We start from the raw sequence: 57671 nt of genomic DNA, 5'->3' as shown, positions 1-57671 counted from the left end.
TCGGTACGCAGCTCCGAGGCCATTTTCCACTAGGCTTACTCGCTTCATTTCCACCATCAGAAGCTCTCTATCAAGTGATTCCCTACTGTACTTTCCTCTTCAACGCTTTTCATTTCAAGTTGTTAAATATCATACATCTAAATGTAATGGAACACAAGTGTCTATTTAGGTTTTTGAAATGACTGCTCGCGTGTGATTGGTTGTCCAATAAAAACGTGATCTAGCTGCTCCTTTGACAAACCATTATGCAACAACACGATTTCTTGAACATCAGGGAAATTTTTGAAATAGGATTCTGCAAGTGATCCCATAAACATTTGACCTCCAGCCGACCCTTGTACAAGTCTTACACCATCATCTAAATTTAATACGAGCGTACCGTCCTCTATTTGATAATCAATTAACTTAACTTTCTCAACAACTACTTCATCAAAAATAAAATGAATTAAGGCTTCCTCTGTGCCTTTTTTGTAGTTTACCTCGCGTGGAATTACATACTCCGCATTTGCGTCTGATTCATAAACTGTAATAGTTTGCTTTCCTTTTGCTGAACTTTCTGGTGAACATCCTATTAAAAAAGCGAAAGCTAAAACGCTAATCCATAGCCATTTTTTCATGATGAGCCCTCCTTTTGTAAGATTGAGCCTTCAACGATTACTTCCGTTGGCATGTGCAATAGCTGCATCGATGTGAAGCTATTTGCTTGTTGAAAAGACTTTACTATTCTATACCCAATACAGTAGCCAATCCAACTAGGTAATTTCTCATAATTTCCGAATAAAAAAGGCTGATGCTTTTCTACATTGATTAACTGTAATGAAGGAAGAAAATGCTCTGTCCAAATTGGCTGAATTTGCTCCACTGTATAGCGCCTTGTCCATGGAGACAGCCACTGCATTCCATATAATTCCTCTACAGCACATTCTGCAAGCCCCTCCATCACCAACGAATCCTGCAATGCTAATTGACTAGGCTCACGCTTTACATAATGCAAGCGACAAATATGGTTGTATTCATGCGCTAGCAATGCTCTTAATTCTTCTACATGTAGCATCTCTGATACAAATAAAAAAAGTCCGTTTGGATAGGCAATGCCATTTTTATTTGGTGTACCTGCTGTAATCGGCAAAATATAAATTTCTACATCAGGTCCCTGCCATAAAGCACGCAAACGTTCATACTCTTGCTCAACAATTGACCATATTTCCTCGTGTTGCAATAATCGCCCTGCACATTGCCACTCAAATGGCTGAAATAAACCATTACATAATAATTCATATTGAATTGCTTCTTTAGATGCCCATGGAAACACTTTTTGCAATGGTGTACATAGCACATCACAATGAATTTCTGCTAATTCATTTACTCCTTTATTTTTGCAGTGTCTTACTAGCTTCTTTAGTATTTCCCTAGTCTCTATAATGCCTATACTACTCCTCCTTTTTTTATCTAGAATCGAAAAATGCAAATAATATCATAAATTTGCATTTTTCTATATAATAATACAGACAAATTCATAGAATAGGATGTATTCCATATGACAATTCTTCTTGTAGATGATAATCCAATGAATCTTTTTGTTATCGAAAAAATTTTAAAAAGTGGCGGTTATATAGATTATGTTTCTTTAGGCTCTGCCTATGACTTATTTTCATATTTAGAAGCAAAACCTGCCAGAAATAAAATTGATTTAATTTTACTTGATATTATGATGCCTGAAATAGATGGAATCGAAGCATGTCGTCGTATTAAACAAAATGATAAATTTAAAGATATCCAAGTTATTTTCGTAACAGCATTGGAGGATAAAGAAAAGCTATCTGAAGCATTTGAGGCAGGTGGCATTGATTATGTGACAAAGCCTATTAATAAAGTAGAGTTACTTGCACGTATACATGCCGCATTACGCTTAAAAAATGAGCTTGATTGGCATACTGAGAAAGAAAAACAGCTAAAACAGGAGCTTGACCTAGCTGCACGTGTACAACAAAGCCTGCTAAGCAAAAAGCTTGAACAACAAAATTTATATATCGATGTTTCTTATTCTCCTTCCTCAAATTTGGCAGGAGATATGTATTATTGGTATGCCATTAGTGAAACGCGTTATGCTGTTATATTATTTGACATGATGGGTCATGGTATTTCCGCATCACTTGTTTGCATGTACATTTCCTCTGTGCTCAGGGAAGCAATACGCACGCTCGTTGAACCTGAGCTTGTTATAAAAGAGCTGAATCGATATATGCTACTCTTACAAGAGGATAAAAGTAGTATTTTATACTATTTTACAGCTATTTATTTAGTAATTGATACAGAGCAACAAATCGTTCAATATGTCAATGCAGGTCATCCAGCAGGCTATGCCCTACTAGATGGAAAAGAAACTGTTGCATTAAACAAAGGATGCTGCGCTGTGGGCATTTTTGATGAAATAGAGATTATCACACAAACGCTTCATTATCAAGATAGCATTCAGCTTGTTATGTATACGGATGGCGTATTGGAGGCGATGGATACATGTGAAATCAAGGCAGAGGAAAGCCTTCAAGCTATTGCTTCACATATATGGGACAAGAAAAAATGTCCAATTAGCAATTTACTAGAGGCAGAGCAATTAGCACATCAAACGGATGATATTTGTGTCGTGTTACTACAGTCCAATACACAGACTTCTTTATCACACACAGAGCATGTACAGCAATATCATGCTGAGAAATCTTTGATGTAGACGGGCTAACATATAACAAAAGAGGAGGGGTGAAATGGCTTTATTCCACCCCTCCCCTCTTTATTTTAATTAATTTTTTGGTAAATACGTGCATCTTCTATAAATTCATTATAATGTGTCACGACCTCTTCGAATTTCAATGTCTCTTTATCACCTAAACATAAAAAGCCTTCTTTTCCTAGACTTTCATATAACAATGCGTGGACCTTTGTTTGAAGCTCAGGTGTAAAATAAATGAGTACATTTCTACATAAAATTAAATGAAATTCATTAAAGGATTGATCTGTCACTAAATTATGCTGAGCAAAAATAATCTTTTCAAGCAAGCTCGAATGAAAATAAGCATAGCGCGAATCTGTTCGATAATATTCAGCAAAGGCGTCCGTACCACCAGCTAAAATATAATTTTTTGTATAATCTTGCATACGTTTAATCGGGAATGCACCGCGTTTTGCTTTTTCCAAAGTTTCCTCATTCATATCTGTAGCATAAATAATAGATTTCTCGATAAGCCCCTCCTCTTTCAAGAGAATGGCCATTGAAAACACTTCTTCCCCTGTTGCGCAGCCTGCATGCCAAATACGAATTTCTGATAAATGACGAAGCTTTGGCAATACTTCGCGTCGCAACGCATAAAAGAAAGGAGGATTGCGAAACATTTCTGTCACACTAATAGAAAAATCATTGAGCAATGTCTCCAAAAAGTCTTGCTCATGCAGAATTTTTTCAGTCACACGTGTAATCGTTGCAATGCCATCAAAATTCATGCGGTTATACACGCGCCTTAAAATCGAAGCACGATTATATTGTCTAAAATCATAGGAAGAAATTCTGTAAATAGTTTCTAGTAAAATATCTAGCTCAAGGAGCTCATATTCTGTTTTGCGACCACGTGACCCCATGCTATTCCTCCTCTTTAATTAGCCACACATTCAATACTGAAAATAACTGTTCTAAATCCAAAGGCTTGCTAATATAGTCAGATGCTCCTGCTGCAATTGCCTTATCACGGTCATTTTTCATCGCTTTTGCTGTCAGAGCAATAATCGGTAATTGTGTTAATTGCATCGTATGACGAATAATAGACATCGTTTCATAGCCATCCATGCTTGGCATCATAATATCCATTAACACCACGTCAATGTTAGGCATAGTTTCTAGAAGCTCTATACATTCAATGCCATTTGTTGCACTGATAACGCGCATTCCTTTTGCTTCAAGTGCCTGCTTTAATGCATAAACATTTCGACGATCGTCATCAACCACCAAAATCTTTTTGCCATGCAAAATACTATCATCCATATGTGTAAGAATCGGTATCTCCTCTTCTATAGGTTGCTTTATTTCTTCAATAACGGGTGCATGCTTTGGCAAACCACTTGGCACACTTGGCACATATAATGTGAAAGTACTCCCCTTGCCTTCCTTGCTCTCCAACGTAATCCAGCCACCTAATAACTGTGCAAATTGCTTGCTAATGGACAAGCCTAAGCCTGTGCCGCCAAATTTCCTTACTGTTGCACCATCTGCTTGCTGGAATGTTTCGAAAATCATTTGCTGCTTATCCGGCGGAATACCAATTCCTGTATCAATCACTGCTACTTTTAACCAGTATGTGCTCAAATGCTGCATTTCGGCTGTTATCTCTGTTTCAGGTATCTGGCTAATAACCACATTTACAGAGCCTTCATTCGTAAATTTCAAAGCATTTGACAGCAGATTTTTTAAAATTTGCTGGAAGCGTAAAATATCTGTATAAAAAATAGGTGCTTCATTTTGTACGATTTGCACATCAAAGGCTATTTGTTTTTGTGTTGCTAATGGTAAAAAGGTCTTTTCAATGTGATAAGGAACATCACTCAGCACCATTTCACTAAAGATAATATCAAGCTTTCCTGCCTCCACCTTCGATAGATCAAGGATATCATTGATCAGCTTTAATAAATCTTCGCCTGAAGAATGAATAATTTGCGCATATTCCTGCTCCTCTTCAGATAATGAGGTGTTTTCAGCAAGCATTTCAGATAAAATTAAAATGCTATTCAATGGTGTCCGCAATTCATGTGACATATTTGCTAAAAACTCAGATTTATAATTTGAGCTTACCCTTAGCTCCTCTGCTACCTTTTCTAATTCTTGCTTAGACTGTTCGGCTTCCTTTGAACGTGTTTCTAGCTGGTCATTGATTGTTGTCAATTCCTCTGTTTGCATTCTTAGCTCTTCAGACTGTGTTTGTAATTCCTCTGACTGTGCTTGAAGCTCCTCTGTCATACTTTGAGATTCACTTAATAATTGTTCAACTTCCATACGGCTCAACACCATCTTAATTGTCAGCCCAAAGTTCTCGACAAGCTGCCTCATTAATTGCTGTTCATATACAGAGTAATTAGCTATAGCACCAAATTCCACAACGGCAATCGTTTCACCCTCCAATAAAATTGGTAAAATCATTATAGATGTCAGCTTCATCTCACCAATTGCTGTACTAATCACTTGATAGTCCTCTGGCAACTGTGAATAATGAACAATTTGCTGATTAATTGCACATTGTCCAATAATCCCCTCTCCTTTTTTAAAGCGTTCACGACCTATATCCATTGTAGCGTAGCCTGCCTTCTTCACGAAGTATGTATCTTTATTAGCTACCTCTTGTACATAAAATGCCCCAAAGGAGGAATTCGTCCGCTGTGCCACTTCCCTTAAAAAAACCTCCGCCAGTTGATGAATCCTATTAATACCTTGATAAGTCAAGACAATATCTGCAATATTCTCCTGCAATGTAGCTCGCTCATCAAGCATATCTAAAAGTTGATTTGTCGTATTAGCTAAATCATAAATTTCATCATTCGTATTAACCTGTATACGTTTACTTAATTTATTTTTAGATATAATAATTTCTTGAATGCTTTCCTTCACCTCTAATACAGTATTCACAATACGGCGTGAAATTGTATTAGCCAACAAGATGGAAATCAGTGAAATAAATCCCAAAAAAGCAAATAATGCTCCTGTCAAAACACGATTTTGTTCATCTAAAGTCATAGCCTTTTCTTGAATAGACATATTGACCTTATCACGAAAAGTCGTGAATTCAGCTTGTATCTCATCTATAAGTGTTGTACTACGACGTTGTATAAGTAGGGCAGTAATTGCCTCTGTATCATTATTTTGCTTCAAGACAATCACAGGATTTCCAACTGTTTCTACCCACGTATTAATATCTTCTTGAATTTGTTGTAAATATTCTAAATATTGCTGTTCTTGATTCATTAATTTTGTTAGCTCATAATATGATTGCTGCCATTTTTCTGCATTGCTTTCATATATAGTTAATTCACGCATATCACCTGTAATTGCATAGTTGTGTAATGCAATATGCATATTAAGTACATGTTTTTCAATACGACTAGAATCCGTACGCATTTGAGAATTATAATTGAGTAAATAGTTTCTCTCAGTTTGTAATGATTTCACCTGGTAATTTAAAAGAAAAACAGAAGCAATTAAACAAACAATAATTACAACATACCCAATTGTAATTTTAAAGCGTATCCCCGGCTTATATATCCATTTCATATAAATCCTCTTTCTAAATATTCTTTTCAAAAAATCCAGCTACTAATTTATTGTACTATGTATAATTCTACATTAACAGACAATATGTCATGTGACAGATACATTTACAAGATAGGATTGCTCACAGAAAAAAATATTGACTTTTATTAAAATCATAGTATGATTTTAACGAGTGATAAAGATTCTCATTATCAATCAATCAAACTTTAGTGAGGTTATTCAAATGAAAAAAGTAAAAAATTCCTTGTTTTTCTTAATGCTTATGGCATTAGCTGTTTTTGCTTTAGCAGCATGCTCTGATTCATCAAAAGAGGAAGAGCCAAAAAAAGAAGAACAAGCTACAAATGATAAAACTGAAGACACAAATAAAGAGACTTCAGCAGGTGAGCAACAATACCCGATTACAATTCAACATGCCTTTGGGGAAACAGTAATTGACAAAAAACCTGAGCGTGTGGCAACAATTGCATGGGCTAACCATGATGTAGCATTAGCACTTGGTGTTGTACCTGTAGGTTTCTCAGCAGCAAATTATGGTGTGCAAGATGGAGAACTAATGCTTCCTTGGACTGCTGAAAAAATAAAAGAGCTTGGTGAAGAAAGTCCAAATATTTATCAAGATACAGATGGTTTAGATTTTGAAGCAATTGCTGATTCTAATCCAGACGTAATTCTTGCTGCATACTCTGGTATCACCCAAGAGGACTACGACACATTAAGCCAAATTGCACCTGTAGTTGCATATAAGGACATTCCTTGGGTAACTTCTTGGCAAGACCAAATTCTCCTAAACTCTAAAGGTATGGGAATGGAAGAAGAAGGAAAGCAATTACTTGCTGATACTGAAAAATTAATTCAAGATAAAGTGAATGAACACCCTGAATTTAAAGGAAAAAAAGCAGCATTTGCTATGTTTATGATGAATGATTTATCAAAATTCTATGTTTACACACCTGGTGATCCACGCGGTGGATTCTTAGAAGAATTAGGTATGGAATTCCCAGCAGGTCTTCAAAGCTTAGTAACAGATGCGAGTAGCTTCTACCTTGAATTAAGCTCTGAAAACGCAGACGCTTTGGTTGATACAGAAATTTTCGTTGTGTATGGTGATGACTCAACATTAGCTACATTACAGGCTGACCCAATCTTAGGAAAAGTGCCAGCAATTCAACAAGGTAATGTTGTCGTTGTTGGTGATGGCACACCACTTGCTGCTGCTGGTACGCCTAGCCCATTATCAATTGCTTATACAATTGATGAGTACGTATCATTAATTTCAGCTGCAGCAAAAAATGTAAAATAATATGAATAAGTTACAAGCTACCGAAAATAAGAAGTTATTTATGCCGAAGCATTTAGGTAAAATTTTAATCATCCTGATTATTTTACTTGCAATTTGTATCGTCGCTTCACTTCTCTTCGGTTCTCGTACAATTGGCTTGACTGGACTGATGGATGGATTATTCCATCCTGATGTCGAGTCCCACGAAGCCAATGTTGTGCGACAACGAATCGTACGAACAATTTTCAGTTTAATGTGTGGGGCAGCACTAGGGGTTTCAGGAGCGCTGATGCAATCCGTTACACGCAACCCAATTGCAGACCCAAGTATTTTAGGGGTCAACATGGGGGCATCCCTTTTTGTCGTTTGTGGTATTGCTTTTTTAAATATTAGTTCAGCAAACCAATACATATGGTTAGCAATAGCAGGTGCAATGCTTACTGCTGTTTTTGTTTTTGGTATAGGCTCAATGGGAGCAAGTGGGGCTACGCCATTAAAGCTTGTCCTTGCAGGAGCTGCGACAAGTGCCATTTTATCTTCATTAGTTGTCGCAGTAATGATTCCACGCTCCAATGTCATGGATCAATTCCGCTTTTGGCAAGTAGGAAGTGTTGGTGCAAGCACTTGGGATGCTATTCAGTTATTCATTCCATTTCTCATTGTTGGTGGATTAATTGCCCTCTTCACGGCCCCTGCCTTAAATGCTTTAGCGCTGGGAGATGAGGTTGCAACAGGCTTAGGTGTCCGCACTGGTACATTGCGGATGTTTGCCGCACTAGGCGGCGTTCTTTTATGTGGTGCTGCTACAGCATTAGCGGGACCTATTGGTTTTATCGGCCTATTAGCTACTCATGTTGTCCGCCTGATGATTGGACCAGATATACGCTTAATTATCCCAATGTCCGCCTTAACAGGAGCCATTATTCTGACATTTTCAGATGTTTGTGGTCGACTTCTTGGCAGTCCTGGTGAGCTGGAGGTAGGTATTTTAACAGCCTTTATTGGCGCTCCTATCTTAATTATAATTACGATGAAAGCGAAAATGCGTGCGTTATGATGAATGAAACATTGAAATCCATAATGAAAGGCCGACAGCAAAGAAAAAGACGCTTTGTCATTACCACTTCTGTGCTCATTGCTATTTCACTACTGCTTTGTGGTGCGATGCTAATGCTTGGGAATACGATTTATCCTGTTCGTGATGTAGTGCGTGTTCTTTTAGGTGAAGATGTACAAGGGGCCTCCTTTGCTGTCAGCACAATTCGATTACCACGAATGCTAGCCGCCGTATTTACAGGCTTTGCATTTGGCGTTGGGGGCTATATTTTCCAAACGATGTTGCGCAATCCTTTAGCGAATCCCAATGTCATTGGTATTACAGCAGGCTCTAGTGCTGCTGCAGTATTTTGTATCATTGTTTTACAGGCAAGTAATATTATTGTATCCTTTGCTTCCATTGTTGGTGGGCTAGCTACAGTACTTATTATTTATGTCTTATCTAAAAGCTCTTCTTTTGCCATTGGTCGATTAATTTTAATCGGTATTGGTATTCAAGCGATGCTAAACGCCTTTATCTCCTATTTAATGATTATTGGTAATACACATGATATCCCATCTGCTATGAGATGGCTAAGTGGGAGCTTAAACGGCGCAAAAATGGAAACGCTCTATCCATTAATATTTGTTGTGATTGTGTTTACACCGATTTTGTTCGTTTACAGTAACCGTTTAGAAATGCTAGAGCTTGGTGAACATGCAGCTACTTCGCTTGGTGTGAACACGAATAAAACACGCATTATTTTAATTGTTTGCTCCGTATTAGTGATTGCACTTGCTACAGCTACGACAGGGCCAATTGCCTTTGTTTCGTTCCTTGCAGGACCAATTGCGAAAAGAATTGCAGGTGTTGGTTTTTCAAATATACTGCCAGCTGGTTTAATTGGTGTTATTTTAGTATTAGCGGCAGACTTAATAGGTCAATTCGCATTTACAGCTAGATATCCTGTAGGTGTTATTACTGGCATCATCGGTGCACCTTACTTGATTTACTTGTTAATTCGAATCAATCGAAAGGGAGATATATAATGAAAGCAACACATACACTTCTAGCTGAACATATCACATCAGGCTATGAGCATAAAACCATTTTAGAAGATGTTAGCATCGCGATTCCTAGCAATAAAATAAGCATTATTATTGGGGCAAATGGCTGTGGTAAATCCACATTGTTAAAAACAATGGCGCGCTTGATTAAGCCAACAGACGGGCAAGCTGTACTTGATGGTAAGTCGATTCATCAAATGCCGCCAAAGCAATTAGCACGCGTATTAGGGCTTTTACCACAATCCCCTGTCGTACCAGAAGGGATTACAGTGGCTGATTTAGTGGGGCGTGGACGCTTTCCTCATCAAACATTGTTTAAAGGCTGGTCAAAGCAAGATTATGAGGCTGTTGCTGAGGCTTTAGAAATGATGAAAATTACAGAATTCGCTGACCGCAATATTGATGAATTATCAGGTGGTCAGCGTCAACGCGTATGGATTGCGATGGCTTTAGCACAGCAAACCGATATTTTATTTTTAGACGAACCAACAACATTTTTAGATATTACGTACCAAGTGGAAATTTTAGATTTATTAACAGAGTTAAACTTAAAATATGGAACGACAATTGTTATGGTGCTACATGATATTAACTTATCCGCCCGCTATGCAGACTACCTATTTGCTTTAAAAAATGGGCGCTTGCTTGCAGAGGGTGTACCAAAGGAGATTGTGACTAGCGAACTGATCAAGGAAACCTTTGATTTAGAAAGCACAGTTATCGAAGATCCAGTTTCCAAAACACCGTTAATCGTTCCTATTGGTCGCTATCATTCTGAAAATGCCATATACTAAATGAAAATAGGAAACTAAAGGGGGACTACTATGTTTTATGCATTTGTCTTTTCTTTATTGTCTTTCATCATAGGGCTAGGCATTTATGTGGAGAAGCGCAATCAACGATTAAAAAACCACCCTTCTTCTCATAAAGCTAGTGAGGATGCAAATTATTTAGTCGGTGATAATAAATATACGAGTAGTAATTAAAAGCTTTGGCTAGCCAAAGCTTTTATATTGGGATTTTACATAGTCAACTAACTTATGTCTATCAATTTTCCCTACATATATTAAGGTGTATGACATGGGAAAAGGAGGGACAAATATGGGTAGAGCAGAAATGTATGATTTATGCTGTCAGTATCAAGGGAAAAGAGTTCGCATTACAGACACAGACGGGCGTGTACACGTAGGACGCATTACAAATGTCGATCGCAAAATGGTTTGGCTGGAGCCTGATCGAGGATTCGGTGGCTATCGCCTAGGCTATTGGGGCTGGGGACCACGCCCTGGCTTTGGTTACGGTATCGCAATTGGTGCCATCGCAGGTATTGCTTTAGCATCACTGTTCTTTTGGTAAAACACACTTTATGTGCGAAATTTAGCTACTCACGTGCAAAAAGTATCGTATAATGTTCGAATTTTGATTCCTTGCGTGCGAAACTTCTCCGTTTATGTGCGAATCATTATTTTAGGGCCAAAAAAGTGAAACCGTATCGATCTGGTTTCACTTTTTTCGTATTAATGTGTCGTCAAATACTTTTTTATTTGCAATGCCATTACTTCTAGCACAATCGCTACAATTAGCGCACAATACGTAATCATACCGACCTCATGTAAGTCATAATAGAAGCTTGAGGACATAAAGAGCTCAAAGCCAATTCCCCCTGCTGCTGCCGCTGCTCCCATCGCAATCGCAACACCATAGTTCGTTTCAAAGCGTAAAAACGTCCATGATACGAGATAAGAAGCTGATTGTGGCACAACGCAATGGAAAATAATATGCCACCAATTGGCACCAGCTGCGCGCAATGCCTCAATTGTACCCTCCTCAATTTCCTCAAAGGACTCCGCATAAGCCTTCGTTAAATAAGCCATTGTATGCAACATCATCCCAAGTACTGCCGCTACAGCACCAAGTCCTGCGACAATAGCAAAAATTAATACCCAAAGCACTGTCGGTACTGCACGAATGACCGAATTAAATGCAATGATTGCATTGGATAGACTTGCGGGTGCTAAATTTTTTGCTGTGCTAATCGCTAAGAAAAAGGACAGAACTGCCCCCAGTATCGTTGCCAAAAAAGCTAAGGAGAGGGTAATTAAAATTTGCGTTATTGCTGTACTAAACGTAATTTGATTAAAGGCAGGCTGTAAAAACATCATCTTTAAATTATCTAATGTATAGACAATCGCTGTTGGCCAATCAATCGCTGCATACTTTAATAAAAAAGGACCGACGAATGTAAAGATCGATAAAAATATAATGACAGCTCGCACAGTAACAGTCGCCTTTGTCAATGTGCGTGTTTTAATTTTGCCATTTTTCATATGAATGCCTTGCAGCAAAGATGCTTGTGTCATTATAAAATCATCCTCCTTACTTTATTCGATGTAAACTCAATCGCGATGACAATAACAATAATGGATAATGTAATTAATCCAAGCATGCCATAGTCTAATCGCTTATAGTGTAGGTCGAATAAATAACCTATGCCCGTTCCTGTTAATAAACCAATCAATGTGGCACTGCGTATATTCGTTTCAATCATATAAAAGAGCCAGCTAAGCATTTGAGGCATTGTATCTGGTAAAACACCTTTAAAAACCATTTGAAAATACGTAGCACCTGTCGCATTCAAAGCCTCAACCCCATCTGCGCTTGCTTCATCAATCGTTTCTACAAACATCCGCACTAACGTCCCAAATGTTGAAATAAAAAGAGCGAAATAGCCTGTCACGACATTATGACCAAATGAAATAACAAGCACTAGCGCCCATGCTACAACAGGAATATTACGAAAAATTGAAGCAATTAAACGCGTACAAAAGGCTAAAGGACGATTCAGTTGTGTCGTTTTAGAGCCGAAGATAGCAAAAAAGAAAGCAAAAACCGCAGCAGTTGTCGATGCGATGACTGATAAAACAATCGTTTCCCATAAGCGGGATAACACTTTCGGTAAATTTGCCATCGCCTCTGCATCCGGTATTAAATTAGTCATAATCCATGTAATCGTTCCTGACACAGATTTTACACCTTGCCATATATTAAAATTTGTTACCATCGAAGAGCCATATGTGATTACTAATAACAACATAATAATGCCTGTCATCTTCCATTTTTTCATTCTTAAAAAATTGCGTGTTGTCATTGTTTCCTCCGCCTAACCCTATTCAAAAATAAGTTCATCGACTTCTGCGCCGTAAATTGCGTGAATATCCATTTGGCTTAAGCGTTTTGGTAGATCGTCAAACAATTTCGAGCCGCGATTTAAACCAATGATACGATCCGAATATTTCAACGCTACATCTACTTGGTGTAAATTTACAAGCACTGTAATGCCCATCGATTGAGAAATTTCCTTTAAATGATCCATAATGACCTTTGAGGAGTTTGGATCAAGCGATGCAATCGGCTCATCACATAATAGCAATTTCGGTTGCTGTACTAGCGCTCGCGCAATACCAACACGCTGTTTTTGTCCACCGCTTAACTGGTCGCAGCGCTTATAAACATGCTCCTTCATACCAAGCTTTTCTAAAATGGACAATGCAAGCATTTTTTCTTCCTCTGTATACAGGCCTAAAATACCTTGCAATGTCGATTTATAACCAAAGCGACCATGCAATACATTTTCAAATACAGTTAGACGCGAAACTAAATTATAATGCTGAAACACCATGCCAATTTTGGTACGCTGTTTGCGTAATGATGCTTTATTTAATTGCGTAATATTCATTCCATCAAAAAGGATGTCCCCACTCGTTGGCTCAATCATGCGATTAATGCAACGTAGCAATGTTGATTTCCCTGCGCCTGATGGACCAATAATCGATACAAATTCACCTTGCTTTAACTGCAAATCAATATCTTGAATAATCAGTGTTTTCATATCATAGCTTTTCGCTATATTGCGCAATTCTAATACTGTCTCGGTAGCAATAGGTGCTTCTTTCATCATCGCTTGCTTTATTGGACGCTCTAACGTAATTGTTGACATCAATGCTCTCCCTTTCTATTTTCGATAAAAGGGCGTCTAAAAAGCTTTTCAGACACCCTGTTCATTCACTTTATTCAGATAACTTCCGAATCGGATCAAACCAAGCATCCTCTACTTTGACAAAGCGCTCGTCTCCTGATTTATAAAATAGCCCAATCTCTCCTGAATCTTTTGGTACGAAAATTGTCGGGTCATTTGTAGTTTCATCAGAAATTAGCAGCTCTGTTAATTTCGTAATTTCTTCCTCTGTCAACGCAGACGTATTTACTACGAATGGTGAGTTTAATACAGGCGTTGCAGAAATCAATACAAATTCTTCACCTGGCAAATTATTAAATGGCGCTGCTGCGTCATCTTTGACACGGTAAACCGCTCCTGCTGTATTCGCTTCTCCTTCTACTAGGTCAACATATGCTGAAACACATGTGTCACAGAAAGCCGCCACATCTGCGCGCCCCATAATCATATTCACCGCTGACCCTTGATGAGAATCACCAAACAATACTTCGGGGAATAACGCATTTGCCTCGATTAAATCGTCTTGTGTTAATGCTTTATAAGCATCTTGTTTTGTAAAATGAGCAATAATAGAGCTAGATGGTACTTTAAAGCCTGATGTCGACGATGCAGATACGAATGAGAATTTTTTGCCTGCAATTGTATCAATTGCAAATTCGCCATTTACTTTATATTCATCCGCTTTATCCTTTGGTACTGCTAACCAGCTATAATAAACTGCGTCTTCTAATGTTCCTGAACTACCAGAAGGCACAACAATTGGTTGCACATCTGCGCTTTTATTGTTCGCTTCAATATAGCCTTGCGGGCCCATGAATGCGACTTGTGCATTGCCACTTGCAATCGATTCAATCGCAATCGCATAATCTGTCGTTAATTTTTGCTCGACTTTGCGACCTGTTGCTTCCTCAAAGATTTTGCCAAATGCATCGCGTGCGCCTGCCATTTCAGAGCCAGATTCATTTGGATACCAAACCATCACTAACGGATCATTCGATTTAGCATTTGCTGCACCTTCCTCTGAATTACAAGCAGCTAGAAAAATTGCACATAAAATCATTGTCATTAGTAAAACCAATTTTTTGCTCATGTTACTCTCCTTTTTTCTGCTCAAAATTTAGTAGACTTGCTCTACATGCAACATTTAATCATAATTCACCAATAATAAAAGTAGTTATCCTATTTCTTAATAATCATTAACTAAGCATTTACAAAGCTTGGGATGTGTAAATGCTGCATAATATGCTTACCAAGCGTCACTTCTATCCCATAACGACCATGGAAATCAGAGCCACCTGTCATCAATAATCCATGCTTGTTAGCCATCATTACAATACGTTCATAATCATGTTCGTTATGGTCTGGATGTACAAGCTCAATGCCATCCAGCCCTTCCGCAATTAGTTGCTCAGCAATATCATAGGAATCGAGCTGTCCTGGATGTGCTAAAACTGCAATTCCTCCATCTGCCTTAATCGCATGCAACGCATCAAAGGCATCGACATAACGAATATCACTTGCTGCTACACCGTTATTTTTAAACAATGACTTATATAATGTTTGATAATCCTTCGAATCAAAAGCAGTTGTCGTTAAAGCAGCCATAATATGCTGCTTGTAAAGCACACCAGCTTTAGAAATACGCTCGCATGCTTGCTCCTCTGTAACCGCAAAGCCAGCCTCCTGTATTTGGCGCAATTGCCAGAGTGTATGCTCATGGCGACGTGTCAACAATGGTTGACATAGCTGACGAATATGCGCACATTCCCCATGCAATTGATAGCCAAGCATATGCACCTTGCGTCCACGCTCAAAATCATATGCGGAAATTTCAATGCCAGGAATAAAATGAAGTGCGTATTTTTGCGCAAGCTGCTGCCCTTCTTCAACATGGTCAAGCGTATCATGATCAACGACACTAATATGCGTTAAGCCAGCTGCCTTTGCTTGCTGAAATAGCTCTTCTAATGTAGTGGAGCCATCTGAATATGTGCTATGCATATGCAAATCAACCTTCATCATACTAACTCCCTCTCCTGTACTTTCGCCATTTCAAAAACGTTATCACATAAGCCTTCCATAAACTTTAAATCATGAAAAATACCGATTAACGTTGTGCCATTCATCTTCAGCTTTTCTATCGCCTCACGTACCTTTAATTTGGACGATTGATCAAGGCTCGCTGTCGGCTCATCCAACAGCAATAAACGTGGTTCTTTAACAACTGCGCAGGCGATATTTAAGCGCAGCTTTTCACCGCCTGAAAACATATTAGGATAACTATTCCACAGCGCCTCATCGATATCAAAATGGCGCAGCGCTTCCTGTGCCTTCATCGTTGCCTCTGACTTTGATACGCCTAAATCAAGCAATGATTGCTCTACTAGCTCCAATGCCGTTGTACGTGGCATAACATTTAAAAATTGCGATACGTAGCCGATTTCATGCTTGCGTAAATAAACAACTTCGCGCGGTGTCGCTCGTACTAAATCAATCGTACCAAACGCCTCAGATTGAAATAAAATCTTGCCCGTTTGTGGCTCATATGTGCGATAAATACTTTTTAAAATCGTTGATTTCCCACTACCACTCTTACCAACAATCCCTAAAAAGCTGCCTTCAGATACATCAAATGAAATGCCTTGCAATGCAGGCAATGTTTTATTTAAGTGATGAATCGTGAAGCTTTTTTGCAAATTTTCTACGCTAATCATCCCCACACCTCCTTATCGATAATTTGTTTGTAAAATGACTTTACCGTCAACAATCGTTGAAGTTACAACAGGATAGCCATCTGCCATTTGTTCAATAATAATTATGTCTGCCTTTTTCCCTACTGCGATGGAGCCAATTTCATGCGCCATATTTACTGCCCTCGCTGGATTGATTGTGACAAGCTGGAATAAAGCATGCAAATCCTCTTCATATTTATTGGCTAGCTCGAAAATACCGTGTAGCATAGCTGGTGGATAATAATCGCTGCAAATAATATCAATGACATGCGCTTGAACTGCCTCTGCTGCACTTAAATTACCTGTATGGGAGCCGCCTAATAAAATATTCGGTGCACCTGCAATTGTTTGTAGCCCTAATCTTTTCGCTTCCTTCGCCACATCTAACGTAATCGGAAACTCGCTAATTGTCGTACCGTAGGACTGCACAAGTGCGAGCTTTTGTACATCGTCATCATCATGTGAGGCGACAGCAATATTGCGTGAAATTGCTAGACGGCTTAGACGCTCAATATCTTCTAGCGTAATTTTTTCCTTATCAATTTGTTCTTTAATTAACGTATCTGCCTCGTAATCTGTCATTGTGCGATAGCCGCGCATAATGTCTTTATAAATTTCTAAGTTACGATACTGCCCTTGCCCTGGCGTATGATCCATAAATGACAGCAAATGCACTTTACCATCTAAAATATTTTCCTCTAGCTGCTGCAATTGATCCACTGAATCAATTTCAAAGCGTGCATGTAGACGATGGCGAATTAAATGTGGCTCGTCATGTGATGCACTAATTGCATCAACACACTTCTGTACATTTTCTGGATTGCGAATCGCTTTATGTGAATATTTATCATCACCGTAGTATGACAATGAATGGAAAATTGTTGTAATGCCATGTGTCATTAAAATGCGCTCACTCTCACGCAAGCCGATATTCATATTCATTACTGAATTCGGACGCGGACTCACAATTGTTTCAATATAGTCCGAATGAATATCGACAAAGCCTGGCGACACATAACCACCATTTGCATCAATCGTCTCTACCCCATCCAATTGTGCCTCTGATTGATGGACAATTTGCTGAATTGTTGTCCCCTCAATGAAGACAACATAGTCATATAAAAATTGCTGCTCTGTTACAATTACTCCGTTCACAATGGCAAACATGGAAAGCCCCCTTATAATAATGAGTACACTAATTGTTGTGTATAAGCATGCTGCGGGTCTTCTAGCACTTGATCCGTTAAGCCATGCTCAATAATTTGACCATTTAGCATCACAACTGTGCGGTCTGCTAACATGCGAATCACCGCTAAATCGTGTGACACGACAATCATCGAAATATTTAATTCACGTTGAATTGATTTAATTAAATCCAATACATCCGCCTGTACTGATAAATCTAAGCCTGTCGTTACCTCATCTAGCAATAACACAGGTGGATTATTCGATAATGCCTTCGCTATTTGCACGCGTTGCTGCATACCACCTGAGAAATTTTTTGGCGCTTCCTTACTGCGAAAAAGCGGAATATTAACATGCTCTAATAGCTCTAAGCTTCGTTGCTCCATATTGTGCACATGGCGATTACCTGCTGCAATTTGCTTCTCCGCAATATTGCTCATTGAGGAAAACTCCATATTTAAGCCGAGCATCGGGTTTTGATATACCATGCCAAGAATGGTATTACGAATAAAGCGTTGCTGCTGGCGCGATTGCTCAAAAATATTCACCGTGCCATTCTCAAAATCTGCAAGTAAACCAACACCACTCGTAATAGGCTCATCAAAATATAAGCTCTTCATTAACGTTGATTTACCACTACCACTTTCGCCAACGATACCTAATATTTCACCCCGATACAGCTCAAAGGAAATATCACGACATGCATAGACAGTTTTACAAATAGGGCAGAAGTTTTTTTCTAGCTGTGCTGTCCCTTCTTGGCAATGACTACAGCCTTTTCCGTATTGCTTTGATAGCTTCTGAACTTGTAAAATCGGTTGTTCCTTCATTGCTGCACAGCCACCTTTCGCGCTAGTACCTCTTCCATATAGCTCGTATCATTACATAAATAGTATGTTTCACCTGTTGTCTCATCTGTTAGTTCATCAAGGAACACATCGGATAAGCCTGTTTCACGACAAGCCTTTCCTGCGAATTGCTCCACAACAAATGGATAGTCCTCAAAGGCTAGTGATTGCACATTTGTATAGGGAGGAACTGCATAAATCTTCTTCTCACGCCCTGCTCCAAATAACATCAGCGTCTCACTTTGATGAATTTTCGGATTGTCAAAGCGCGGAATTGGGCTAGGATTCATAACATAACGATCATTAACCAAAACTGGATAATCTGCACCTTGCGACGTTTGGTTATAGCGCATAATTTGCTCAAATAACATTAAATATGCGCCGCTATATTCTTTTTCCGCATGGTAACGCTTCGTTTTATATTCACTGCGCTCAATATGGCGTAGTGGCTCTGGCTCTGGTACTTGCAGCACAAGAATTTGCTCCTTAGTCAGTGACACTTCTGGAATACGGTGACGTGACTGTACAATCGATGCATCTTGGGTACGCGTAGTCGTTTCGATACCTGTTGTTTTTTGTACAAGCTTTTTAATATTGACCGCATTCACTGAATCATCTGCACCTTGGTCGATGACTTTCAATATATCTTCCTTCCCAACAAGCGCTAATGTTAACTGTAGGCCACCTGTTCCCCAGCCACGCCCAATCGGCATTTCACGCGAAGCAAATGGCACTTGATAGCCTGGAATGGCAACACCTTTTAACATCGCTCGACGAATTTCCTTTTTCGACTGTTCATCTAATAATGCGAACGGCACTTCTCTCATAGTGCTTTGCCCTCCTTTTTAATCGTTCTCATTTGCTCAAGCTTCGATTGGAATGTCACATAATGCGGCATTTTCAAATGTGATATAAAGCCTGTCGATTCAATCGTATCTACATGTAGCAGTACAAATTCCTCATCATGAATTGGTGTATCTCCACCTGCCTCTAGCGCATGGTCAACGATTGACATGGCAATTGCCTTCGTTTCATTTTGTCCAAAGCAAGCCCCATAGCCGATATCAAACTCCAACACCTGCTTATCTTCCTTATCAATATTGACAGGAATAAATGACTCAACTTCCGTTAGTTTAATTGCACCAATATAATACGGATCTTCATCATCATCTAAGGCAACATGAAGCGATTGCCAGCCTACTCGCACTTCGCCTACTGTCGGATGTGATGCACCATAGCCACGTAAGCCCGCATAGCCGAGCGATGTAACTGTACCTGTTTGCCCTCGTGTTAATGTTTGCAGACGCTGTGAGCGATTTGTTGGGAATGTCATGCTTTCCTTCGTAATATCACTCGGCTCTGCATCGTTTTCTGGGAACTCTCTGATTAAGCCTTCTGCACGTAAATAATCCATTACTTTCGGCAAATTTTCTAAGCGTAATGTGCTTTCCTCTGACACTTCAATCGCTTCAAATTTTGCTTTTTTCACCATTACGTCTGCTGCTGTTTCCTGCAATAAATCAAAATCAAGCAAGCGATGTAAATAGTCATGCGATGCCCCTAAAATTTGACCACCTGGAATATCTTTAAAACTTGCGGAAATGCGACGTAACACAAACATTTCGCGCGCATCTGTCACTGTTGAATAATACAATCTCGGCAATGTTGACCGATGTGCACGCAATAAGAAAACAGCTTCCTCTACATTGCCTTCACTTTGCTTCATCGCCAGTGCCGCTAGCTGCTCACTATATAAGCTACTTTCCGACATCACTTGATCTAAAAAGCCACGCATCGTTGCTTGCAATGTATCAACTGCTATATATGCTCCTTGCTTAACGCGCTCATACTGTAAATGCTCTAATGATGCTTCAATTGCCTCTGCGCCACCACGAACTGCTACATATGCCATTAATTCGTCACCTCTTTTACGCTTGTTGTACGAGGCAGTGCCATCACTCGCCCGCTTTGTTCAATCAAAATACAATCGATGCCAAGTGGAAATTCCTTATTTTTACTTGCACGTAAAGCAATAAGCTCTTCACATATAGCTAGCTCTACAACTTCAACTGTTTCAATACCTGGCCCCATAAGCTGTGCAGTCATTGTTGGTGTCATTTCATCCAATTCGATAATAACTGTCGCAGATTTTTGCGGATCAATGAGGTCCCCTACTTTTGCCGCTTCAATTGCCTCTAATAGCTGCTCCTTTTTAGTCCCATGTGGAATGATAATGAAATCAGCCTGTTCCAATGGTTTGATTTGTCCACCTGTCAATACTCGTACTGCTTGGTTAATTTCCTGACATTCAGCCGCTGTTTGGAAGCTTACTTCACCATCAAGCAATGTCATACAAACAGTAATTGTTTCTGCATATAAGCCTTCCACTGAATAATCACGTTCCAATTCACCAGCTGTCCCTGGTCTTGCAAAGCAATTTAACAATGTTCGAAATGCACGTTGTGTAAAGTGTACTGTTTCCACCCTGACCCCTCCTTAAGTTGCCATCGTATCGAAATTAACTTTTGTACGCTCTATGGAACGTTTCATGTGCTGTTCATTTATAGCAAGCTGCTGTGCTAGCAACTCAAAATGTGGCGCCCATGCATATGTTTCTGGTAGCTGTGCCGCATAAGCTGCATCAATAACCGCTAAGGCTTTCGATAATTCTGGCGCAGATTCCCTCACTAACCCAATTCCATAATAGTTGCCAATCTTCACTTTTGTTTCTGTTACTAACACTTCTCCTAGATAAAACAATGATTTCTGCGCTGTTTCACGCATTTTAATCATGACGAGCCCCTCTTTTGGTGGGCTAATTTCCTCTACCTGATACTGTTCACAAATCGTAGCTGCTAGTTGTAACGCAAGCTCACTTCCTACCTCGATTAACAACTTTGTTCGCTCAGCTCTTTTCATCATGCCAGCTCCTTTCAACATCATCCTAACTTGTTGCCAAGTAGCATAGTGAAAAGGTTTCGTGAAGAATATGTAAAGAAGCTTTACAAAAATGGCGCCAAATAAAAAGATTGCCTAGAGCAAAATTTGCTCTAGGCAATCTTTTTATAATTGAAAGGAGAAACGGTCTGTGCGATAAATAATCTCTGTATACTCAAGCAATTGATTTCGTTCCTTATCCCAGTTATCTGATTCCACCTTTACTAATGGAACGAGTACCTCACAGCTAAGTAATGCACGCTCTAGCTCATTCGGAAAGGAAACTGATAAATTGGAAAATGTACTATGAAATGCGTTAATACCGTTACTTTTATAAAAGTTATACATTGATGTGAGCCGATTATCGGCTTGCTTTATTTGTGGGAAATGCTCTGCGATCACATAAGAACGGTGCAAAGCAGCAGGCTCATTATCGAGATAACGTAGGCGCTCCACTAAATAAATCGTATAGGCTGACATTATTTGTGGTCTATGATAAATCTCATGGTCTGTTGGCACTCGCTCTAATTTCGTCACAACGGATTTATAATTCGCCGTTTGTTTACGCATCTTGTCACTAAAACTCACATCACCTGTCATCACCACATCCAACGTCTTGCGTTGATGCTTTAAAAAACGCCCAACCCCTTGCCTTGAATAAATATAGCCCATTTTCTCAATAAATTGATAAACATTGCGAATTTTTATTCTTGGCACTTTAAATTGTTCAACTAATGCTAGCTCACTTGGCATTTTATTATCTAATGCAAATGAGCCATTAAAAATACCTTGCAATAAATAATCTTTAACCCGCAGCTCCTCTTGATCCATATCGTTCACCTCTAGTAGGTTAGATAATTTCTTTACAATTCATCGTAAAAAATTTTCTGGAGATGTACAAGATGGCTAGAAGCTCACAATTTCATAGCTAACCTTAGTGCCACATACATTGCGGTCACTTTTTTACAATATGTAAAAGTTATATTAAGAAATTGTATAGCAACAGCATTAAAGATATTTATTCCGTCGTTTCCTTTATACCAGCCTTTATCAGTGTTTGATTACGCCCTAAAAGCATTAATAATACTAGCATTAAAGCTCCTGTTACAATTAACAGCAACTCAATAGACACAACATCTGCTAATGGGCCAAACACAAGCATCCCAATAGGCATCATCGAGGAGGAAATCATACCGAAAATCCCGAAAATGCGTCCTAAATAATTGCCTTCTACTTTTTCCTGTAGCAATACGGTTGAAGGTGTATTGAAAATCGGCATTGCTACACCACAAACTAACATTAAAATAGAATAGAGCCAAAAATTCGGTACAAAGCCAAAGCTTATCGTACATACAGCCATAATAATCCCTGCAAATAACATCGTATAAATCCGATTATTAAAGCCACCCCACATCGCAATTACGCTTCCTCCCACCATCATCCCTACTGAGAAGGTAAGCTCAATCACCGTTAATCTCCATACATCATCACCAAAGGAGCGTGCTACTTGAAGTGGTGTTAGGAAAGCCATCGGTGCGATTAAGAAAAACAGCATTGCAAAAAAGATAAAGAATGATTTTAAAAATGCATGTCCTCGAATATAACGCAAGCCTTGCTTAAAGTCCTCCATATAGCCAACTTGCTCGCCCATCGCCTTTTCGTGAACGGCAATTTTCAAGAAGAACAATAACGTAAAAATCGCAATGGCTGCTGTAATGACATCGATAAAGAAAATAACCTCCAATGTCGCCAAGCTTAACAGCGCAGCACTGACCATTGGGGCAATAAACATAATTCCTGCTTGAATGCTACCATTAATGCCATTTACCTTCGTTAGCTGTTCTTCTGGCACAATTTGTGGCAAAATTGCACCGACAGCTGGTGTTTGTATACCTGCGCCAAATGAACGAATCGCCGCAATTGCAAATAATAACCACATTGCCTCATAGCCCATTAAAAAGACAATCGCTAAAATTAATGTAGAAAATGCAATCATGCCATCAGCAATTGCAATCAACCATTTGCGATTATAACGATCTGCCCATACCCCCGCGAATGGTGACAATATGAAGGTTGGTACAAAGCCACATAAAATAAAAATAGTCATCATCATACCCGACTGTGTTGTCAGCGTCACATGCCACATAATTGCGAACTGTACAAGCGCTGAGCCAAACAAGGAAATCGTTTGGCTCGTTAAAAAAAGTGTAATATCCCGTTTCCAATTTTCCATTTAATAACCCTCCCTCAACAAAACATTTGTTCGCTTTATTATAAATGAAAGAAGGCTCATGCACAATTTTTAATTGATTTCTTTTTTCCACAAGCGACCTGGCCAATAAGACCATTTACCGAATAATGTAATAAGAGCGGGCACTAATAGCGGGCGCACAATAAACGTATCTAATAGCACACCAACCGCTGTAACAATGCCAAATTGTACTAATAGCTGAATTGGCAACGAAGCAAGCACTGCAAAGGTACCTGCTAAAATTAAGCCTGCCGATGTTATGACTGCTCCCGTAGAAGCAACACCCTCCGTCACTGCTTGCCTATAGCCCAGCCCACGATGGCGATTTTTCCAAATATCAGAAATCATAAAAATATTATAATCATTGCCTAAAGCAATAATAAATACAAATGAATAAAGTGGAATTGCGCTCGCCATTGCTTCATGTCCTAAGCCATAATGAATAATGAGCCAACCTAAACCAAGCGCAGCAAAAAACGAGACTAACACCGTTGCCATTAACTGAACTGCTGTTACAATTGCACGTAAATATAATAGTAGAACTACAAAGATAATCGCAATCATTACAGGCTGAATAAGCTTTTCATCATGCCATTGAACTGCCTTCGTATCCAGTTGCTCACTCGTTTCGCCACCGAGCCAAAACTCGCTATCTACAAATGTGGCAACATCCTTTTTCATTTGCTCAACATCCGCCATCGCTTCATTAGAATACGGATTTTTATTCAAATCGACCTCATACAATACGATATCACTATTTTGAGCACCAACGCGCGGCTCTTTTACAGCAGCTACATATGGTAAATTGCTAAGCTGTTCCTCTATATCAAGTGCTTTCCCTTTTGTATCCACAATCACCTTTACAGGTGCTAATTCGCCTGCTGTAAAGTTATCCTCAATCAAAGCAAAGCCTTCACGTGATTGGATATCCTTTGGGAACGATGAGAGCAAATCATAATTATATTGAATTTTTGTTGAAGTAAAGGCTAGCACTAGCAATAAAACACTTGTTATGACAACAACTAGCCAAGGTTTATTTGTAACAAATGCACCAACCTTGCGCATTTTCACATGACTTTCTCGACGAGCCTCCCCTTCCTTTACTGGACGTGGAATAAACGGCCAAAATGCATATCTCCCCAATAAAGAAAGCAATGGTGGTAATAATGTTAAAACAGCAACCATCGTCACAAGTACACCAAAGCTAAATGGCACAGCAAAGCGTTGGAATGCACCGAAATCCGCTAATGCAAGTGTGGCTAACCCGATGACTACCGTAAAGCCACTCATAAAAATAGCACCAGCTGAGTCACGCACAGCCTCTGCAATTGCACTAAACTTATTATCTTCTACCAATAATTTATCGCGGTATTTCGTAATTAAAAACAAGCAATAATCCGTTCCTGCACCAAACAGTAGTACAATCATAATCGAAACTGCCTGTGCATCCTTATGAATCCAGCCATTATCCGCCATATAGCCTAGCAATGGGCTAATGACCAAAAAGGCAATGCCAACAACGATAATTGGCACTAATGCTAAAATTGGCGAGCGATAAATGACTAATAAAATAGCTAGAATTAAAATCACCGTCGCTATCATCAGCTTGATATCTGCTGACGCAAAGAGCGAGGCAGCATCTACTGATATTGCTACAGGTCCTGAAAAACGAGCGATTAAACTAGCATCATCTAAGCTTTTTTCATACGGATTGCCCTCAGTATAAGAGGAAATTTTCTCCAAGCTCTGCTTAAAGCTTTTTGTATTCGTATCTGTTGTAAAAAAGATAGGTGTAACAAGGGAACGACCATTTTCTGATACAGCTCCTAGCAATGCTTGTGGTGGCAATGTTGCAAAGGGCGGTAATGTAGCCTGCCCTTCCAGTGGTGTGTCCTCTAGCTTTGCATACATTGCTTGAATTGTCGCGATATCAGCAATGTCCAAGCCTGCCTCCTTATACCAGACGATCAATAATGGTACACCTGCATCTGATGAAAATTGCTCCTTCATCAATTGATTCGCTTCCATTGACATCATTTCTGCTGGAAGCTCATCCCCTGCATAATTTTCGATACTATTTATTTGTGGCAAGGCAAGCGTTAAAACAATTAACAAAACGAGCCATATTGCTAAAAAAGCCCATCTCCCCTTTTTCCCACCAACAAACTGACCAAAACGTTGTAATGGATTTTGCTCCATCCAATCCCCCTCCTTTAATTTGAGTGCCAGGCACACACACAATTCTCACACAATTTGCTCTCCCGTTACATACCATGAAACATTGTAGCAAAATCCTTGTTCTTCCATTATAGTTGAAACTAGAAAGGATGTGGCAAAATGCAGCTATCTATTTATTGCAAAACTCCATATGCGAAGGAAATTTCTTATTTATTCGCTAAAAATCCAAATAATGTACATGAACGCCATGAAAAAGGTCATGCTGTACGCTTCGTCTATCATAAGTTAACGGATAATGAAGTCGAGGCAACCATTTTCGTTACAGCTGACCCGCTTGCGCTCACGCAAAACGAACGAGCATACGATATTACTCATTATATAAATGATCGCGGCTTTGCAGCGAGTAGCATTTTTTTATCGCTTATTCGCAAAATGCTCGGTACAGCTTTAAATGGTAAACCACAGGAGCAGTATGCCGAATTCGCCGAGCAAGTCTTTCCCTTTACCTTTGAGTTTGGTCCAATTGCTACAGCGCTATCAACTACAGAAATTACAGAGCTATTCGCTCCATTGGGCTTTCAAGTCGAGCTTGAGACTATCTCTGAAGCACAGCGCGCACGTTTTATTAAAATTAGCGCACTAACAACATTAAAGCAAGCACTACAGCAAATTTTTGTGTTAATTCCTGTAATGGATGATTATAAGCATTACTTTATCGATGAAACGGAGCGTGAACGCATTGAACGCTACGGTGAAGGCTGGCTAAAGCAGCATCCACAAAAGGACTTTATTTATAAAAAGGCTCTGCGCTTCCGCCATTTAATCGGCTCTGAGCCAAATGTTAAGGGGAAGGTAACACTTAACACCCAGCGCTATGAGACAATTGTAGCGCATGTAAAGGAGCTCCCGCATCAATCCGTAGTGGACTTAGGGGCTGGTGAAGGCAAATTATCCGCTTTATTAAGCGAGCTGCCAACGATTCAAGAGCTAATCGCTGTCGAGCCAAGTGAAGCAGCCATCCGAAAAGCAACAAGGCGCTTCGAGGAGCTGGATACAGCAACGATACCACAAATTCAGTGGGGCTCACTATTTTACTATGACCATACTTTAGTGAATAAAGATGTTCTTATTTTATGCGAGGTAATTGAACATATTAATGAAGAGCGATTACCAAAAATCATGGCCATGCTGCTACAGCAATATGCTCCGAAAGCATTAATCGTAACAACGCCAAATGCGGATTATAACAAAGTATATGAGCTTGAAGAAAAGCGCCATGACGACCATCGCTTTGAATGGACACGCCAGCAATTTGAAAGCTGGTGTGCAGAGATGATATCCAATACGTCTTACACAACAGCCTTTTACGGTATTGGAGAGCAACACCCAACATACGGTACACCAACACAAATGTGTATTTTTAAACGAACGGAGGGACTATAATGCAGCTTCATTTACCAGATGCAGCTATCGTCCTTTGTATCGGTCCATCAAATAGCGGCAAATCTACATTTTTACAGCAACTAATAGCAAGTAACATTATTAAACCAAGTGAAATCGTTAGCTCTGATGATTATCGAATAACAGTGGCTGATATAGATTTTATTGATTTTCAAGGAACAACAAAGCAAGAAGCAGACCTACTATACGAGCAATACAGTGCGATTTCAACAGAAGCTTTTCAGCTCATGGAACAGGTTGTGACAGCGCGAGCAAAGTTAAATCGTTTAACCTTTGTCGATGCAACGCATTTGAATGCAAGAGAACGAGAAAAATACTTTGCGATTGCCAAAAGACAGCATGTGCCGATTTATGGAATTATTTTCGATGCACCATTAGAGCAGTTATTAGCACGTGACAACATGCGAGAAAACCCAAGAGGTGCCGCTCGTATTAAACAGCAGGCACGCAAACTAAAAGATGAAAAGCGCTTCTTAAAAAAGGAAGCCTTCGCAAAATTGTATACACTCAATCCAGATGATGCTTATTCGATTGTTCGTGAACCTTCATCACTTGCCATTGAGCTTGGCACAGGCATTGATGTGATCGGTGATATACATGGCTGCTATGATGAAATGATGGCATTAATCGAAAAATTAGGCTATCGTGAGGACAATGGACTTTATATACATCCTGAGGGACGCAAGCTCATTTCAGTCGGTGATATTATGAGTCGTGGTCCAAAGTCTCTTGCAACAATGCAGTTTTGGTTAAAGCAAATCGAAGCAGGACTAAGTTTTATGACAGACAGCAATCATGGCTGGAAAATCGCACGTTGGCTAGAAGGACGCGCTGTTCAGCTATCACATGGCGATGAATTAGTGGAACAAGAAATACAGCAATTTGAGATTATACACGGCATAGAAGAAACAAAAGCTTTAAAAGAACGCCTTGCTAAAATGCTGCTGCGTGCACCTTCTCACTATCTCATCAAGGAAAATGGGATTGGTAAAGCAGTCATCACACATGCAGGTATTCGTGATCGCTATATTGGCAAAAATTCATCACGCATTCGCGATTTTTGTCGCTATGGTGATGTTGTTGGCACAGAGGCCAACGGTCGTCCAATCCGTGCTGATTGGTACGCAGACCATCAAACTTCAGAGCTTATTATTTGGGGTCATGAGCCAAAGCTTAAACCATTAAAAATGAATAACACAGTTAACATTGACCAAGGTGTTGTTTTCGGAGGACAGCTTACAGCTTTCCGCTATCCTGAAAGTACTTTTGAAGCGGTCACAGCCTACGAAAATTATGCAGGTGAACAGCAGAATCCTTTATTAGAAGCTGCTGCCAAGCATTTTGATCCACCAAATATCCATGCATTTATTGATGGTTTTGAAGTAGCAACAACACATGGGGGAACGGTTTGGGTTGGTAATGGTTATGCGAAAGCTGCAATCGACACAGTATCTCACTATACGGTACCATTGGAGCAGCTCATTTATATTCCACCAACGATGAGCCCAACACCGCAAACATCACAGCTTGATGATTATTTAGAGCACCCAGCTGAAGCCTTTGCCTACTATAAAAAGCATGGATTTACTGAACTTATTGCAGAAAAAAAACATATGGGTAGCCGCGCTGTCCTTTTACTTTTTAAAAATAAGCAAATTGCAAAAGAGTGGATTGATACAGAAACGCTAGGTGTCATCACAACACGTAGCGGACGAGCATTTTTTGATACAGCTGCACATGAAACCATCGTACAAAAGCTACACACAGAATTAGCTGCAAAAAACTATTTCGAAAGAATGGAAACAGATTTCGTCTTGCTTGATGCGGAAATTTTGCCGTGGAATTTAAAAGCACAGTCACTCATTGATGAACAATATGCCCATGTCGCTGAGCATGCTTTAATGGATCGTCAAAAGCTTGCCACAAAGCTCCAAACAACGCTTGTTGATGTAGCAGAGTGGCAACAGCAATACAAGGAGCTTTTGCGCAATGCGGTACGCTTTGATGCTGTTTATCAAAATTACTGCTGGTCTGTAGACGATTTATCCGCAATTCAAATCGCGCCGTTTCATATATTAGCTCATAGCACTGAAACATGCTTCCACAAGCCACATACATGGCATATGGAAATGAATCACTGGCTCGCACAGCATTCGGATATTTTTATTACAACAGAGTATCAAGTCATTGAAAATGAACAAGATGAACAAAAAGCTATTGCCTGGTGGGAGGAAATGACAGCTGTTGGACATGAGGGCATCGTTATTAAACCGCTAACCTTTATTCCGAAAAGTAAAGACAAGCTTATTCAACCCGCTATTAAAGTGCGTGGACGTGAATATTTGCGCATTATTTACGGCATGGATTATACAGATCCGAAGCAGCTCGCACAGTTGAAAAAGCGCAATCCAAGTAAAAAAATGAAGCACGCCTTACAGGAATTCGCGCTCGGCTTAGAAGGAATTGAACGCTTTGTGCAAAAAGAAAACATTGCTCGCATCCATGAATGTGTCTTAGCCACATTAGCATTGGAAAGTGATGCTGTTGATCCAAGATTATAAAAACTGTCGGGAAATAAAAATTCCCGACAGTTCTTTTTTAATGAACGTATTCCACGTTCCTTATAACCAAGGCTCCACGCAATACACTTTCTTAGCCGTCGCATCCATGCGAACTCTTTTGCCTATTGCTAACGGATGCATCGGATGTGTATGACAGCAATCAAATTCAGCAAGTATCGGCATGTCCTTTCCATCCAACTGCTCGAACAAAAGAGAAAGCGGCGTTTTACCAGTACCTAAATCATCAAAGCGCTCATGCTTGCCTAAAATAATACCGCCGACACGCTCAAAAATTCCGTGCAGCTTGAGCATCGCAAAGTTTTTTTCAACTACTGAGGCATCCTTCATACAATCTTCAATCAATAAAATATCACCTTGCTGAATTTCAGGGAAATATTCTGTTCCGATAAAGCCGTACATCGCATTATTATTACCACCGATCAAGCGTCCCTCTGCTACTCCAGGCTGCCCTGTTAGCCATTCATTCGTAAAAAGCGTTTTCTCAGCTGTTTTTTCAAGCCAATTGACAGGCTCATCTGACCAAAAGATAGGCATTGGCACTTCATACGGAACACTTAGTTGTTCCGTAAAATACTTTTCAAAATAGTCATATGTATCGTTGACAAGTGGCTCGAATTCACCAAATGAAGGAATAAGGGCTGGACCATAATATGTAGCAATGCCCGTTTTTGCATAAAGTGCGAGCAAAACAGCCGTTGCATCTGAATAACCAACAACATATTTAGGGTTTGCCTTAAATGCCTCATAGTCAATATATGGCAGTATGCTATTGGAATTTGTCCCGCCGATTGTTGACATAATCATCTTCACATCTGGGTTACGAATTAATTCATTGAGCTCCTCTGCGCGCTCTTTCGGTGTTCCTGAACGATAGACATCCGATTTACCCGTTAGTTTTCCTTCTATAATTTGAAAGCCCTTTGCCATCAAAAAGTTCTTTGCTCGCACATAGCGTGCTTGTGCTGTTACTGTAGCAGGAGAAGATGGTGTAAAAATACCGATTGTATCTCCTTTTTTCATTCCTCTACTCCCCTTTACTCAAATGCTCATGTATTAACTTCCAATCATCATATTCATTCTTCACAAAAATATTTGTCGCTCTACCCTGTCCCGAAACATACTCCCCCTCATAATAGCCTGAGTAGTGGTAAGTATATAGACAGGTTGCAGTATCTCGATTTGTGACAAGCCATTCAACATCTCTTGCTTCATATACTTCCTCTTTAATGAGATTCCAAGCATTTTCAAAATAATGCTGGATGTCTGTCATTGTTCCACACTTTTTATCTGTAAACCAATAAACAACATTTGGATGAAGCATTCGTTGAACATTCGCAAAATCATGTGAATTTGTAGCTTCTATATAGCTCGTTAATGCTTGCTCACATGAATTATTCATCGGTCTTCGCCTCATAGCAAAAGCAGTTTTGCACATGATCATTCACCATACCAACTGCCTGCATAAAAGAATAGCAAATTGTGCTACCAACGAATTTAAAGCCGTCCTTCTTCAGTTGCTTGCTCATTTTATCGCTAATTATTGTTGTAACAGGCACTTCAGCTAATGTCTTCCAATGATTAACAATCGGTTGATGGTCAACAAATTGCCAAATATAGTTTGAAAAAGAACCATGCTGTTCTTGCATGCGTAAATAAGCTTGTGCATTCGTAACGACACTTGCAATTTTTAGACGGTTGCGTACAATACGTGTATCTTCTCTTAGCTCAGCTAGTTTCTCCTCTGTATAGTGCACGATCTTCTCCGCATTAAAGTCATCAAAGGCCTCACGATAGCCTTCGCGCTTTTGTAAAATCGTCCACCAGCTCAATCCCGCCTGTGCCCCCTCTAAGCAAATCATTTCAAAAAGCTTTTGATCATCATAAACAGGCTTGCCCCATTCTTTATCATGATACTCTACGTATAACGGTTCATCTAATTTTACCCATCCACAACGTTGCATACTTTATCCCCCTAGTCTCGAAATGTGATGACTGTGCCATCTAATGCATCAACATACCCTAGCTCTTGCCCTGTTTTTTTATCATAGCAATCATACATCAGTACAGAGCTACCCATTTCATTGCCCATCCTCCATGCTAAACGAAAATCTAAATGTGCTAAGAAAATTTTCTTTGCCTGCTGTGCTGAAATCGCTGGCATGCTAGGCATTTGCTGCAATGCTTCCATATGAATACGTCCACTATGATAAGACTCCACATCACCTGTCGAATAATTAATCATTATAGCTACCCTAAAATGTGTTTTAATATTTTGTGCTGTTATTAAACGGAATATAAATCTAGGAGATTGTACCTTCTCCTCTACTTCCAACTGTAAATAAGGATATACTTCAGGCGCAATGAGCTGTAAAAATGCTATCGCCTTTTGTAATGCCTCCTCATCATTAAGCTGCAAGTTGCCTTGACGTTCTTTGAACCATCTCATCCCTAAAAGCTGACCTGTATTTATATCTATCCTTACATGAGCTGTTTCCTCATATAAGCCTTCTTCTTGTTCCTCAGCCCAAACAATCCTTTTCACATTGTTATATACGCTTTCGTCAATTACTTGTAGTTCACTACCTATCCCTAATATTTCCTCCAACGATTTGTTAGAAGTTATCCTTAATGGCGGCAATACGTCATAGTGCGTCTTACGTTTATATTCATAGATAACGGGTTCTAAAATATTAGCTTGATAAACTGGATATACATCATCTAGCTCATAAATAAGACGTAGTTGTCCTGCAATTTCAGTAATTGCTAAGCGCATGCGTAGATGCTTTTTAGCATTGTCGTATAAAGCATTTTTATCAACAAGCTTTTTGGGAATTTCAGGTATTTGCAGCTTCCCCATATTCATTAACCCGACTAAATTCCCCGCTTTATCAAGAGTAATGAAAATCCCTGCATTCGCTAATGGTAAATTCATTACAAGCTGCCCATAGCAAAATTCCTCAACTTCATCTATCAATTTGGACTTATAAAAAGTAAAGTCAGCTAAAGCATCTGGATAATACTGCAGCAAAAATTGATCCGCAAGCTTACGTCTTTCCTCCAGCGATATTTCTTTATCCCTTGGTACCCCAAAGCTTTCCTTTGAAACAGCATAGCTTGTGATTGTACCATTGTAATCCAACTGTACTTCTATGCTTTCTTGATCGCCTTCCCAAACAAATAAAGATTCTTCCCCTGGCTGTGCATTAATCTCTTCAAATATTAACTGAAAATGCTGCGGTGGCTTTGCAATACATAATGCTCGTTCCTTTAACTGCTGATGATTCATAACTAACCCCCAAACAGAATATACGTTCCCTCCATTATAATTCAATTTCTCATTTTATACAACTATTTCCAAAGAAAAAAGAAGGGCATTCACCCTTCTACTTCCTCTAACATATTCAATTTCCTTTTATCCTCTAACTCTGGATGTGCCATTCTAATAACAGAGCCGCGCAATAATATTAAAACGATTGCTATTAAAATCGTACCACTGACTATTAAAACATATTGTGCTGGCATCATATCGTATAAAACACCGTATATTAACGTTCCTAAGGGCATCATGCTCATTGCCATCATTTCTACAATACCAAATACACGCCCTTTGTACTCCTCATCTACTGATGTTTGCATAATAACCCCTATTGGTGTATTTGTTGTAACGCCAAACCCGCCAGCAACAAACATTAGCACTAAATAATAAATAAAGTTGACCGTATTTGACCAGCTAAATAATAATGGTACAGCTACTAGAATAACGGATATTGCCATCAACAACGTTGAACGTTTAACAACAACCAATGGAAATTTTAAATTGCTGCGAGTAGCTAAATAAATCGCTGTTATTAACATACCAATCGCCGCTGCCGCTTCAATGAAGCCAATTAATTGTGGCTGGAATTTTAAATTTGTTAACAGCACAAAGCCGATACCTACACTCAAGCAAGTGAAAAATAAATTTAACCATAACGCTGTCCATAAAATGGCACGTACAACAGGCTTTGTTTTTAAATAGACAAACCCTGCTTTAAAGCTTTGCAGCATCGTTTCTTTTTGTGCAGATGCTACTACTGGCTTTTTATATAATGTAAAGTTCATCGTTGATTCTAGCAATAGTGTAATAATTGCTGCGATAATAAAAATAGCTAAAAATACTTCCATTGAAGCAAAGCCAAACAACATCCCACCTACAATCGGTCCACCAATGCCTGATACTGAAAGCGATAGTTGATTAAAGCTCATCGCCTTTTGAATGCGCTCCCCATCCACTAAATTCGAGATTGAAGCTGAAAATGCTACACTAGAAAACGAGCTAAAGATACTATTAAACAATGTTGCTAAGTAAATTGCTGTTAAAGATAGCCCCACAGTCCATGTATAAAGAAGTAATGTACTAACTGTTAAAATTACACCTGCCTGCCCACCAAGTACAAGCCATTTCCTTGGTACTTTATCCCCTATTAGCCCTGCAATTGGAGAAATAATCGTTCTTGGCACAATGCTGAATAAAAGATTTGCAGCAAAGCTTAAAGATGATCCTGTCATCGACAGAATGTACATACTAATGCCGAATGTATACACACTTGAACCAAGCGCACCAATCATTTTACTTACTAAAAACGTGTACAAATGATACGTTGATTTTTTATATTTTAATTTTTCATCCATCTCGTTTCACACCCTTTTGTTTAATTTAATTAAACTTATTGTAAAACACGAATTTTCAGAATGCAACAAAAAGTTTAATTAAATTTAAATAAATATTCAAAATCCCTCAGAATAAGCATTAATTTGTTTAATTTAATTAAAATTAATACCCTATAATTTATTTATTTGCTATAATTGCATATAGCGAGGTGAGACCTTATGTTAAATATAGGGGCAAAAATAAAAGAGCTACGCAAAGAGCGCAAGATGACGTTGGCACAAGTAGCAGGAGATCGTCTAACAAAGGGCATGCTTAGTTTAATCGAAAATGGCAAAGCCCAGCCTTCGATGGAGAGCTTACAATATATTGCAAGTCAGCTTGAAATAGATGTTGCTGAATTAATACAATCAGAGGATAACAAGCAAGTGCGTGAAACTTTCATGCAAGTAGAACAGTTATATTCACAATTTAAAAAAGAGTTTAATAAAGAACAGCGTGAAATAAAGGGACAAGAGTTGTTACAGTTGATTCAGCCTTTAATGCAGTCAGGAAGCTTAAAAGGAAGTAATTACGAAGAAGTACGACTACTGGAACTTTATTTATTAGTGCGTTATTTACTAAAAATTGATCGTTCTATCGAGCCATTTTTACCTTTAGCTAAAATGTATGAAAACATTCATGCTTATTCTAAAGTATTAGAATGCTTTACTCGTTTAGGCGGCATTAAATTTGGACAACATCAACTTGAACAAGCACTCCACTATTTATTAGACGCTAAAAAATATATTGAACGTTATAATTATTTAATTGGTGACTTTGAAAAACTTGACTATTACTACAATTTAACTGTTATTTATGCGGCATTAAATGACGACATCAAAATGGAGGAGTATTTAAATTTAGCTTTAAATATAACGAAGGAAAAAGGAGTTTTATATCGCTTTAATGATTTTTATCGTTTATTATTTTTCATCAATTGCTCAAAGGGAGATGCTGAAAAAAGTAAATATTACTTGAACAAATTAAGGTTATTTATGGAGCTTTTCGAAAATCCTTTTGACGAGATACTGTATTCTTTAACTACATTGTTTTATATTAATCGAATTGAGCATGATTATCTTAAAGCATTAGCAGTAACTATTGATAATCATCGTCTACCTGAAGATGCATTAAATCATGCTATGGTATTTATTAATGGAGAACACGCTTATGCGCATTGGCAGTTAAAACAATATGGTGAAGCCAAAAAATGTTTAGCTACATTATTCGTACCCGAAGCTACAATCCACCCTATTGATTTAGCCATTATTTATCGCTCCTATGCCGTTCGAGCACTTTGTTACTATGAAGAAGGCGATATAGAAAATGCAAAACGCGATATATTGTACGCAATGGATGGCGTGAAGGAGTTTAAAGATACATTAGATAAGCAATTCATACTGCAAGCGTATGAGCGCATTATGCAATGAGGCTGTTGAGATTATGCTCTCAACAGCCTCACTTTTATTTATTCTAGCTTTTTCTGCTTCGATGACGTAACATCGAGCACATCTAACAGGAACATAAACAATGGAATACCAATAATTAGTCCCCAAACGCCTAAAAAATGCTCAGAGAATAAGATTACCATAAACGTATAAAAAATCGGCAAATCTGTTTTCGCTGACATTAGCTTCGGATTTAAGAAATATGCCTCAATACCGTGTAAAACAACGACTATAACTAAAATATAAACGATATACATAAAACCACCGATGCTATAGGCAATAATCGATAACGGAATTAATGAAATAATAACACCTGCTACTGGAATTAAACCAAGTACGAAAATCATTACCCCTAATGCGATTAAATGTGGGAAGCCCATAAATGATAAAACAATAATAGATAATGCACAGTTCACTGTTGCAATAATAAATTGTGCCTCAATTACTTTGCCGAAAGAACGAATAAATACTTTCGAGAAGTATTCTAACTCATCATATAAAGGAGCAATCTTACTCTTTTTAAACTTCATCGTAAATTCAACAATGCGATGCTTATCAAGCATTATAAATAAGCTTAAAATCGCTGCAATTAAAATTTGTAAAAGCAACTTCCCAATATTCGTAATATTTTCCACAATAAAATTAACACCTTGCTGCAAATATTGCTCCAGCTCAATTTTTTCAATTGTTGGTGCTAAATACTTCGTAATTTCATTTTCATTTGGATTAATATTAAAATTCATCATCAAATTAAAGAGCTGTGTAATTTGCTGTGAGACGAGTGGCAAATATTTATAAACCGTTCCAACAACTCCTGCGACAAACAATAAGTAAATAATAACTGTAATGACCGCTTCTTTTATAGGCACATATTTTCTAATGGTGCTTGTTAGCTTTGTGCTTAAGCGATTCATTAAATATGTAATAATAAATGTAAACAGGATGAGATCGAGCATACTGCGCATTAAATATAATGCAACCCCGATACCAAGCAAAATCATAAACCGTTTAAAGCCATGACTTCTAAAAAAATCCCACACAAGCATTCTACTACTCAAAATATGGACAAAGCCTTATTGTCGGCCTGTCTAGTAGCAGCGACCTCCTTTTGTTTTTCAAATTTTTTAGCCTCCGTATTTTCTCGAAAGCTTTAAAAATGTGACTTTAACATCATTTAGCCTATCCATAATCTATTCATTATTATACCGTTGATAGCGAATAGAACCAAAGAATTATTATTCGAATTTGAAATTTAATGATAAAATTTTTCTCATAAATCATTCATTCAATTATTTAGATATTTTAGGAGGTTTAAAAATGAGCAAAAAACTACGGGAATACGGAATTATTATTGGACAACTACCAACAGGCACTAAAAATTGCATTACAGATGTTGAAGGCGTTCAAATCGGCCATGTTACACTAGATGAGCCTTTAAATGACCAAGGTGATTACGTTTGTACAGGCGTCACAGCAATACTACCTCACACTGGCAATTTATTTGAGCAAAAAGTAACAGCTGCTAGCTATGTATTAAATGGCTTTGGTAAAACAACAGGGCTTGTGCAAGTGAATGAGCTTGGTGTACTAGAAGCCCCTATTATGCTGACAAATACATTTAGCGTACCTGCTGTCACACAAGGAACATTACAGTATATGCTTGAGACAAATGAAGCAATAGGTCAAACAACAGGGACAATTAATATTGTCGTTGGTGAATGCAATGACAGCAATTTGAATTCGATTCGACACTGTGCAATTACACCTGTACACGCAATGAAAGCCATTCACAATGCAACGAATGATACGATAGCTGAAGGAGCAATTGGTGCAGGTAAAGGTATGGTTTGCTTTGGTTATAAAGGCGGTATCGGCTCATCCTCACGCATCGTGGTAGCTAATGAAGAAATCAGCTATACAATTGGTTGCTTAGTATTGAGTAATTTCGGACGCAAAGAGGATTTTTTAGCTGAGCGCTATTCAGCCAAAACTAAGCAACATCCAGATACAGTAGCTCCTACAGATGGCTCCATCATTATCGTTTTAGCAACAGATGCACCACTTAGTAGCAGACAGCTGCAACGTGTCATTAAACGCTGTGGCATCGGTCTTGGTCGTACAGGCAGTCATTTTTCACACGGCAGTGGCGATATTGTCATTGGATTTACAACGGCTCGCACAATTCCACACAAAACTGAGGAATTATTCGAAGCACGGACGCAGCTACGCGAGGATCACCCTGTAATGAATCAATTATTTGCCGCAGCTGCGGAGGCGACCGAGGAGGCAATTTTAAATTCTTTAGCACAAGCGAAAACGACAATAGGTCGCAATGGCCATACTGTGCATGCATTTCAATTTTAAACAGGAGTCATGTTTAACTATTTAGAAAAAAGGGTATTTTAAACTTCTTAATCATAGATTCTTAGTAAAGCAGGTGATACATATGTTTGAGACATTGCTATTTCAATTAGCCTTTGTTGTCTTTATTGGATTATTTTCTCAATGGTTAGCGTGGCGTTTCCGCATGCCAGCTATCGTTGTGATGAGTATAGCTGGCTTGATTATCGGGCCATTTACAGGACTTGTTGTACCGCAAGAAACATTTGGCCCTATTTTCCAAACAGTCGTGTCATTAGCTGTTGCTGTTATTCTGTTTGAAGGTAGTTTAAGTCTTGATTTCCGCGAAATTCGTGGCTTTCGAAAGTCAATTACACGCATTTCAACAATCGGTGCAGCCATCGCATGGCTTGCTGGATCAGCTGCTGCACATTACGTCGCTGGTTTGCCTTGGGCTGTTGCCTTTGTCATCGGTGGATTATTCATTGTAACGGGACCAACAGTTATCCTTCCATTGCTACGTCAGGCAAAATTAAAAGAGCGACCTGCCGCTATTTTAAAATGGGAAGGAATTATTGTTGACCCATTTGGTGCATTACTTGCACTATTTGCTTATCAAGTTGTCTTAGCACTTTATCAGTTGGAAGGTGGTACATCACTCGGTACGTTCTTTATTTCAGCTCTATTAGCTGCATTACTTGGTGGTGTCGTAGGATTTTCAACAGGACAAGCCTTGGAACGAGGGATTATTCCTGAATTTTTAAAATCTCCTATGCTTCTTGCCACTGTGTTAATCGTTTTTTCATTAAGTGATGCCATTATGCATGAAACAGGACTATTAGCTGTTACAGTAATGGGCTTAGTTATGGGGAATATGCACTTAACAAGCCACCATGACCTTTTACATTTCAAAGAAAATATTTCTGTCATTTTAATTTCAACTGTCTTTATTATGCTAACAGCTTCTCTTACACTAGATACGCTTGTACAAATTTTTGATTGGCGCATGTTGCTTTTTGTATTAGCAATGATGTTTGTTGTGCGACCATTATCCATATGGCTATCAACCATTAATGCTGGACTCTCCTTACAGGAACGGGCTTTAATCGGTTGGATTGCACCACGTGGTATTGTTGCATTGACCGTTTCCGGTTATTTCGCAACAGCATTACAAGAAGCTGGCTTTGAGAGTGCAGAATTATTAACTGCGTTAACATTAGCACTTGTTTTTGCAACCGTTATAGCACATGGCTTTAGCATTGGTTGGTTAGCGAAAAAGCTTGGATTACAGGCTGGAAATAGTGAAGGTATTATTATTGTTGGTGCTTCAGCATTTACAAATGAGCTTGCTATATCTCTACAGCAAAACAATATTGATGTATTATTAATGGATCGTTCATGGGAGGATTTATCTACCGCACGAAAAAGCGGTGTTAAAACAGAGGTTGGCGATATTTTAAGTGAGCACACCGAATTTCATGTAGATTTAACACCCTACAATCAATTGATAGCTGCTACAATGCAGGATGCTTATAATGTACTAATTTGTGCAGATTTTGTACCAAGCTTAGGGCGTAAAAATATTTATCAAACAGCACTACATTCTGCTGACCCTGCTAACTATTCACGTAAATATGGTGGGCAAGTACTCGTGCAAAATCATATCGATATTCATGAATTAAACTATCTTATTGAACATGGAGCGAGCTTGAGGCAAACAAAGATTACAGATGTCTACACGATTGATGACTACAGTCAACAAAACCCAAATGCCGTAATGATTTACGCATTAACAGCTGAAGGTGAGCTTATTCTCAATATGGTGGAGGAATACGATAAAATTAAGCACAGCCCACATACAATTATTAGCTTAGTATAATTTTTTAGCCAAACGTTGTCCGTCTTGGATACGTTTGGCTATTTATCATTATGTGAAATTCCTCATTTTTCTGAGTACTTGTCCTTCCTGTGTGGACTTCACAACAATATCAAAATGTTGACTATATGGGTGCATAAACACTTTATACTGAATTCTTCTTTCATTTAATTGTCACAAAAAATATATAATCAAACTATTGTGAATGTTTTAAACAGAAAGTATGATAATGAAGTAAATGTAAATAAAACATATATATTTACTTCATTATTACAAGTACTGGGAGGTAATCAGATGACGAATATTCGAGTTGGTATCGTAGGCTACGGCAATTTAGGTCGTGGTGTAGAACATGCAATCTCTCAAAATCCTGATATGGAGCTAGTGGCGGTTTTTACACGTCGTGACCCAGCAACAGTGAAAATTGCTAGCGATGCAAAGGTATATTTAATAGATGATGCAGAAAAGTTTAAGAATGACATTGACGTTATGATTTTATGTGGTGGCTCTGCAACAGACTTACCAGAGCAAAGCCCTCATTTTGCACAATGGTTTAATATCGTTGATAGCTTTGACACACATGCAAAAATTCCACAGCACTTCGAGGCTGTAGATGCAGCTGCACAAAAATCTGAAAAGGTAGCTGTTATTTCTAGTGGTTGGGACCCAGGTTTATTCTCATTAAACCGTGTAATTGGCGAAGCTGTTTTACCTGTAGGTACAACATATACTTTTTGGGGAGATGGCTTGAGTCAGGGGCATTCTGATGCAGTGCGCCGTATTGAAGGCGTGAAACATGCTGTTCAGTACACATTGCCAATTAAAGAAGCTGTTGAACGTGTTCGCAATGGAGAAAGCCCTGAGCTATCTACACGTGAAAAACATGCTCGCGAATGCTGGGTTGTATTACAAGATGGCGCAGATGCAGCGAAAATTGAGCAAGAAATCGTAACAATGCCTAATTATTTTGACGAATACAATACAACAGTAAACTTTATTACAGAGGAAGAGTTTACAGCAAACCACACTGGTATGCCGCATGGCGGATTCGTCATCCGAAGTGGGGAAAGTGGCGCAAATGACAAGCAAATTCTAGAGTTTTCCTTGAAGCTTGAAAGCAATCCAAACTTCACTTCAAGTGTACTTGTGGCATATGCGCGTGCAGCTCATCGTTTACAGCAAGCAGGCGATCACGGAGCAAAAACTGTTTTCGACATTCCATTCGGCTTACTATCACCAAAATCAGCAGCTGAATTACGTAAAGAATTACTATAAGAAGAGCCGAGGCGTCTGCCTCGGCTCTTTTATTAAACTGCAATAACACCTAATAATACGGCAATTATCAATAGTACAATACTTAATCCCCACATCCATAAAAACGAAAACTTTAAATGTTTGCCCATTTCTAAACCAGATAGCCCTAATGCTAACCAAACGGCTGGAGCCAATGGCGAAACGAATGTTCCAACAATATTCCCAATAATCATTGCATATGCTGTAGAGAATGAATCGATACCAAAGGATAAACCGATTTGTTCAACAACAGGGAATAATGCGAAATAATAAGCATCGGTGCTTAATAATAAATCAAATGGTACACCTAATACACCAATAATAATATGTAAATAGCTAGATAACGCTGTTGGTAATACTTTTACCGCATCATTGGCAATCGCTGTTAACATACCTGTACCATTTAAAACACCTAAAAATAACCCTGCCGAAATAATGATTGAAGCCATTGTTAAAGCACTCGGTGCATGTGCTTGTACACGTGCCATTTGCTCCTTTGGCGTACGGTAATTGACAGGCAGCGCTACTGCTACACCAATTAAGAACGCTAAGCCCGCTGGTAAAATGCCTGATACTAATATTGCGATAACTGCAATAGCAATAATTGCATTTACCCAAATTAATTTAGGTCGTTGTAAGCTTGTATCAATTTCTGTCGATACAACTCCTTGTGCCATTGATACATCTTCATCTTTAAAATTAAGTGTCCCATACTCTTTTAAAATTCGTTTCTTTTCTAAAATTCCCATAAAGATAGCTAAAGCAAGCATTAAAATAATGCCAATGATTTGAATTTTAATTAATGGATACCATAGCTCCGTCACATCTGTCTCTAATACCGAAGCAACTCGTCCTAATGGTCCGCCCCATGGAATCATATTAATAATTGCTGCGGAGCCTGCTACCAATAGTAGAAGTAAATAAGGGTTCATACGTAAACGTAAGTAAAGTGGTAGCAGTGCTGGAATCGTAATTAAAAATGTCGATGCACCTGAGCCATCTAACTGTGCCACTACCGCAATTAATACAGTAATAACAGCAACTACGACAACGTTCCCTCGTGAAAGCGCAATCATTTTAGTGATGATAGGATCAAATAAACCTGTATCCTGCATAATACCAAAGAAAATAATTGCAAAAATAAACATGACTGCTACACTCATAACAGAATTTAATCCTGAGTTAAAAAACTCCCCTAAATCTTTAGCGCTAAAGCCAGCAATTAATGCAGCAATAACAGGTGGTATTACCATCGCTACGAGCGGTGATACACGACCGCTAATTAATAATGCAACAATTACAATTATTGTAATAAACCCGATAATACTTAAACTCATTTATACTCCTCCTTCACAAATTGTTCACATTTTATTTATTAAAAAATAGCACAATGCATAAAGAAGGAGAATAATACGACCATATGTTAAATAAATAGCATATATTTAATTTTGTTCATAAGTTCCACGGTATACATATTTTCGCTCCGGTCTACCTACTGAGCCATATATTGATACCATCTCTAAAAACTGCTCACTCACTAAATACTCTAAATAGCGACGCGCTGTTGAACGGCTAGATCCAATTAACTCACTTAGCTGAGAGGCTGTTAATTCTTGTTGTCGTTCCTTTTCAAAAATATCTTTCACTATCTGCAATGTATGTGCATCAATTCCTTTCACAAATATTTCATCTTCCATTATTTTAGGAGCTACACCATTGTAAAAGAGAGAATCTAATTCCCCTTGCGTGATGCTAGCACTTTTCTCATATATCGCAGTCGTTTGGCAATATTTATTGAGCGCCTGCTCTAGCCTCGGTTGTTCGAATGGTTTAATTAAATAATCAAATATGCCCAAATGTAATACTTCTTTAATCAGCTCTATTTCAGTTGCTGCCGATATGACAATAACATAAATTGATGGATAGTTATGACGAATATGTGCGATAAGTTTGCTACCTTCTACATCAGGAATATATAAGTCTGTCAATATAATTTTTGGAAGCTGCTCCGCTTGCTCTAGCTTCTCTATCAGCTCATTTCCCGTTCGGATATTTTCTGTCACACAAAACCCATTTACCGCTTGTACAAAATCTTGGTGAATTTTCGCCACTCGAAAATCATCCTCAACAATCCATATACGATGCACCATTATTCCCCCTCTACTGGAATCGTTATAATAAAGCAGGCTCCTGATAAATCACCTTCATCCACTGTAATTTCTCCCCCTACTTCCTTCAATGCTTGTTTACTAATCGCTAAACCATGCCCTCTATCGAATCCTTCCTTTGTCGAAATACCACGCATAAAAATTTGTTCATAAACGGCATCTGCAATTCCTGATCCACTATCTTGAATTTCAAACGTATAATGTGTTTTATAATGCATAATAGATAGCTGGATTAGCTTTTTTTCCTCTCGACTATTTTTTAATATATCTATCGCATTTTGCAATACATTGCCAAGTGCTGTTAAAATAGCACCCTCCTGCTTCTCTGTAAACTGTATTGCCACATCTGTATTACGCAATTCTAATTGAATACCTAATTCTGCTGCCTCTATCATTTTCCCTTGAATTAATGCACGCAGCAATGGTGATGCCATTTGACTATTTAAAAATGACTGATTGTCCATTTGATTTTGGCGTTCTTCTCTGATAAATTCAATCGCCTCATCATAGCTTTTATGCAATAATAATCCTAAAATAATGTGCAGCTTATTAGCAAATTCATGTGTTTGTGCGCGTTGTGCATTGGCATATTGGCGCACTTCCTTTAATTCATTAATGACATTTTGGATATTTGTTTTTCTCCTAAACGTATACAATGAACCTACTTTATTTGCTAATGGAGCCTTATTTAAAATAACTAAATGCTCCCCGAGTAGCAATTCTAAATTGTGAATTATATCCTGCTGCACAACACGTGATGTGAAAACATGCTCGATGCTTTCCCCATGCCATTGTGCAATTGGTTTCTTTTGAGTTGTGTCCACTAACTGGTAAGCGCTATTATTTATTGTCATAATTTGATTTTGTCGGTCTGTGGCAATAATACCTTCCTCCGTTGTTGCTAAAATAAGCTTATGCTGATTATATAGCTTCGCAATTTGCTGTGGCTCCATATTGTGTAGCAAACGTTTAATATAATATGAAATCGCTATTGCCCCTATAATCCCGATTACTAAAACAAGACAAGTATATATAAGCCATTTTTTTGAATAACCGCTAATTTTTCTGTCGATGAAATCAGTTAAAAAACCTACAGATACGACACCGATTACTTCCCCTTCTTTCATAATAGGCACTTTCCCACGAATAGACTCACCTAGTCCCCCCATTGTCTTTGACACATAGGATTTCTGATCAAGCAGTGCCGCATCATTATCTCCCCCGACCATTTTCTGACCAATCTGCTCAACAAGCGGGTGTGAATACCGAATCCCCTCTGTATTTCCAACAACAATAAAGGCCGCACCAATATCCGCTCGCAAATTCTCTGCTATCGGTTGAATACGGATACTTGGTTGGGCATCCTCAAAAGCAGCTACGATTTCTTCCATAGAAGCAATTGCCTTTGCGATGCTTAGCGCCTCTTCCCCCATTTGCTCCTCTGTCGTTTCTCGAATATGTATTTGCAATAAATATATATAAATCATACATACGAATAAAATTAAAATACTTGTTAATAAAATCAATTTAAAAGTTAGTGATTGTAAATATGCTTTCATCTATTTATCCTCCTTACAAAATATTACTACACACCACAGGAGTTTGAAATATTCTATAATTTCTGATAATATTTTTATCTATTATAAACCTAAGGAGCGATTCATATGTCTTTATTATCCAAAGCACAAGCAATTGCAGCAGAAATGATTGCTATTCGCCGTCATCTTCATCAGCACCCCGAGCTCAGCAATCAAGAATTCGAAACAACGAAGCTTGTCGCAAGCTATTTATCAAAATGGGACATTCCTTATACAATAGCAGAAAGCGGTACAGGTATTGTCGCCCTCATTCAAACACTGAATGCTACAAAAACACTAGCGCTTCGAGCAGATATGGACGCATTGCCTATCGTGGAGGAAACCGCTGTTCCGTATAAGTCCATACATACAGGTGTGATGCATGCATATGGACATGATTTGCATACTGCGGTACTGCTTGGCACAGCAAAAATGCTCATTGATAATCAGCATTTATTGAAAGTGAATGTGAAATTAATTTTCCAACCTGCTGAGGAAATTATGAGTGGTGCAAAGGAGATGCTACAAGCGGGCGTATTGAAAAATCCAAAGGTAGATGCAGCAGTTGCCCTCCACACTTCACCAGACTTATCTGTCGGTGAAATAGGTATCCGCCAAGGAGCAATGCTTGCCGCATGTGATAATATCACCATTACAATTAAAGGAGCAGGCGGTCATGCCGCACATCCACATAAATCGGTTGATCCAATTATGATTGCAGGGCATGTGCTCACTTCCCTACAAACAATTATATCAAGAGAGCTTCCGCCTACGGAGCAGGCGGTTGTAACAATTGGACAAATTCATGGCGGGGAGGCACATAATATTATCCCTGAAACAGTTATTATGAAAGGCACTGTACGCACGACAAATCCTGCAATTCGTGAGCAAATGCCTACCATCATTGAGCGCATCATTCACCATACCGCACAAAGTATGCGTGGTGCTGCAACGTTGCATTATGAGCATGGTTGTCCTGCTCTTATATCAGATATGCCATTATTGCAATTGTTTGAACAGGTAACGAGTGAGCTACTCGGGGAAGAACATGTCGTACATATGCCTGTACCATCAATGGGCGGTGAAGACTTTGCCTACTTTTTAGAGCAAGTGCCCGGCTTTATGTTTAGAATGGGGACTGGTAGCGACAATGAAAACACCCGTCGTGCCTTGCATAATTATAAAGTGGAATTTGAAGATGAAGCAATTCAATATGGGATTGCAGCAATGGTAAATTTCGCGCTGGCATATGGGGAAGTATAGCAAAATAATCAAGGGCTATATGAAAAGCAGCTGTTCGCTTACTTTCATATAGCCCTCCTTTTATTATTTCAATGTTAAAATATAATCTGCCACTGCTTCTTCATTTCCTTTAGCTGCTCCCGCAGGCATTGCACCTTTACCATTCTTTAAAATATCAACGATTTCCTCTTTAGATAATGTTAAGCCATGTAAGTTAGGTCCCATACCGCCAGTTAAATCGCCGCCATGACAGCCAATGCATTGCGCCTTTGCAACACTTTCTCCAGTAGCTACCGTATCTGTTGATGAATCTGGCTTTTCTTCCTTCGCTTTATCTCCGCCACCACATGCAGCCAGTCCAAATACCGCTAGACCGCCAGCCAATACTACATGCATAAAACGTTTTGTCATCATCCTACACCTCATTTTGTATTTTTTACCCTACATCTCAGCAACCCATAGCTCCTCTATAAAAATCGCTGAATTAAACTAACAAGATTACTGTAAGTATAACCTCCCCCTTGTTTTTCATACATTATAGAAACAATGGGCAGGCACTTACTTTTTCTTTATACTGAGCTCTTCCCTTTTCCATGAATGTGTAAACTTATCATAAAGATTTGTTGCAGCGACATATGTGTAAGTAGATTTCTTTGTTTGCTTATATTTTCTATGCTTGTGGACATCTCTTTCAAATAAGGTATTCGGCTTTTCTTTATACTCATCTGTTTTCTCATACTCACGCTTGGCATCTGCTAAATGATTTGCTCTCGTTATCGCATCATCGCCTTTTGCCTGCTTTCTTATATGATTTGCTGCGCTTAATGCCACCATTTGGACATCCGATTTAGAAGGTGCCATCCGCATGCTTTTTTCAACGATTTCGCGCTCCTGCGAAACCCGTTCAACATGTTCAACCATCGCTGGTGCATGTTGTCGTATATATTCCATCTCTTCTCTAGTTAATTTTTTACCTGAGTGGAATTTCGTTAAAATGCTTTTTGCCTTTGGATTATCTTGCCCTGTATTTGTTTTGCTTTCCTGTATTTGCGAGATTTCTTGCTGCACCATTTCCTTCGTCAGCTCATTGTGCGTTTTAGAGCCTTTTTTCGCTTCATCTGCTTCTGTATGATTCGTCGCTACAATGCTGGTTGGAAAGCTTAAATTTAAATTATTTTGCGTAATTCTCACACTAATCATCCCTTCAGCAAATTTTTCTTTCCATTAATATCGACTTTATTCTTTAATCATCAATAGCTTTTACTTCCAACATATGAAAAAACCATTTATCATAAAAATAGAAACATTGAGAGGAGTATGAGTTATGAAGAAAAAATATTTTGCTGCGGTGCTTGCGGCAGCAGCTATTGCCCCTGCTATTGTTACACCAACAACGATGCATGCAGAGAAAGCCATTTTTAACGACATTAACTCTGCAAGTCCTTATGTAAGCGCTATCCAATTATTATATGAGAAAGGCGCAATTACAGGATTTTCCGACAACACGTTTCGACCCCAAGATACTATTACACGCCAGCATGTACTTGTAATATTAGAACGTTTAATCAAATTCCCTACTATTCGAGAAGGAACAACTTTTACTGATGTTACAGAACAGCATTCCTATTATGAAACAATTCAAAATGCTTATAAAGCCGGCTTAATCGATGGACAGACTGATGGTAGCTTTAACCCAAACGCGCCTGTTACACGTGCCCAAATAGCCAAAATTTTAGCACAGGCATTCCATTTACAAGCAACAGCTACAACCTCTTTTTCAGATGTATCAGAGTCACATTGGAGCTATCCATATGTCCAAGCATTGAGCAGTCACCACATTACAACAGCTACAGAGCGATTTTCTTTAAATGAGCCACTAACACGCGGTCAATTTGCTTTGTTTTTAGAAAGATTGCTATTACAAAGTGAATTGGAGGAAGATACATTGCCAATCGGTCAATGGGCTGGAAAAATTGATATTCCACAAAGCCCTTTATCTGTCATTTTACAAATTGAGGAGAATGGTGAAGCCTATTTCTCTGTACCAGCGCAAGGCTTAACAAGCTACCCTATTCATGCTATCACAGCAGATAATAACCAATTACAAATCACTATTGATCTTGCTGGAACTGTGATGACAATTGAAGGGAAAATTGAGGAAGATCGTATTACAGCAAGCTTTTCACAAAATGGTATGACATTCCCTCTTATTTTGACACCATATGAGCCACCTGTTGTCACATATGAGGAATTAGTTGTACCTGTTGAAAATGGGCAATTAAAAGTAGCATTAGAAATGCCAAAAGATGTAACTACAAAAGTGCCTGTTGCTATTATTATTGCTGGCTCTGGTCCAACAACGAAGGATGGTAATTCTATAGCTGGCGAAAACAATAGCTTAAAAATGCTGGCGGAAGGCTTAGCACAGCAAGGCATTGCATCGATTCGCTTTGATAAGCGAGGTGTTGGTGACAATACAGGACTATTAAAAGATGAGGGTGATTTACGCTTTACAAGCTATTCTCAAGATGTTGAACAAATTATAAAGCTTGTTGAGCAAGATCCGCGCTTCTCAAGCGTTCACTTAATTGGACATAGTGAAGGCTCATTAGTTGGCATTGTTGCTGCTCAAACAACAAAGGCTTCCTCCATTATTTCTATCGCAGGAGCGGGTCGCCCAATCGATGAAATTTTATTAGAGCAGCTAAGTGCACAATTGCCAAAGCCATTACTCGAAAAAAGCGCAGCGATTCTTACACAACTGAAAAAGGGTGAAATAGTAGCAGACGTACCAGAGGATTTATATGCATTATTCCGCCCATCTGTACAACCATATTTAATATCATGGTTAAGTTATGATCCAGCTAAAAAAATAGCGGAACTGGATGTACCTGTATTGATTATTCAAGGTAGCAATGATTTGCAAATAACAAAAACAGATGCCGAACGTTTACACACAGCAAAGCCTGATGCGGACATTCTCTATTTTGAGACAATGAATCATGTATTAAAGGATGCTCCTGCAGATCGTGAAGGAAACTTAGCAACTTATGCCAATCCTACTTTACCATTAACAGAGGGACTTGTAGAAAAGATTTCCACATTCATTTTGAAGTAACACCATTTATCTACAATTTCCGAGGAAATATTTTTTCATTTAAAAGAGCGACTGAAAAAACCTTTCAGTTGCTTTTTTTATATCGTTGCGTGCGCAATGCTGACAATTGCTATATTTTAAGGGGAGAGCAGCTTATGCTGAAAGCACAAGGAGGTACAATATGAAGCTAGGAGAAAAAATTCGCTCCAAACGGATAGAGCTACAACTAACACAGCAGCAATTAGCTGACAAAGTTTTTGTTACAAGACAAACAATTTCTAAATGGGAGTTGGATAAAAGCATTCCAGATCCCCTCACCTTAACATTATTGGAAAATGCTTTGAATTCAAAGCTACATGCTGTTGACGTCTCACAAACGAAAGGAGTACAAAATATGAGGTTGCTACAAAATATTTTAGGTGTATTGCTTTTTGGTATTTTGTTTTTACCATTTAGAATGGGTGGTGTATTTATCAAAAAGGGATGGTCAAATCCACTTGTTAGATTTATTGTCATTCCAATATTGATAGTAGGCTACCTTCTCTACATTAATTCTCTTAACATGAAAGCATTTTATTTAATTGTTGGATTCTCCATCGCACTTTATTTAACAACAAGTATTTATTTTTACTCTAACAATGCATATAAGGAAAGCTAATTAAAAGCTGGTTGGGAAACTGAAAATCCCAATCAGCTTTTTAAATTTACAATACGTCAACAAAAGTTTAATATGCACTTACTACTAATATGCTACCTTTTAGACATAATAATCGCTTTTTCTACATCCATTATATTGACTTTATCATTTCATTACACGATACTAATTATAAGTTTAGTAAATTAATCATACTTTTCTGTATTTTTGATACAAAATAGAAGCCTTTCTCTGCGAAGATATACTTAGGGCTTTATTTTGATAGAAGGAGGCCATCAATATGAAAAGCATTAAACATCGATTACTTTTTTTCATACTAGGACTACTACTACTTGCCTCAACACTTAATGCAGGCTTAGCAGTCTGGATTGTGAATACAAAGAGCCAGGAAGTTCTCATTGAAAAAGCACAAGAGCAAGTTTTAGAAATGGCGCAACAAGCTGAGATGATTTTAAATTCTGAAACAGATGCAATCTCTGCACTGCAAGCTTTTGTAGATGCAAAGGCGCAACAGGACAATGTTGCATATGCAATTATTATCGACAAAAATGTGCAAGCAGTTGCACATAGCGATGTAGAAAAATCAGGAAAAATATATGATGATGACTACACAATTGACGGAGCGACAAAAGGTGTTAAACAATTTTCTCGATTTTATGCAGACGTCCAAGGTATGTGGACATACGACATTATGGAGCCTATTTATCACAATGGCGAGCTTTACGGTGTAATCGACATTGGTGTTCCTGAAAGTGGTATTAAATCAATTATTGACTCTGTTTTAACTTTCCAAATAATTATTGGTATTGCAAGCTTTTTAATTATCGGTGGACTTATGTGGTGGAGCATTAGCCGCATCGTTCGAGCACTGAAAGGTCTTGAAGGCACTCTACAGCAAACAGCTAATTTAAATTTTAACGAAAACGATGAATTAGAGCATCTTTCAAAGTATAAAGACGAAATTGGACAAATGGCAAAAGGGATTTCAACAATGCGCTCTGCACTGCGTGATGTAACAACGAATATTCAAAGCACAAGCAATGAGCTAGTTGAATCTTCTACAACACTTTTACAAATCGCTGATGACACTGCGCAAACGACGGATGAAATTAGCTTAGCAATTAACGACATTGCTCATTCAACAGAAGAGCAAGCACATGATACAGAAAAAGGCGTTGAGCAATTAGACCATCTTTCCGGCAATATTGACCGCGTCATTGAGCATACCGAAAAAATTGCCGCAATGACAGCGCAAATTGATGATCTAAGCAACCAAGGTGTTGGGACGGTGCAACAGCTTTCAATGTGGTCAGAAAAGAACCGCAACTCATCACAGCAGGTTAGCGCAATCGTTCAAGAGGTGGATAAAACATCCTCAGATATTTCGAGTATCGTTAATACAATTACAGAAATCGCTTCACAAACAAATTTACTTGCACTGAACGCTTCTATCGAATCCGCTCGAGTTGGAGAGGCTGGTAAAGGCTTCGCCGTTGTTGCTGACGAAATTCGAAAGCTCTCTGAGCAAACATCTAATGCAACAGAGGATATTAAAAATAAAATTACAGCGATTCAAGCAATTTCAAAAAGCGCTGTGACAGAAATAGAATCGAGCATTGAAATTGTTGAGCAAAATGCACAAGCAGCGACAAATACTAGCGATATTTTCAATACGATTAAAGAAGCGTTAGATCAAACAATTGAAGTTGCTCGTGAGGTTCAGCAGCTTTCAGCAGAAATGAATCAAAGCAAGGAGCAAATTATTAGTGCTATTCATAATATATCTGCTTCTGCAGTTGAAACCTCTGCTGGTGCCGAGCAAGTTTCTGCCTCTGCTCAGGAGCAATTAAAGAGCATCGGCATCGTATCAGAAAAAGCTCGTGATTTAAATATAATTGCTGAGCAACTAAGAAAAGAAGTAGATAAATTTGCATTGTAAAGCAAGAGCTTGAATAAAGATATTGTAATCAAAATAAAGCCCGAACAATTTTGCAAAACACTTCATACAGTGTTTTGCGATTGTTCGGGTTTTATCATTTTAACCTGTTCATACTTCAAATTATAATTTTCCTATAATCGGCAAGAATAGGTATGGTTTTTTTATACTATTTTACATCAACAACCCATTTTATGTTTGACATAAAAGGTTTTATATGGAAAAATAAAATTGTGAGAATTTTGGCCATTATTCATCACTGCACTACAAGCTTTATACAGCTTATAAAATTATCAATGTATGGAGGGAAATGATGAAAAAACTTAAAATGTTAGTTTTAATTACAGCCTTCACATTAAGCATACCAGCAACTTTTTCAAGCGTTCAAGCCTCTAATAATTTAGAGCCAGTAATAACGCCGGCAGCAGATACAATTTTCGTCTCAAGAACAGTAACAACATACACAACAGCTATGTGGGTAACTGAAAATAGAAACGGCAAAACATATTCAGGCTATATTTATTACAACGGCAAAATAGATATATATGGACGATATATTCTTGAGGGCCATATCTCGGCAGGCCCTTATGCAGATCCCTATGTTGTTGAATTAGATTAATTTACAAATTATGTAATTTCAATATCCTCTTTAAGTATCATATTATTGTGAAGCTCACAATATAGCTTAAAGAGGATATTTTGTAAATAACAACGATAAATTATTGAAAATCTAGAGGTGGATACATGAAAAATGTGGTTCGTTTTATAATAAAGGAAATCGCTAAAAGCAAATATACTTTATTACTACCACTCGCAATCATTTTACTGATTGTATCTCTATCTATCATTAATCACCATCAATCAGGAGCGACTCAGCAAGAGCTAGAGGAAACTTTTAAAAATCGAAAAGCTACAGTGGATTTCTTAATTGGCAGAGCACTTAGTAAAGAAAGAGCTGTCGGACTAACAGAAGAGCAGCGTCAATCGCTAGATAGCCTCCTAGTGCAAGAACAGTACTTACAGGAGATTTCAAACAAACTAAAAGTAAATGATTTAGAAATTGCTTCAACACATTTAGCATATATCAATGAATATGAGAAATATATGCAACTTGTTTCTATTCCTTATAATAGTAAAAGTTTATTGGAAATTGAACAACGTAAGATTGAACAGTTAATTGAACATGACTTATCCTATACAGAGCAAGCAACACCATACAATACTGCACTGTTTACAAAACAGCTATTCCAGCTATTATTTAGCCCTGCGACAGCTTTACTATTTTTGCTCATTTTTTGCTATAAATATTTATTGGATAGAGAAAATCGGCTATTTGACTTTTTTAAAGTGAATTCTTTGTCTCCTATAGCAACATATTATGGTTATTTAATTTCTTTTTTACTCAGCATCCTTATGTACATAGTACTAGCAAGCCTATTATCATTATTGCCACCACTTATCACTGGGCATCTAAATACCGTTCATTATCCAATTGAAGTAGCAGTTGGGTCTACTATCATCATGGTGCCTGTATGGAAGTGGTTCGTTTTTCTTCCGATTAGCTGGGGTATTTTCGTTGCGTTATTATTAATTTTAGCAATTGGTTTACTAAAACAACGTATTTCTTTAGGCATGACTTTAGCATTAATAACTATACCGTTTATGGTTGGCTATATCATTTCACTACATTATGGCTTTTATATGGCTAACCCTATACATTTGTTTATCTCATATGAAACACATTTATTAGCTACAGATCGCTCTATTATTTATTTAGTATGGATGTTCATCTTACTGATTTTATGCTTTATTATTTCTTATCCAATCATCAAATCACAATGGATTACATTTAGAGCAGCTGATTTTCATATTAGCAAAAAACAATATCACCCTCAAAACAAATGGAAGATTTTACAATTTGAGCATTTGAAAAAGAAACGTAAAGGGCATGTCCTACTAACACTTGTCCTGCTATTTGGTATTATGGGCGGTACTGTTGCTGTAGTGAATCAGCAATTCCAAGCAATACCTATAAAAGCATTGAAAGCAATTGAAGATTTCCAAAGCTTTATAATCGAAATTCGCACAAATTGGAAAGCTTCAGAAGAGGATTTTGAACTGGAACAGGAAATGCAACTACAATCAGGCGAAGAAATAGATGACCCTGAGGAAAATCCTTATACTGCTATGGTAGAAAGTTTGAATGATAGCTATTCTATGCTAGAAAACTTAAAAAGCGAAATTGGTTCACCTAACTTTTATGAAAAGTTCCGAGAAGCATTGAGGTCATTAGATCCTCCAACATATAAAGAAATAGACGGCACCCTATGGACTGTATCTATAATGGCATCTGAAGAACAGCAAAATATTTTAGATGAAAAAAAAATAACTGCATGGCCACTTGGACATCAATGGATTTCAAATTTTGATAAATATAGCGACACATTTGATGATAAACGTTCTACAGCCTTACAGCTCACGCAAGACAGAAACACGAAATATGGAAATAATAGTTTGTTTGCCGTTTACAAATATTTAAATTGGAATATCATGCTATTCGTATTAGCCATTTTCGTGCTACTGTTATGGACATCAATGTCTGATGAGCGACAGTCAAATCCATCCATCGACTTTTTGACTACAAAGCCAATTCGTATGACATCTATTTATATAACGAAATGGGCATATAATCTTCTCATTGCTTATAGTCTACTGCTGATTAGTAGTGTATTTGTATTCTTTATTAGTACAATCATTGGAGGTTTAGGTGAATCTGATTATCCAATTTTAGTTTATGCAGCAGCTAAGCTCCATGATGGTTATTTCTATTCAGTCATTGATGATGCTTATTTTTACTTTGAAAATTTATCTACACTGATTTTAAAAAGCAGCTTGTTGATTTTTACTCAAATATTCTTTTTAAACAGCTTGTTTAGCTTAATTGGTAAATGGATGAAAAATCATTACACTACAATTATTATGACAATCATTGTAGTAGCTGTAGGTTATTTTATTGCGGATCACTATATTGCAATGAATGGCATGTATATCAATCCATTCATTTATTTTGATACATGGAATGTTGTAGACGGTTGGAAGTCTATAGCAGCAAATGATACAAAAGTGAATTTCTTAAATGGTAGTGCAATTTTATTTATTAGCGGAAGCTTACTGTTCTGCATCGGACTTTTAAGTAAAAGGAAGGTGTCATCATAATGGTACTACGAGTCAAACAGCTTACGAAAAAATATAAAAATAAAACAGTTCTAAAAGATATCTCTTTTTCTATTAATGCAGGAGAAATTATTGGCCTTGTAGGACCAAACGGAGCTGGAAAGTCTACTCTAATGCGCTCCATACTGGCATTAGAGGCTATTGAAAATGGCACAATTACTGTGAATGACATTGCTAACAATCAGCCCGACTTTTATAAATATATTTCTTTTTTACCAAGTGATAATTACTTATATATGTCCTTAACTGGCTATGATCACTTATCCTTTGTCGCTAATATTTATAACTTAGAAAAGACCGAAATCGAAGAGACGATTGATTTAATTGGTATTCGTTCCTATGTCAATCAGCCGATTAAATCCTATTCTTATGGAATGAGACAGCATTTACTCATTGCTTTAAGTATATTAACAAAGCCGATTATTATTTTAATGGATGAGCCCTTTAATGGATTAGATCCAACGAGCATCATCGAGCTGAAGCAGCTAATTCGCACTCTTCATTCACAAGGAATTAGCATTTTTATCTCAACACATAACTTAGATATTTTGGAGGATTTGACGCAGACAATTTGGTTTATTAAAGATGGTGAGCTATTCACAAATAGCCCTGTCGACACGATGAGCACATCCTATGAAATTGCATTTTTTTATCAGGGTAATATAGAGGAACTAATGAAAGATAGTTACCTTCCGTTTAAAATGAATGACAGCCTTTTAATGACAAATTCTGCACATAGTATAGAAAAATATCTTGAATGGCTAATAAAAAACGGAGTACAAATTCAATCCGTCAACCGCAGTAAGCGAAACTTAGAGGATGCATACAGACATTTTTACGATGTGTAAAATAAAAGGAGGGAATCTCCCTCCTTCTCCTCAAATATAATTACTGATATCCATATAAAAGCGGTATAAGAAATAACATGCGAAGCCAAATAATAATAGTCCTGCTACACTCGAGGTCCATTGAATCATTTTACGATTCATCACTCTACGCGTGACCGAAACAATCGATAGTAGCCCAATATCATGCACTAATATCCCTGTCAGAATCCCCAGAGCCGCTAGTAAAAAACTACTCGATTGCGCTGTATAGGAATCTGCTAATACGACTCCAAAAACAGACACCCAAAATACTAAATTACCAGGCGATAACGCAACAAGAAAACCGTTGCGATAAGTTGTCCATAGCGACTTATTGACCTTTTCTCCAGCCAACGTAATATCCTGATTCGCATTTTTAATTGAGTCATAGGCAAGTAAAAATAAAAACACTGCACCAATAATCCATAAAGGCATTTGCACGTAAGGCAATGCCAACACCTGTGCAAACCCTAAATAAAGCGCAACGATTAATAGTAAATCAATCGTCATGCCACCTAAGCCAACTGCCCAACCATGAAAAAAGCCATTTTTTAAGCCCTGCTTCGTCATTTCAACCGTGATTGCACCAACAGGCATTGCAATTGCTAGTCCAACAAGTAAAAACTTCAAATACTGCTCCAAATGCTCAACTTCCTTACTCAAGTATATTACACTACGTTTCATCCGTTTCTATTAATTATACACACGTACAAATATTTATACAATTAGCTATATAAAGCCTTACGATTTAATTTTCCTAGCTCGTTGTATGGTAGTTTGTCAACAAAGTAAATTTTTTTAGGACATTCATAATTCGCTAGGTTTTCTTTACAAAAGTTAATAATATTTTGTTCATCTATGTCTACTGCAATGACATATGCCACAACACGTTCTCCAAATTGCGGATCTGCCTCCCCTATAATTGCTGCATCTATAATTTTCGGATGCCTGCGCATAATTTGCTCAACCTGCTGTGGAAAAACATTTTCTCCACCTGAAATAATCATGTCATGCAAGCGCCCTTTCATAAACAGCAAGCCATCTACTTCCTCTACTAAATCGCCTGTCCGTCTGCCATTGACAATTAATTCGCCTTGCTGATAGCTTAATTTTAACCCCTCAATCGGCTTGCCTATTGTAGCGTGCTGCAACGCTCTCTCCTTTGGTGTCGCTATACTAATTAAGCCAGCTTCCGATGTGCCATATAAATTATATAAAATCTCATCAAAGCCTTTACTATTGTGCAACGGTGCGCTTCCACTCGCTACACAGCGCAATGTTGCAGTCGGTCGAAAACGGGCTAATAGTGTTGGCACAACTGTCAGTGCTTCAATTGGATATATCTCAAGCAATGCTGCATCAAAGCGCTTG

The 57671-nt window shown here is 38.3% G+C and carries 52 protein-coding genes and 1 other annotated feature (2 of these 53 cut by a window edge); of the genes, 20 read left to right on the top strand and 32 right to left on the bottom strand.

Annotated features, from left to right (window positions below; genetic code table 11):
- Positions 1 to 112, bottom strand: a binding site (T-box leader) (it extends 137 nt beyond the left edge of the window).
- Positions 113 to 161: 49 nt separating this feature from the next.
- Complete coding sequence (locus M3Z76_RS06430) at positions 162 to 617, bottom strand: fructose-2,6-bisphosphatase (protein WP_293921690.1); 456 nt, start codon at positions 615 to 617, stop codon at positions 162 to 164.
- A complete protein-coding gene (locus M3Z76_RS06425; RefSeq protein WP_293921915.1) occupies positions 614 to 1312 on the bottom strand; it encodes a DUF2268 domain-containing putative Zn-dependent protease in 699 nt (232 codons plus the stop codon). The genes M3Z76_RS06430 and M3Z76_RS06425 overlap by 4 nt, the downstream gene beginning before the upstream one ends.
- A gap of 225 nt (positions 1313 to 1537) precedes the next feature.
- On the opposite strand from M3Z76_RS06425, the gene M3Z76_RS06420 reads away from it, so the two are divergent.
- The gene (locus M3Z76_RS06420) at positions 1538 to 2728 is read left to right on the top strand and encodes a fused response regulator/phosphatase (protein ID WP_293921693.1); all 1191 of its coding nucleotides are present in this window, start codon (positions 1538 to 1540) and stop codon (positions 2726 to 2728) included.
- A 65-nt stretch (positions 2729 to 2793) separates the two neighbouring features.
- Here M3Z76_RS06420 and M3Z76_RS06415 read toward each other — a convergent pair whose 3' ends face one another.
- Positions 2794 to 3630, bottom strand: coding sequence for a CheR family methyltransferase (locus M3Z76_RS06415; RefSeq protein WP_293921695.1), 837 nt, complete (start codon positions 3628 to 3630; stop codon positions 2794 to 2796).
- Between the two features lies 1 nt (position 3631).
- On the bottom strand, positions 3632 to 6304 hold the full coding sequence (locus tag M3Z76_RS06410; RefSeq protein WP_293921697.1) for an ATP-binding protein: 2673 nt from the start codon (positions 6302 to 6304) through the stop codon (positions 3632 to 3634).
- 223 nt (positions 6305 to 6527) lie between these two features.
- On the opposite strand from M3Z76_RS06410, the gene M3Z76_RS06405 reads away from it, so the two are divergent.
- From M3Z76_RS06405 to M3Z76_RS06380, 6 genes are all read left to right on the top strand, one after another.
- A complete protein-coding gene (locus tag M3Z76_RS06405) occupies positions 6528 to 7607 on the top strand; it encodes an iron-siderophore ABC transporter substrate-binding protein (RefSeq protein WP_293921699.1) in 1080 nt (359 codons plus the stop codon).
- 40 nt (positions 7608 to 7647) lie between these two features.
- Positions 7648 to 8643 carry a FecCD family ABC transporter permease gene (locus tag M3Z76_RS06400; RefSeq protein ID WP_483310146.1) on the top strand — a complete coding sequence of 332 codons (996 nt, stop codon included), beginning with the start codon at positions 7648 to 7650 and terminating at the stop codon, positions 8641 to 8643.
- Positions 8640 to 9671 carry a FecCD family ABC transporter permease gene (locus M3Z76_RS06395; RefSeq protein ID WP_293921703.1) on the top strand — a complete coding sequence of 344 codons (1032 nt, stop codon included), beginning with the start codon at positions 8640 to 8642 and terminating at the stop codon, positions 9669 to 9671. Before M3Z76_RS06400 ends, M3Z76_RS06395 begins: the two co-directional genes overlap by 4 nt.
- Complete coding sequence (locus M3Z76_RS06390; RefSeq protein ID WP_293921705.1) at positions 9671 to 10483, top strand: ABC transporter ATP-binding protein; 813 nt, start codon at positions 9671 to 9673, stop codon at positions 10481 to 10483. The genes M3Z76_RS06395 and M3Z76_RS06390 overlap by 1 nt, the downstream gene beginning before the upstream one ends.
- A 30-nt stretch (positions 10484 to 10513) precedes the next feature.
- A complete protein-coding gene (locus M3Z76_RS06385; RefSeq protein ID WP_293921706.1) occupies positions 10514 to 10675 on the top strand; it encodes a hypothetical protein in 162 nt (53 codons plus the stop codon).
- Between the two features lie 115 nt (positions 10676 to 10790).
- Complete coding sequence (locus M3Z76_RS06380) at positions 10791 to 11045, top strand: hypothetical protein (protein ID WP_293921708.1); 255 nt, start codon at positions 10791 to 10793, stop codon at positions 11043 to 11045.
- Between the two features lie 161 nt (positions 11046 to 11206).
- Here the strand turns inward: M3Z76_RS06380 and M3Z76_RS06375 are convergent, their stop codons facing one another.
- The 15 genes from M3Z76_RS06375 to M3Z76_RS06305 form a co-directional block, all read right to left on the bottom strand.
- On the bottom strand, positions 11207 to 12049 hold the full coding sequence (locus M3Z76_RS06375) for a PhnE/PtxC family ABC transporter permease (RefSeq protein WP_293921710.1): 843 nt from the start codon (positions 12047 to 12049) through the stop codon (positions 11207 to 11209).
- Positions 12049 to 12837, bottom strand: a complete 789-nt coding sequence (locus M3Z76_RS06370; protein ID WP_293921711.1) for a PhnE/PtxC family ABC transporter permease — start codon at positions 12835 to 12837, stop codon at positions 12049 to 12051. Before M3Z76_RS06370 ends, M3Z76_RS06375 begins: the two co-directional genes overlap by 1 nt.
- Before the next feature lie 18 nt (positions 12838 to 12855).
- Complete coding sequence (gene phnC / locus M3Z76_RS06365; protein ID WP_293921918.1) at positions 12856 to 13644, bottom strand: phosphonate ABC transporter ATP-binding protein; 789 nt, start codon at positions 13642 to 13644, stop codon at positions 12856 to 12858.
- 112 nt (positions 13645 to 13756) lie between these two features.
- Positions 13757 to 14794 carry a PhnD/SsuA/transferrin family substrate-binding protein gene (locus M3Z76_RS06360; RefSeq protein WP_293921712.1) on the bottom strand — a complete coding sequence of 346 codons (1038 nt, stop codon included), beginning with the start codon at positions 14792 to 14794 and terminating at the stop codon, positions 13757 to 13759.
- Between the two features lie 110 nt (positions 14795 to 14904).
- Positions 14905 to 15726 carry a PHP domain-containing protein gene (locus tag M3Z76_RS06355; RefSeq protein ID WP_319837935.1) on the bottom strand — a complete coding sequence of 274 codons (822 nt, stop codon included), beginning with the start codon at positions 15724 to 15726 and terminating at the stop codon, positions 14905 to 14907.
- The gene (phnL, locus tag M3Z76_RS06350; protein WP_293921714.1) at positions 15723 to 16424 is read right to left on the bottom strand and encodes a phosphonate C-P lyase system protein PhnL; all 702 of its coding nucleotides are present in this window, start codon (positions 16422 to 16424) and stop codon (positions 15723 to 15725) included. The genes M3Z76_RS06355 and phnL overlap by 4 nt, the downstream gene beginning before the upstream one ends.
- A gap of 6 nt (positions 16425 to 16430) precedes the next feature.
- Positions 16431 to 17603, bottom strand: a complete 1173-nt coding sequence (gene phnM / locus M3Z76_RS06345; protein WP_293921715.1) for a phosphonate metabolism protein PhnM — start codon at positions 17601 to 17603, stop codon at positions 16431 to 16433.
- An 11-nt stretch (positions 17604 to 17614) separates the two neighbouring features.
- The gene (locus tag M3Z76_RS06340) at positions 17615 to 18451 is read right to left on the bottom strand and encodes an ATP-binding cassette domain-containing protein (protein WP_293921716.1); all 837 of its coding nucleotides are present in this window, start codon (positions 18449 to 18451) and stop codon (positions 17615 to 17617) included.
- Entirely contained in the window at positions 18448 to 19296 is an 849-nt protein-coding gene (locus M3Z76_RS06335; protein WP_293921717.1) for an alpha-D-ribose 1-methylphosphonate 5-phosphate C-P-lyase PhnJ, read from the bottom strand. The genes M3Z76_RS06340 and M3Z76_RS06335 overlap by 4 nt, the downstream gene beginning before the upstream one ends.
- Positions 19293 to 20381: a carbon-phosphorus lyase complex subunit PhnI gene (locus M3Z76_RS06330; RefSeq protein ID WP_293921719.1), complete on the bottom strand. Its 1089-nt coding sequence runs from the start codon at positions 20379 to 20381 to the stop codon at positions 19293 to 19295. Before M3Z76_RS06330 ends, M3Z76_RS06335 begins: the two co-directional genes overlap by 4 nt.
- Positions 20381 to 20953 (bottom strand): phosphonate C-P lyase system protein PhnH, encoded by a 573-nt coding sequence (gene phnH / locus M3Z76_RS06325; RefSeq protein ID WP_293921720.1) that lies wholly within the window; start codon positions 20951 to 20953, stop codon positions 20381 to 20383. The genes M3Z76_RS06330 and phnH overlap by 1 nt, the downstream gene beginning before the upstream one ends.
- A gap of 12 nt (positions 20954 to 20965) precedes the next feature.
- Complete coding sequence (phnG, locus tag M3Z76_RS06320; RefSeq protein ID WP_293921722.1) at positions 20966 to 21391, bottom strand: phosphonate C-P lyase system protein PhnG; 426 nt, start codon at positions 21389 to 21391, stop codon at positions 20966 to 20968.
- A 141-nt stretch (positions 21392 to 21532) separates the two neighbouring features.
- Positions 21533 to 22237, bottom strand: a complete 705-nt coding sequence (locus tag M3Z76_RS06315; RefSeq protein ID WP_293921724.1) for a GntR family transcriptional regulator — start codon at positions 22235 to 22237, stop codon at positions 21533 to 21535.
- A gap of 187 nt (positions 22238 to 22424) precedes the next feature.
- Positions 22425 to 23639 (bottom strand): MFS transporter, encoded by a 1215-nt coding sequence (locus tag M3Z76_RS06310; RefSeq protein WP_293921725.1) that lies wholly within the window; start codon positions 23637 to 23639, stop codon positions 22425 to 22427.
- Positions 23640 to 23708: 69 nt separating this feature from the next.
- A complete protein-coding gene (locus tag M3Z76_RS06305) occupies positions 23709 to 25856 on the bottom strand; it encodes an MMPL family transporter (RefSeq protein WP_293921727.1) in 2148 nt (715 codons plus the stop codon).
- 138 nt (positions 25857 to 25994) lie between these two features.
- On the opposite strand from M3Z76_RS06305, the gene M3Z76_RS06300 reads away from it, so the two are divergent.
- A complete protein-coding gene (locus M3Z76_RS06300; RefSeq protein ID WP_293921729.1) occupies positions 25995 to 27278 on the top strand; it encodes a methyltransferase domain-containing protein in 1284 nt (427 codons plus the stop codon).
- A complete protein-coding gene (locus M3Z76_RS06295) occupies positions 27278 to 29857 on the top strand; it encodes a polynucleotide kinase-phosphatase (RefSeq protein ID WP_293921731.1) in 2580 nt (859 codons plus the stop codon). Before M3Z76_RS06300 ends, M3Z76_RS06295 begins: the two co-directional genes overlap by 1 nt.
- A 60-nt stretch (positions 29858 to 29917) precedes the next feature.
- On the opposite strand, the gene M3Z76_RS06290 is transcribed toward M3Z76_RS06295, so the two are convergent.
- The 5 genes from M3Z76_RS06290 to M3Z76_RS06270 form a co-directional block, all read right to left on the bottom strand.
- Positions 29918 to 30898 (bottom strand): S66 family peptidase, encoded by a 981-nt coding sequence (locus M3Z76_RS06290; protein ID WP_293921733.1) that lies wholly within the window; start codon positions 30896 to 30898, stop codon positions 29918 to 29920.
- Between the two features lie 4 nt (positions 30899 to 30902).
- Entirely contained in the window at positions 30903 to 31277 is a 375-nt protein-coding gene (locus M3Z76_RS06285) for a YybH family protein (protein WP_293921735.1), read from the bottom strand.
- Positions 31270 to 31839, bottom strand: a complete 570-nt coding sequence (locus tag M3Z76_RS06280) for a DNA-3-methyladenine glycosylase I (protein ID WP_293921737.1) — start codon at positions 31837 to 31839, stop codon at positions 31270 to 31272. Before M3Z76_RS06280 ends, M3Z76_RS06285 begins: the two co-directional genes overlap by 8 nt.
- An 11-nt stretch (positions 31840 to 31850) precedes the next feature.
- The gene (locus tag M3Z76_RS06275) at positions 31851 to 33164 is read right to left on the bottom strand and encodes a YcdB/YcdC domain-containing protein (protein WP_293921739.1); all 1314 of its coding nucleotides are present in this window, start codon (positions 33162 to 33164) and stop codon (positions 31851 to 31853) included.
- Between the two features lie 89 nt (positions 33165 to 33253).
- Entirely contained in the window at positions 33254 to 34549 is a 1296-nt protein-coding gene (locus tag M3Z76_RS06270) for an MFS transporter (protein ID WP_293921740.1), read from the bottom strand.
- A gap of 198 nt (positions 34550 to 34747) precedes the next feature.
- Here M3Z76_RS06270 and M3Z76_RS06265 point away from each other — a divergent pair, with 198 nt between their 5' ends.
- Complete coding sequence (locus tag M3Z76_RS06265) at positions 34748 to 35998, top strand: helix-turn-helix domain-containing protein (protein ID WP_293921741.1); 1251 nt, start codon at positions 34748 to 34750, stop codon at positions 35996 to 35998.
- 38 nt (positions 35999 to 36036) lie between these two features.
- On the opposite strand, the gene M3Z76_RS06260 is transcribed toward M3Z76_RS06265, so the two are convergent.
- Positions 36037 to 37062, bottom strand: a complete 1026-nt coding sequence (locus tag M3Z76_RS06260) for an AI-2E family transporter (protein WP_293921743.1) — start codon at positions 37060 to 37062, stop codon at positions 36037 to 36039.
- Positions 37063 to 37333: 271 nt separating this feature from the next.
- Between M3Z76_RS06260 and M3Z76_RS06255 the strand changes: the two genes are divergently transcribed.
- From M3Z76_RS06255 to M3Z76_RS06245, 3 genes are all read left to right on the top strand, one after another.
- A complete protein-coding gene (locus M3Z76_RS06255; protein ID WP_293921746.1) occupies positions 37334 to 38380 on the top strand; it encodes a DmpA family aminopeptidase in 1047 nt (348 codons plus the stop codon).
- An 82-nt stretch (positions 38381 to 38462) separates the two neighbouring features.
- Positions 38463 to 40235 carry a cation:proton antiporter gene (locus tag M3Z76_RS06250; protein ID WP_293921748.1) on the top strand — a complete coding sequence of 591 codons (1773 nt, stop codon included), beginning with the start codon at positions 38463 to 38465 and terminating at the stop codon, positions 40233 to 40235.
- A gap of 291 nt (positions 40236 to 40526) precedes the next feature.
- A complete protein-coding gene (locus tag M3Z76_RS06245; RefSeq protein ID WP_293921750.1) occupies positions 40527 to 41507 on the top strand; it encodes a diaminopimelate dehydrogenase in 981 nt (326 codons plus the stop codon).
- A 32-nt stretch (positions 41508 to 41539) separates the two neighbouring features.
- On the opposite strand, the gene M3Z76_RS06240 is transcribed toward M3Z76_RS06245, so the two are convergent.
- The 3 genes from M3Z76_RS06240 to M3Z76_RS06230 form a co-directional block, all read right to left on the bottom strand.
- Positions 41540 to 42862: a CitMHS family transporter gene (locus tag M3Z76_RS06240; protein ID WP_293921752.1), complete on the bottom strand. Its 1323-nt coding sequence runs from the start codon at positions 42860 to 42862 to the stop codon at positions 41540 to 41542.
- A gap of 105 nt (positions 42863 to 42967) precedes the next feature.
- The gene (locus tag M3Z76_RS06235; protein WP_293921755.1) at positions 42968 to 43675 is read right to left on the bottom strand and encodes a response regulator; all 708 of its coding nucleotides are present in this window, start codon (positions 43673 to 43675) and stop codon (positions 42968 to 42970) included.
- Complete coding sequence (locus M3Z76_RS06230) at positions 43675 to 45252, bottom strand: ATP-binding protein (RefSeq protein WP_293921758.1); 1578 nt, start codon at positions 45250 to 45252, stop codon at positions 43675 to 43677. Before M3Z76_RS06230 ends, M3Z76_RS06235 begins: the two co-directional genes overlap by 1 nt.
- 105 nt (positions 45253 to 45357) lie before the next feature.
- Between M3Z76_RS06230 and M3Z76_RS06225 the strand changes: the two genes are divergently transcribed.
- The gene (locus tag M3Z76_RS06225; protein WP_293921761.1) at positions 45358 to 46533 is read left to right on the top strand and encodes a M20 metallopeptidase family protein; all 1176 of its coding nucleotides are present in this window, start codon (positions 45358 to 45360) and stop codon (positions 46531 to 46533) included.
- 63 nt (positions 46534 to 46596) lie between these two features.
- On the opposite strand, the gene M3Z76_RS06220 is transcribed toward M3Z76_RS06225, so the two are convergent.
- Both M3Z76_RS06220 and M3Z76_RS06215 read right to left on the bottom strand, forming a co-directional pair.
- The gene (locus M3Z76_RS06220) at positions 46597 to 46926 is read right to left on the bottom strand and encodes a c-type cytochrome (protein WP_293921763.1); all 330 of its coding nucleotides are present in this window, start codon (positions 46924 to 46926) and stop codon (positions 46597 to 46599) included.
- Positions 46927 to 47070: 144 nt separating this feature from the next.
- Positions 47071 to 47703 carry a hypothetical protein gene (locus M3Z76_RS06215; protein WP_293921765.1) on the bottom strand — a complete coding sequence of 211 codons (633 nt, stop codon included), beginning with the start codon at positions 47701 to 47703 and terminating at the stop codon, positions 47071 to 47073.
- 133 nt (positions 47704 to 47836) lie between these two features.
- On the opposite strand from M3Z76_RS06215, the gene M3Z76_RS06210 reads away from it, so the two are divergent.
- The 6 genes from M3Z76_RS06210 (at position 47837) to M3Z76_RS06185 (ending at position 56282) form a co-directional block, all read left to right on the top strand.
- On the top strand, positions 47837 to 49630 hold the full coding sequence (locus tag M3Z76_RS06210; protein ID WP_293921766.1) for an alpha/beta fold hydrolase: 1794 nt from the start codon (positions 47837 to 47839) through the stop codon (positions 49628 to 49630).
- Between the two features lie 160 nt (positions 49631 to 49790).
- A complete protein-coding gene (locus M3Z76_RS06205; protein WP_293921767.1) occupies positions 49791 to 50267 on the top strand; it encodes a helix-turn-helix domain-containing protein in 477 nt (158 codons plus the stop codon).
- Between the two features lie 277 nt (positions 50268 to 50544).
- Entirely contained in the window at positions 50545 to 52203 is a 1659-nt protein-coding gene (locus M3Z76_RS06200; protein WP_293921769.1) for a methyl-accepting chemotaxis protein, read from the top strand.
- Positions 52204 to 52510: 307 nt separating this feature from the next.
- A complete protein-coding gene (locus M3Z76_RS06195) occupies positions 52511 to 52819 on the top strand; it encodes a hypothetical protein (RefSeq protein WP_293921771.1) in 309 nt (102 codons plus the stop codon).
- A gap of 125 nt (positions 52820 to 52944) precedes the next feature.
- Positions 52945 to 55416, top strand: coding sequence for a hypothetical protein (locus M3Z76_RS06190; RefSeq protein WP_293921773.1), 2472 nt, complete (start codon positions 52945 to 52947; stop codon positions 55414 to 55416).
- Positions 55416 to 56282, top strand: coding sequence for an ABC transporter ATP-binding protein (locus tag M3Z76_RS06185; protein WP_293921775.1), 867 nt, complete (start codon positions 55416 to 55418; stop codon positions 56280 to 56282). Before M3Z76_RS06190 ends, M3Z76_RS06185 begins: the two co-directional genes overlap by 1 nt.
- Before the next feature lie 30 nt (positions 56283 to 56312).
- Here M3Z76_RS06185 and M3Z76_RS06180 read toward each other — a convergent pair whose 3' ends face one another.
- Positions 56313 to 56897 carry a LysE family transporter gene (locus M3Z76_RS06180; protein WP_483310145.1) on the bottom strand — a complete coding sequence of 195 codons (585 nt, stop codon included), beginning with the start codon at positions 56895 to 56897 and terminating at the stop codon, positions 56313 to 56315.
- Positions 56898 to 57025: 128 nt separating this feature from the next.
- A protein-coding gene (locus M3Z76_RS06175; protein ID WP_293921779.1) for a class I adenylate-forming enzyme family protein crosses the window boundary here: on the bottom strand, positions 57026 to 57671 show its 3' end. It continues 656 nt past the right edge of the window; 646 of the gene's 1302 nt are visible here — the last part of the coding sequence; the start codon falls outside the window, past its right edge — the gene reads right to left on this strand; its stop codon occupies positions 57026 to 57028.

Source organism: Metasolibacillus sp., assembly GCF_025291715.1.
Classification (GTDB): domain Bacteria; phylum Bacillota; class Bacilli; order Bacillales_A; family Planococcaceae; genus Metasolibacillus; species Metasolibacillus louembei.
The sequence above is the reverse complement of the archived record's forward strand: the minus strand, read 5'-3'. Positions and strand labels throughout refer to the sequence as shown.

Bases quoted from the DNA above. Each gene is read 5' to 3' on its own strand.
- M3Z76_RS06430 (WP_293921690.1), bottom strand. From the start codon at position 617: ATGAAAAAATGGCTATGGATTAGCGTTTTAGCTTTCGCTTTTTTAATA.
- M3Z76_RS06420 (WP_293921693.1), top strand. From the start codon at position 1,538: ATGACAATTCTTCTTGTAGATGATAATCCAATGAATCTTTTTGTTATC.
- M3Z76_RS06415 (WP_293921695.1), bottom strand. From the start codon at position 3,630: ATGGGGTCACGTGGTCGCAAAACAGAATATGAGCTCCTTGAGCTAGAT.
- M3Z76_RS06410 (WP_293921697.1), bottom strand. From the start codon at position 6,304: ATGAAATGGATATATAAGCCGGGGATACGCTTTAAAATTACAATTGGG.
- M3Z76_RS06405 (WP_293921699.1), top strand. From the start codon at position 6,528: ATGAAAAAAGTAAAAAATTCCTTGTTTTTCTTAATGCTTATGGCATTA.
- M3Z76_RS06400 (WP_483310146.1), top strand. From the start codon at position 7,648: ATGCCGAAGCATTTAGGTAAAATTTTAATCATCCTGATTATTTTACTT.
- M3Z76_RS06395 (WP_293921703.1), top strand. From the start codon at position 8,640: ATGATGAATGAAACATTGAAATCCATAATGAAAGGCCGACAGCAAAGA.
- M3Z76_RS06390 (WP_293921705.1), top strand. From the start codon at position 9,671: ATGAAAGCAACACATACACTTCTAGCTGAACATATCACATCAGGCTAT.
- M3Z76_RS06385 (WP_293921706.1), top strand. From the start codon at position 10,514: ATGTTTTATGCATTTGTCTTTTCTTTATTGTCTTTCATCATAGGGCTA.
- M3Z76_RS06380 (WP_293921708.1), top strand. From the start codon at position 10,791: ATGGGTAGAGCAGAAATGTATGATTTATGCTGTCAGTATCAAGGGAAA.
- M3Z76_RS06375 (WP_293921710.1), bottom strand. From the start codon at position 12,049: ATGACACAAGCATCTTTGCTGCAAGGCATTCATATGAAAAATGGCAAA.
- M3Z76_RS06370 (WP_293921711.1), bottom strand. From the start codon at position 12,837: ATGACAACACGCAATTTTTTAAGAATGAAAAAATGGAAGATGACAGGC.
- phnC (WP_293921918.1), bottom strand. From the start codon at position 13,644: ATGAAAGAAGCACCTATTGCTACCGAGACAGTATTAGAATTGCGCAAT.
- M3Z76_RS06360 (WP_293921712.1), bottom strand. From the start codon at position 14,794: ATGAGCAAAAAATTGGTTTTACTAATGACAATGATTTTATGTGCAATT.
- M3Z76_RS06355 (WP_319837935.1), bottom strand. From the start codon at position 15,726: ATGATGAAGGTTGATTTGCATATGCATAGCACATATTCAGATGGCTCC.
- phnM (WP_293921715.1), bottom strand. From the start codon at position 17,603: ATGTTTGCCATTGTGAACGGAGTAATTGTAACAGAGCAGCAATTTTTA.
- M3Z76_RS06340 (WP_293921716.1), bottom strand. From the start codon at position 18,451: ATGAAGGAACAACCGATTTTACAAGTTCAGAAGCTATCAAAGCAATAC.
- M3Z76_RS06335 (WP_293921717.1), bottom strand. From the start codon at position 19,296: ATGAGAGAAGTGCCGTTCGCATTATTAGATGAACAGTCGAAAAAGGAA.
- M3Z76_RS06330 (WP_293921719.1), bottom strand. From the start codon at position 20,381: ATGGCATATGTAGCAGTTCGTGGTGGCGCAGAGGCAATTGAAGCATCA.
- phnG (WP_293921722.1), bottom strand. From the start codon at position 21,391: ATGATGAAAAGAGCTGAGCGAACAAAGTTGTTAATCGAGGTAGGAAGT.
- M3Z76_RS06315 (WP_293921724.1), bottom strand. From the start codon at position 22,237: ATGGATCAAGAGGAGCTGCGGGTTAAAGATTATTTATTGCAAGGTATT.
- M3Z76_RS06310 (WP_293921725.1), bottom strand. From the start codon at position 23,639: ATGGAAAATTGGAAACGGGATATTACACTTTTTTTAACGAGCCAAACG.
- M3Z76_RS06305 (WP_293921727.1), bottom strand. From the start codon at position 25,856: ATGGAGCAAAATCCATTACAACGTTTTGGTCAGTTTGTTGGTGGGAAA.
- M3Z76_RS06300 (WP_293921729.1), top strand. From the start codon at position 25,995: ATGCAGCTATCTATTTATTGCAAAACTCCATATGCGAAGGAAATTTCT.
- M3Z76_RS06295 (WP_293921731.1), top strand. From the start codon at position 27,278: ATGCAGCTTCATTTACCAGATGCAGCTATCGTCCTTTGTATCGGTCCA.
- M3Z76_RS06290 (WP_293921733.1), bottom strand. From the start codon at position 30,898: ATGAAAAAAGGAGATACAATCGGTATTTTTACACCATCTTCTCCTGCT.
- M3Z76_RS06285 (WP_293921735.1), bottom strand. From the start codon at position 31,277: ATGAATAATTCATGTGAGCAAGCATTAACGAGCTATATAGAAGCTACA.
- M3Z76_RS06280 (WP_293921737.1), bottom strand. From the start codon at position 31,839: ATGCAACGTTGTGGATGGGTAAAATTAGATGAACCGTTATACGTAGAG.
- M3Z76_RS06275 (WP_293921739.1), bottom strand. From the start codon at position 33,164: ATGAATCATCAGCAGTTAAAGGAACGAGCATTATGTATTGCAAAGCCA.
- M3Z76_RS06270 (WP_293921740.1), bottom strand. From the start codon at position 34,549: ATGGATGAAAAATTAAAATATAAAAAATCAACGTATCATTTGTACACG.
- M3Z76_RS06265 (WP_293921741.1), top strand. From the start codon at position 34,748: ATGTTAAATATAGGGGCAAAAATAAAAGAGCTACGCAAAGAGCGCAAG.
- M3Z76_RS06260 (WP_293921743.1), bottom strand. From the start codon at position 37,062: ATGCTTGTGTGGGATTTTTTTAGAAGTCATGGCTTTAAACGGTTTATG.
- M3Z76_RS06255 (WP_293921746.1), top strand. From the start codon at position 37,334: ATGAGCAAAAAACTACGGGAATACGGAATTATTATTGGACAACTACCA.
- M3Z76_RS06250 (WP_293921748.1), top strand. From the start codon at position 38,463: ATGTTTGAGACATTGCTATTTCAATTAGCCTTTGTTGTCTTTATTGGA.
- M3Z76_RS06245 (WP_293921750.1), top strand. From the start codon at position 40,527: ATGACGAATATTCGAGTTGGTATCGTAGGCTACGGCAATTTAGGTCGT.
- M3Z76_RS06240 (WP_293921752.1), bottom strand. From the start codon at position 42,862: ATGAGTTTAAGTATTATCGGGTTTATTACAATAATTGTAATTGTTGCA.
- M3Z76_RS06235 (WP_293921755.1), bottom strand. From the start codon at position 43,675: ATGGTGCATCGTATATGGATTGTTGAGGATGATTTTCGAGTGGCGAAA.
- M3Z76_RS06230 (WP_293921758.1), bottom strand. From the start codon at position 45,252: ATGAAAGCATATTTACAATCACTAACTTTTAAATTGATTTTATTAACA.
- M3Z76_RS06225 (WP_293921761.1), top strand. From the start codon at position 45,358: ATGTCTTTATTATCCAAAGCACAAGCAATTGCAGCAGAAATGATTGCT.
- M3Z76_RS06220 (WP_293921763.1), bottom strand. From the start codon at position 46,926: ATGATGACAAAACGTTTTATGCATGTAGTATTGGCTGGCGGTCTAGCG.
- M3Z76_RS06210 (WP_293921766.1), top strand. From the start codon at position 47,837: ATGAAGAAAAAATATTTTGCTGCGGTGCTTGCGGCAGCAGCTATTGCC.
- M3Z76_RS06205 (WP_293921767.1), top strand. From the start codon at position 49,791: ATGAAGCTAGGAGAAAAAATTCGCTCCAAACGGATAGAGCTACAACTA.
- M3Z76_RS06200 (WP_293921769.1), top strand. From the start codon at position 50,545: ATGAAAAGCATTAAACATCGATTACTTTTTTTCATACTAGGACTACTA.
- M3Z76_RS06195 (WP_293921771.1), top strand. From the start codon at position 52,511: ATGATGAAAAAACTTAAAATGTTAGTTTTAATTACAGCCTTCACATTA.
- M3Z76_RS06190 (WP_293921773.1), top strand. From the start codon at position 52,945: ATGAAAAATGTGGTTCGTTTTATAATAAAGGAAATCGCTAAAAGCAAA.
- M3Z76_RS06185 (WP_293921775.1), top strand. From the start codon at position 55,416: ATGGTACTACGAGTCAAACAGCTTACGAAAAAATATAAAAATAAAACA.
- M3Z76_RS06180 (WP_483310145.1), bottom strand. From the start codon at position 56,897: ATGCCTGTTGGTGCAATCACGGTTGAAATGACGAAGCAGGGCTTAAAA.